This window comes from Ignavibacterium sp. (assembly GCA_032027145.1).
Classification (GTDB): Bacteria; Bacteroidota; Ignavibacteria; order Ignavibacteriales; family Ignavibacteriaceae; genus IGN3.
Map to the genome: position 1 here is coordinate 1,845,488 of JAVSMP010000001.1, position 57,671 is coordinate 1,903,158.

Genomic DNA, 57,671 nt, shown 5'->3' on the forward strand with positions numbered 1-57,671 from the left:
GAATAAATTTTTCCGTTAAATGATAAAAGATACAATTCATTGCTTTCATCAACTCCAAAAGAAGAAATTGAACCGGCTGCAGTAGTAATTTGTGTATTGGTTGTATTTATTCCGTCATATTCAAGTGCCCATACTCTTCTGCTTACATAATCACCATAAATATATTTTCCAACCAGTTCAGGAACATTTATTCCGCGGTAAACAAATCCGCCTGTAATTGAATAACCTAAAGAATGAGAATATTCCCAGATAGGAAATTCATAAGTTCCGTTGCAGCCGCTTGAATTATAAACATGATTTCCTTCATAACATCTCCATCCATAATTCTTACCTTTTTTGATTATATCAATCTCTTCCCAATCACCCTGTCCAACATCTCCACACCACAAACTATCAGTAACAGGATCGAAACTAATCCGCCAAGGATTTCTCATTCCCCAGGCAAAAATTTCTTTTCGTATATTAGTGTTTGTACTATCAACGAAAGGATTATCAGCCGGTATTCCGTAATTAAGCGGCGCTTGCGGATTATCAACATCAATTCTTAAAATCTTACCTAAGAGTTTAGTAATATTTTGTGCATTATTTTGTGGATCGCCGCCTGAACCGCCGTCACCTGAGCCTATATATAGATATCCATCTGGACCAAATACAACCGCTCCGCCATTATGGTTTGAATAAGGCTGATTATATGTAATAAGGATTTGTTCGGAGTTTTTATCGGCAGAATCTGGATTTGTAGATGAGACCTTAAATCTTGAGATTACAGTTCTCAGTGGACTTGGTGCAGTATAATTAACATAAAAATATCCGTTAGATTCATAGTTTGGATGAAAAGCTAAACCAAGCAGACCAGTTTCACCACCTGATGTTACACGATCCGTAATATCAAGAAATAGTTTTGTTGATTGCGCATTTTCATCGTTTGGAAATACCCGTATTCGTCCATCTTGTTCGACTACAAAAATTCTGTTAGTGCCGTCGCCTGCATTTTGTAAATCCAATGGGTCTGAAAAGGATAGGTTTGGAAATGCTACCCTGAAGTTAAATTGAGCAAAGTTTGAAGTGCTTATAAGTATTAATAATAATACTATAAGATTCATTTTCTTTACCATAGTTTTGCCTCCTTTTAAGTTTATGTTTTTTTTGATTTCGTTTTTTTCTCTCCTGTTTTTGATTTTTTCTTAACCGTTAGTTTAGATTTTTTTGTCTTAGTTTCAGATAACTTTTTCTTTGTACGTATCGGATTAGTCTTATTCTTAATCTTAGTTTTTATCTTTGCTTTTGTTTTTATATTTGATTTAGTTACAGCCTTTCTCTTTCTGTGTTTAGGTTTACTTATATCAGTAGCTGCTGTAATATTTTCAATTTTGTATTCACTCTTATTTATTCTATCTAAAATGTCTTTGTAACCCGTAAATAAATTCTTTAAAGATTCAGTAAAAGATTTTTTTGTAATGTTTTTATAATCAAGCGCGGAATCAAAAACTGAATTGAATAGAACCCATTTAAGCAGCAGTTCAATTCTTTCTTTGTTAAAGTACTTCTTATCCTGATATTCATTTATTTGAATAAACTTACCTGCCAGATCGTCATTAATAAAATTATTTAATAAATCATCAGGATTAGTTAAAAGATAATCAGCTTTGTAGAGAAGCCGGCTTAGCTCATAATATTTGCCTGCATCCTCAAATCTTAAGAAACTAAAAATATCAAAAAGAGGCTTCCAAAGCAGCAACTGGTCAAATACTTTATAATTAATTTTTTCATCGGATATTGATTGCAATATCTTAAACAATATTTTATTTAACAAGAGAAAAGACAAGTTATTTTTCCTTTCCCTGTCATTACTGCTGTGTAAAACTGAAATCAGTTCATTCAACCATTTCGGTGGTCTTGCAGAAGACAAAACTTCCTTAGTAAGATTATTAAACTGGTTAATATTCAAAATGTCAGTTTGAATTGAGATAAGTAAGATATCTTTTTCAATAGTCTTTTGTGAAACCTGTTCCAGAGTATTTATAATTATCAATAACTCATCATCAAATTTTGGAATTTCAACCTCATCATTATTGCTGTAATCCAATGCCAGTAAAAGTTTACTGAATTTAATAGATGTTGAGAAGTGAGTTAATGAATTATGGAATGGTGCTAAATTCATTTCTCCTATTGCCCGCTGAATGGAATCAACACCGCGCCCATTCAACTGATCATAAAGTTTTTTATATCTGCCATCAACATCATATACTTCTCTGAACTCAAGCAAGACTTTTCTTTGATATCCCATTAAGTGAAATGAGAATCCATTCGAACTTATTTCAGTACCCGAAGTAATGTATTCAAGCTGACTAACATAATCCTTAAAAATGTAATAGTGTCCGAAGAATGAAGAAATGTTTAATTCCTTATCAATAGAAGTTGTTTTTGTTTTTCCCTCTTCACCGTAAGATTTTTCGCATGAATAATAAATTTTTCCGATTGCTTCAGTGTAGGAATTATTGTAAATCACCAGAGCAGTTTCATTTCCGCTTTTATTAGTAAAAGCAAAAACATTTTCATTGCAGTTTCCGGTTGAATCAATAAAATCGTACAATTCAAAATCAATAACCTGACTGAATAAATATCTTTTCTTCGTAAGAGGGAAGATTTCTTTTTCATGAAGCCAGACTAAATGTTCATCTATAAATTCAGTATAATAAGAACGCTTATATTCCATACCATACTTTTCGGAAAAACCTTCAAGCTGTCCGTGTGCAAACATCGGCAAACCTGGTAAAGTTACGAGCATTGTTGCAACGCCAAAGTACTTATCACCTTTACCGAATTGATTTATTGCAGTTTCTTCATCCGGGTTACTCATAAAGTTTACATATCGTTTAAGTATTTCTGGATTAAAGGCTAACGTATTTTTTATCAGTAATTTATATTTCTCATTTTCTTCTTTCATAAACATATGCATAAATGCACTGTTGTAAACACGATGCATTCCAAGAGTTCGAACAAAATAACTTTCCATTAACCAGAAAGCTTCAGCAAGTAAAAGGGTGTTTGGCATTTCTGAATTAATACGATCCACAACTTCGCGCCAAAATTCATTTGGCATAATATCATCAAACTGAGAGCGTGTCATAGCATAGTCCGAACGTGAAGGAATTGCTCCACCGGTACCGGGAATAGGAAACCATAATCTTTGATAATGCTTTTTTGCAAGAGTCATTGCTGCATCAAATCTGATAATAGGAGTTTTTCGTGCAACGTGCATTATAGTCTGGATTAATGATTCACGAACTTCGGGTTTCATCAGATTTAATTGAGCGGTATCATTCCACGGCATATTCGTTCCATCGTTGCCGTGATAGATATAAGTACGGTTACCGGTATATTTATCAAGCCGCTCGAAAACAACTGCTGCATCGGTTCTTGAGTAATATTGATCTTCAATCTTTACTTCAACTCTTTCATCATCCGAAAGATTTGGACCGGAAAATTTATAGTTTGGATATGGAGGAATTTTTGATTGAATAAAATAATCTGGTTTATCAACAACCCATTTGGAATAAATTCCAGTATGATTTGGAACCATATCACTTGATAATCTTATCCCTCGCTGCCATGCACGGGCTTTAAGTTTTTCAAAAGCAGATTCACCCCCTAGCTCATCAGCAATTTCGTAATTATATAAAGAATAAGCTGATGAAGCTGCTTCAGGATTTCCCATTATCTGTTTAATTTTTCTGGATGCAGAACTTCGCTCCCAAATACCTATTAGCCACAAAGCTGTAAAATTCCAGCGTGCAAGTCTGTCGAGTTCTTCATCAGGAATCTGGTCAAGTGTTTTAATTTCTCTGCCATATTTTTGAGACAACTGAAAAAGCCACACAGAAGCATTCTTGGCAATCATTACAACGCGAGGCATCCAATCAAGGTCTTCAGTAAATCTTTTTGTTTCTATCTGATAATATTCATATTCCTCAGGTGATAGTTTTCTGCCCTCAGCAAGCTTTTGTTTTAATGATTCGAAATATTTGTAATCAAATTCATAAGAGGGGACAGGTGGAGTTCCTTTTTCACCGCCGCCATGCTGAACAAACAATTTATAATCTTCGTGAATAAGATCCTTGCCTGAAAGAATTTTTGTTAAAACAGATTCATCAATAAAATCTGTCCAGTTTGATCTGATAAAATCTAATTGTTCTTCGATGTTATAAGGACTTTGAATAATCGGTTTGCGTAAAAAAGAGATTAAATTAAATCCGCCGATCTTTGGTTCATTTTCAAAAAAGATTTCAGTTTGTTCTATTATTTCTTTGTACTTTGTATCATTGGCAAGCTTTTCATCATTATAAAGTTCTTTAAGCTGATATGTAGCCGGATTTATGTTTTCCAGATTTAATAAAATCAACTCTTCCAGAATTATTTCACTATTATTTTTATTTCCTGTTATGCCTTTTAAATAATCATCAGAACTAATCTTATTTTGAAAAACAGACAGCGGTGGAAATTCTTCGATAAATTTTAATAATGTTTTATTCAGTTCATCTTCACTTAGAGTATTCTTCAGATAATCAATACTGCTTTTGAAAACATTAGCGTTGTTATTTTCCTCGTATTTTCTGATAAGAAGATGTAATATTTCGTGGAGTAAACCGAGTGCGTTTATTTGTCCTGAGGTTACCTGCATCTCAAATTTGCCTTCTTCGCGTCTGACGGTATTTATCTTTTCAGAAATCAGTCTTGCAGCGGAAAAATCTGAAATTATCAGATTTCCTTGCAGAGCAAATAAATTTTCTTCAAATGAATATTTAATTCTTGATTCTTTAGAGACGTGGAAATAATAAGTAATCATAATACTTCGAGATTAAATGATAGAACAGAATTACAAAGATTTGAGTTGAAATATAATAAAATATAGTGTGAAATAGATTTAAACCTATTTGTTAAGAAAACAAAAAATAAGTCATCATGGATGAAAAGCTATACTCGATCCTATCCATGTCTTATTTTTATTAAAATCCACACCCATCATTTTACCTTTACTTGTGCGGATAAGATTATTAACAAGCATTGGCTTTTGATTTCTATCTTTCCATAAAAACATCATACGTATTTCAGCTTTTGAAAATCCATCGGGGGTTTCGATCAACGGAGCATAATCAACTTTTTGCTGTAAAATATAGTTGTCTTTATTTTTTATAGAATCAAGTTTCTCTTTAGTAACATCAACTTCAACCCCGAGTCCGGCAAATGAAAAAAGTGGTTTTAAAACAAAATCATTTAAGTTATCAGGATAACTTTCAAGCTGATTTAAGTAATAACACTCAGGTACATAATTACCATCAAGCTGAGGCAGAGAAAATTTACTTATCTTAAAAAACCAATCAGGATGCCCTGCCCATTCTGCTTCGATTTCATCTTTAAAGTTAAATTCAAATTCAAGATTTTTTCTTTCAAGTTCATCAAAGATTACCCGATTATAAATGCGTTTGATTTCAACTTCTTTTCCATCCCTAAAGTAAAATAATTTTTTTCCTCTTTTCTTAACCTTAGAAAGGCAAACCGTTGTTATTCCTGTTAGTTCTTCAGTAGCCGCAAAATCAATCCGTGTTTTTTGTTTTTCAGGTTCAATTTCAAGAAGAATTACATTAACCGGATCGTGTTTAGCAAGAATACATTCAGTTAATAAATTGCGGTAAGTAGTTTTATTTAATCCGCTGAAATAATTATTAAAACCAACCGGTATATCAAAATGTTTTTTTATTGTATCGCTGAGATAAACCTGAAAACCATAAAGAGACGGAAATGCCTGAAGCTCGATAAGTTTTGGAATATATTTATCGTCAGTTTTAGTAATAGCAAAATCTAATTGCAAAAATGGCGGATGCTCAAAATTATCAGGAACTTTCAAATGAGCTGGTATTGCATCTTCAGATCTCTTTAAGAATTCTTCTTTTTGAATTTGCTCGGTTATATCATCGCAAGCTTTAATTAGTTCACTTGTAAGATCCCTGCTAAGAAAAAGCGGGGTTTCGCAAACCCTAAAGTCTGGCGGATATCTTAGCACTGAATTCAGATCATCAAGATATGTATGATATAACTGATCAGTAAACTCGCTGTTAAATTTTTTTCTGATTTCAGGGATCATATTAAGCAGTGATTAAAACCAAATCATTGACAGCATTGTTTAGAAAATTAGGGATAACCGTTTTCCTAGTTAATTTTATTTTATCAGGCTGTTCAAGTAAACCTATCATTTCCCAGTATTTGTCTTCGCTATAACGATCAATAATAAATTTCTTTCTCTCATCTTGTTTAAAATGGAAAAGCATACTTTCAGGGTCAGCTTCAGGATGAAATTGTGTTCCAACTATTTCATTTGAAATTCTAACAGCAGTGATTGCCGGATTATCTTTGTTTTCTTCTTCAGGTATTTCCCAGGATAAAATTTTTACTCCGGATTCATTAAGCTTCTTCATATTTGGATTTACAACCTGCCAATGCCGGATATCAGCAGCATAAAAGGGGTCAGTAAGGCTCTGAAGAATGATATCTTTCTTTCCATCTTCTGTTCTTGTAAAAGGCATAACACCAAATGAATTAATAAATCGCTTATTAACTTCACCGAACTTAAAATATCTTGCCATCATCTGAAAAGAGTGGCAGATGAAAAAAATATATTTCTTTTGCTCTGAGGTTTGATTGTGATTCCAGATTTTATCAATCAGATTAAAATAATCTTTATCCCACTGCTGATTTTCACCTTCAAACGGGCTGCCTGGTCCACCGGATGAAATAAAAATATCATAACTCAAATCAGGAACATCACCTTTGTATCTTGTTTCAAAAACCGCATACTTCAAATCAATGTTATGGTTCTTTCTGCCAACATCCGAAACAATTTCCTTTATGCAGCGCATTCCTTCATTTCGTTCGTTGTTATACAGGTCTATTGTTGCAACTTTTATTTGTGTCTTGTTCATAATAATTAAAAATTTTCCTTTCTGCTATCTTAGAGTTACAGGAACGGATTAAAGTTTTAATCCCTTGTAAGTCTCTTCGATAATATAATCAACTACATTCTTCGTATCTCGTGATTGTTCCCAAACAGCAAGCTGTCTATCCGCACCGGTTCCCATCTCAATAATTTTATGTATGTAATTTACTTCTTCCCTTGAGTTAAGTTCATCAACAACATCATCTATAAACTCAAGTAATTCATCAGCAAGTTTATTGAATTCAACTTCTTCTTTTTTCCCGAAATCAATCAGTTTACTGTTAATACCATAACGAGCAGCCCGCCATTTATTTTCTGCAATCAGCGCTCTGCGGTACAGACGAAATCCAAGATTCTGTTTTATTAATTTATGAAGTTTTGCAACTACTGCCTGCATTATTGCTGTTAGTGCTATTGTTTCGTCAATTCTCATCGGTATATCGCATATACGGAATTCTAATGTTTTAAAAACCGGGTGAACACGGATATCCCACCATATTTTTTTTGCATTATCAATACAACCTGTTTTTACAAGTAAATCAACAAATTTATCATACTCAGATACTCCGTTAAAATAATCAGGGATACCTGTACGCGGAAATCTGTCAAATACTTTGCTTCTATAAGATTTAAATCCTGTATTTCTTCCAAGCCAGAAAGGCGAGTTGGTTGACAAAGCAAAAATATGAGGTAAGAAATATCTTGCGGCATTCATAATATGAATTGCTACTTCACGATCTTCCACACCGACGTGAACGTGTAATCCAAAAATTAAATTAGCACGGGCAACCTGCTGCATATCATCAATTATTACCTTGTAACGCGGGTGTTCGGTTATCTTTTGATCTTTCCAATGAGAAAAAGGATGTGTGCCTGCGGCTGCAATTTTGAGTCCGTTCTTCATTGCAAGTTTTGCAAGATCAGTTCTGAGTTTTGTTACTTGTTCCCGTGCATCTTTTACATCACGGCAAATATCGGTTCCTATTTCAACCACAGATTGATGCATCTCTGCTTTTACATTTTCCTTAAGTATAATCTTTCCATCTTCAAGGATTTGCTGTATGTGAGATTTTAATTCACGTGTAACCGGATCAACAATTTGAAATTCTTCTTCAACTCCAAGTGTAAATAAACCAGCCTCTGTCATAGTAACTCTTCTTTCTTATTTTATCGGTTTATTGTTTGCAAATGATGTTATAAACGAGCCCCAGGTTAAATTATTCTGACCTGGTTTATGCGCTTTTACTCTTCTGATAGCCATATTTGCTGCTGCTTCAACTATCCATTCAAAATTTTCCTGACCAACAGAATTTACATCAGCATCAGGAGCGGGATTACAGAAATCAATTGCATAAGGGATTCCGTCTCTTACAGCAAACTCAACAGTATTAAAATCATATCCTAAAGCTTTGTTTAATTCCAGAACTCCATTATGTATTTTATCCAATAATTTTTTCTCAATTGGTTTTGGATTTCTTACATAACGTAAATGATGCGGCTGTTTTGGATCATATTGCATAATGTGAACATCCTGTCTATCCAGGCAATAACATCTGAAATACTCTGTAAAGATAATTTCTTCCTGAAGCATCATTACAAGCTGTTCAGTTTCGTTATATGCTTTAAAGAATTCATCCATATTATTCAGCTTATAAACATTTTTCCAGCCGCCGCCGGCAAATGGTTTAAAGTAAGCAGGAAAGCCAACATATTTGAAAATTCCTTCCCAATCCAACGGGTATGCTAAATTACGGAAAGATCTTTCATTTGTATCCGGCGGATGTTGATTTGACGGGAGGATGACAGTTTTTGGAACAGCAACTCCAATCTGTGTTGCAAGTGCGTTATTAAAAAATTTATCATCCGCACTCCACCAAAAAGGATTGTTGATTACTGCTGTACCGGTAATTGCTGCATTTTTTAACATTGCACGATAGAATGGAACATCCTGGGAAATTCTATCAATCAGAACATCATAACCGAGCGGTTCGCCCTGAATAACTTTATTAATATGAGCTAACTCAGCTATTACTCCACTTTCTTTTTTGTTATTAACTCTTTCAACAAAAGCGGGTGGAAAAGTATTTTCCTGCCCAAAGAGAATTCCGATCTTTTTCATTCTGCCAACCTTTTTAATTTTGTTTTTTGCTTATAATATTAAACAGTATAATTTCAATATTCAACTTTATTAATGAATCAAAAAATAATTACATAAATCAAAATATGATTCTGAAAAGTTTTTTTTAATCCATGGAAAAATTGATAACAGAAAAATATCTAACCTTAACAATCGTGGGCAAATATAAAAAAAAATGGTTTTATAACAAGCATTGACAGTTCTTATTACTTCTGAAAATCCTGATAACCAGGTATGAAGAATTTTTCAATATTTGAATTCTAAATTCGCTATTTTTACATTTCAATTATGAAATCTCAAACTCAACAAACGCCATTAATGGCACAGTACTATAAGATTAAGCAGGCTCATCCTGATACAATTTTGCTTTTCAGGGTAGGAGATTTTTTTGAAACTTTTGAAGAAGATGCAAAAACAACTTCAAAAGTACTTGGTATTACTTTAACCAAGCGTTCAAACGGTTATGCTGGTGATACCCCGCTTGCCGGTTTTCCCCATCACGCAATAGATAGTTATCTTCCAAAACTTGTGCGTGCCGGTTACAGGGTTGCTGTCTGTGAACAGATGGAAAATCCAAAGTTTGCAAAAGGAATTGTTAAACGGGAAGTTGTTGAAGTGGTAACTCCCGGAGTTACTCTTTCGGATAAACTTCTTGATCACAAAAAGAACAACTATTTACTCTCAATCGTAATTCAGGATAAAATTTGCGGACTATCGTTTTGTGATATTTCTACTGCTGAATTTTATGTTTTTGAAATTCCACTGATACAGCTTGGTGATATGATTGAATCTATCAATCCATCTGAATTTTTAATTCCAAAAAAGGATAAAGAATTTTTAACAGAACTGATTGAAAAGATCAACTCATCTCTTAGAATTACGAAACTGGATGATTGGATATTTAATTTTGATTTTGCAAATGAACTTCTAAAGAATCATTTTAAAACTCTAACACTTAAAGGCTTTGGAATTGAAAATCTTCCGGTCGGAATAATTGCAGCAGGTGCGGTTCTCAATTATCTGAATGATACTCAAAGGGTAAATTTAACTCATCTTAACAGAATTTCACTCTACAATCCTGCCGATTATATGATACTTGATTACTCGACAAAGAGAAATCTTGAAATAACATTTTCTATGCAGGATGGCGGCAGAGAAGGTTCTCTGATTTCGATTCTTGATAAAACACAGACTGCAATGGGCGGGCGTTTGTTAAAAAAATGGATATCTGCTCCTTTGCGCGAATTAGATCAGATAAAAAAACGCCACGACAGTGTTGAGGAATTATTTAAGAACAAAAGAATCAGAAAAAAATTAAATGAACATTTGAGGGAAATCGGTGACCTTGAAAGATTGATCTCAAGAATCTGTACCGGCAAAGCTACTCCACGCGAAGTTGTTGCACTAAAATCATCATTAAAAATTATACCGGAACTGAAAGAACAATTGAAAGATTCTACTGTTCAGACTTTAAAAACTATTTCTGATCAGCTTGATTCAGCAGAAAAAATCGTAGAAAAAATTTCTGCTGCAATTATTGATTCACCGCCTGCATCTATTAATGAAGGCGGAATTATCCGTAATGGTTTTAGTGCTGAGCTTGATGAACTGAGAGATATTTCTTTACACGGGAAGGAATGGATTGCAGCTTTTCAGCAGACTGAAAGAGAAAGAACCGGAATCCCATCTTTGAAGGTAAATTTTAACAATGTGTTTGGTTATTACATTGATGTAAGCCATACACATAAAAATAAAATTCCGGATAACTACATACGCAAGCAAACGCTTGTAAACAGTGAGAGATATATTACTCCTGAATTAAAAGAATACGAGGATAAAGTACTTAATGCTCAGGAAAAGATAAATGAACTTGAAGCACAATTATTTAATGAGATCCGCTCGCTTGCTGCAAATGAAACTGAGATAATTCAGAAAAATGCAAAACTGATTGCAATGCTTGATTGCTTTAACAGCTATGCACAGTGTGCGGATGAATATAACTATGTAAAGCCATTTGTAAATGATTCAGACAAAATCAACATAATACAGGGTCGTCATCCTGTTGTTGAAAGAATTATTGATCCTGGAAACAAGTTTACTCCAAATGATACTTTTCTTGATAATGATACTGATCAGATTATTTTATTAACCGGTCCTAATATGGCAGGTAAATCTGTTTATTTACGTCAGGTTGGACTTATAGTTCTGCTTGCTCAAATTGGTTCTTTCGTTCCTGCAAAAGAAGCAGAGATAGGATTGGTAGATAGAATCTTTACACGTGTTGGTGCCAGCGATAATATTACTGCGGGCGAAAGTACATTTTTAGTAGAGATGCAGGAGGCAGCAAATATTTTAAATAATGCAACTTCAAAAAGTTTGATTCTGTTAGACGAGATTGGAAGAGGCACAAGTACGTTTGACGGTATATCTATTGCCTGGGCAATTACAGAGTATCTGCACGAAAATCCTGATATTACAGCCAAAACATTGTTTGCAACTCACTATCACGAATTAAATGAAATGTCCGAGTTGTTTCCGAAAATAAAAAATTATAAAGTTGAGGTTCGTGAATATGAGGATAAAGTTGTATTTCTGCATAAAGTAAGTCCGGGCAGGGCAGATCATAGCTATGGAATACAGGTTGCACAAATGGCAGGGCTGCCGCTTTTTGTAACTAACCGTGCAAAGGAAGTTTTAAACAATCTGGAAAGTAAGGAATTAACTCCTTATGAAGTAAAAAAGGAACGGCTGAAAAAATTAAAATCGATTAATGATAATCAGATTAACCTGTTTGAATTTAAAGATGATGAACTGAGAAGTGAAATAAAAAAAATGGAGCTTGATAAAATCACTCCGTTAGAAGCATTGAATAAATTAAATGAATTAAAAAAGAAGATGAAAGAAAATGATTAAAAAATTGCTTTTAATTGTACCAATGGTTGGTATTCTGATCTCTTGCGGAAAACAAGATAAAGTTATGAATCTTGATGAACTTTATATTAGCAAGTTAGAGCAGGAGAGAGAAAATAAGGATTGGGAATTTACTTATGAATTAAAATCGCCTTTTAATATGGATTCAACTGCTAAACAGCAGCCGTTAAAATATTTTGAACCTGCAGCAGAGTTTATCTTTAATTCGAAATTATATAAGAATGAAAAAAAGGATACAATAATAATCTATGGAACCCGCGGTGAGGAAAGGAGATCACTGATTGAGGGATTCTTTATACTTAATTATAAAGGGAATGATTATAAATTAAATTTATATAAAAGCTTCAGTAATAGCGGACAAGGATATTATACTATTTTATTTACTGATAAAACAACCGGAAAAGAAACTTATCATGTAGGAAGGTATCTGGACTTTTCTATGAATCCTGATCCTGAATTTATTTACGAGATTGATTTTAACAGGGCTTATAATCCGTATTGTGCTTATAGTGATTTATACACTTGCCCTATACCGACTAAAAATGATTATTTGGATTTTGAAATCAGAGCAGGTGAGAAAAACTTTCATACTGAATTAAACATGGAGAAGAAGTGATAGTAATTTTAGAACAAGGTATTTCTGATCAAAACCTTGATAATGTTATTAAACACCTTGAAGATTATGGATTTGTTGTTAACAAATCTGTTGGTGAAGAAAGAATAATTTTAGGTGCAATTGGTGTACAGCCGAATTTTGATACAAGAAAAGTTAAAATATTAGAGGGCGTTAAAGATGTTTTCAGAATTACTGAACCATTTAAACTTGCAAGCAGAAGTTTTAAAAAAGAAAATACTGTTATTAAAATAAAAGATGTTGAAATCGGTGGTAAAGAAATTAATGTTATTGCAGGTCCTTGTTCGGTTGAAAGTGAAGAACAAATATTTAAAATTGCTCAGATAGTACATCAAAGCGGAGTAAAAATATTACGCGGTGGTGCATTCAAACCTAGAAGCTCACCTTATGCATTTCAGGGGCTTGGTGAAGAAGGATTGAGATATTTACGAAATGCTGCCGATCAGTTTGGTATGCTTGTAATTACTGAAGTGCTCGAAAATTCAATGATTGATCTTGTATATAAATACACAGATATTTTTCAGGTTGGTGCAAGAAATATGCAGAATTATTCTCTGCTGAAAGAACTTGGCTCAGCAAAGAAACCAGTATTACTTAAACGCGGATTTTCAGCAACAGTTGAAGACTGGCTTATGTCTGCTGAATATATTCTGGTAAACGGAAATTCTGATGTATTTCTTTGTGAAAGAGGAATAAGAACATTTGAAACATACACACGAAATACTTTCGATATCTCTTCAATTCCTGTCGTTCATAAAAAAAGTCATCTTCCGGTTTTTGCTGATCCATCACATGCAACCGGTCTTAGAGATAAAGTACTGCCGATGGCAAGAGCAGCAGTGGCAGCCGGAGCTGATGGTATAATGGTTGAAGTTCATTATGATCCTGAAAAAGCTTTATCTGATGGACCGCAGGCTTTATTGCCTGAACAATTTACTGAATTGATGAGGCAGATTAAATTAATTGCAGAAATAATCGGCAGGAATATTCGCTCTAATTAATACTTACTTTTTACCGTTTGAATTACCTATTAATCAATTATCTTAAAAGCAAGATTTCTTTGTATATGATGAAAACACACGAGAATGATTTTAACAAGACACTGATAATAATGGTTTGTCTTTTCTTATTTCAGTTTTTTTCTTACGCACAGGATAACCCTTACCGGAAAGTAATCAAAACTTACTTTCCTGACGGCACGATTAAAACTGAAGGAGAATATCTTTATGATATTCTTGATGGACATTATAAAGAATATTATCCCAATGGTAAACTCTGGAAAGACTGGAATTATGTAAATGGAAAAGAAGAAGGAATTTCCATCTGGTATTTTCCCGATGGTAAGGTAAGTATCGAATGGAATTATATTTACGGTAAAAAAGAAGGAACTTCAAGATGGTTCTATGAAACCGGAGAACTCTGGGCAGAACAGCAATACAGCGATGGTGTTCTTCAGGGAATAACTTATACATATTATAAAACCGGTGAAAAGCAGGGTGAATGGGTTTATGTCGATGGAGTTTTGCAAGGTATATCAAAGACCTTTTATAAAAACGGAAATGTTGAAATAGAAAGAAAATTTGTTGACGGAAAACAACACGGAACAACAAGAATTTTTCATGATGATAAATCAGTTTCACTCGAAGCTTTTTTTATTGATGATAAATTGCAGGGCGATGTGCTTATTTATGATAAGATGAAAAATATCCGTGTTAAGGATACTTATGTTAATGATGAACTGATGAATCGTGTAAGATATGATTATACCGGTAAAGTCGAGTCAAAAGAAGAACTTGTAAAAACGTATTATCCTTCAGGCAGACTTGAAGAAGAGAAATATGTTATTGACGGATTAAAGGACGGACCATTGAAGGCTTTTTACGAAAGCGGTTTCCTCAAAGAGGAATGGACATACAATAAAAACAACATTGTCGGCAGATCATTTGAGTATTATGAGAACGGAGTGCTCAAGGTTTCATCTGATTATGTTGATGGAGTTAAACGCGGCAATGAAAAATCATATTATGAAAATGGAATTCTTAAAGCGGAAACTATTTATGAAAATAATCTTAAAAATGGTATTTGTTTAACTTACCATCCGAACGGAAATCTTGAAAGCATTGGTAATTATCATCTTAACAGACTTGAAGGAAATTATAAAACTTATTTTGATAACGGTTTACTACATACTGAACAGACAATAATTAATGGGCAGATATCCGGTAAAAGAAATCTCTATTACAGAAATGGGGCTCTGGAAAAAATTGAGAACTATGTAAATGGCAAGCTCTCCGGCTGGGTTAAAACTTATTATGATGATGGTATAATGATGAAAGAAGATTTTTATAATAATGGAAGATTACAAACGAGCAAAACTTTCGGAAAAGACGGATTATTGATTTCTACGTATGGTTATTGATAATCTAAAATAATAGTAGTAACTTTTTGCACTCAAAAATTGCTGAGCATATAAATAAATTATTAACCAAAAAACATTTATGAGGTATGTATGTATAGATATCTAATACTCCTTTTGCTTTCTTTCAGTTTCTTCTCATCATTTTCTTCTGCTCAATTCAATTCTCAAAGTTATTGGTCAGATATTGATGAATCACAAATTGAACTTCTGAGGGAAAGAGATATTATTCCTGAAGCTTATCGGACTGTAAGTTTAAATGTAGGGCAGATGAAAATCTTATTGCAAACGGCACCTTTAGAATTTACAATTGATGCGTCAGAAAGAAATGTTGTAATGGAGCTTCCGTATCCTGACGGAACTATGAAGAAATTTCATATTTACGAATCACCAATTATGGAACCTGAACTTGCAGCTAAATATCCTGATATAAAGACTTATTCAGGCTATGGGTTAGATGACAGGTATGCATCGATGAGATTTGATATGACTCCGTTAGGATTTCACGCAATGGTTCTTTCACCAAACGGAGCAGTTTTTATTGATCCTTACACAGTTGGAGATATTCATAATTACATATCTTATTATAAAAAAGATTACGTAAAGTTTAATTCAAATTTTGAATGTGAACTGCTTTATGAAGAAAATAAATTAAATGAACTTGAGTATTTAAAAGGTAATAATATTCTGACACCAACTGGTCCAACATTGAGAACTTATCGTTTAGCAAATGCAGCAACCGGAGAGTACACCGCATATTTTGGCGGTACTGTTAACGCCGGGTTAGCCGCAGTAGTTACAACAGTTAACCGTGTTGATGGTGTTTATGAAAGAGAAGCTGCGATAAGAATGGTACTTATTGCAAATAACAATCTGATTATTTATACAAATGGAAGTACTGACCCTTATACCAATAATAATGGCAGCACAATGCTTGGACAAAATATAAGTAACCTGTCATCGGTTATTGGAAATGCAAATTTCGATATCGGACACGTGTTTAGTACAGGCGGAGGCGGTGTAGCATATTTGGGATGTGTTTGTACTAGCAGTAAAGCCGGTGGTGTAACTGGTTCACCATCTCCGGTTGGAGATCCATTTGATATTGATTATGTAGCACACGAAATGGGACATCAGTTTGGTGCAAACCATACATTTAACGGAACAACCGGCTCTTGCAGCGGAAATAATAGAAATGCTTCCACAGCTTATGAACCTGGAAGCGGTTCAACCATTATGGCTTATGCTGGAATTTGTCCCGGACAAGATCTTCAACCGCATAGCGATCCGTACTTTCATACAGTTAGTTTTGATGAAATAGTTGCATTTACAAATTTTGGAAGCGGTAATGGCTGTGCTTCTTCAACAAGTACAGGTAATTCTGCTCCAACTGTAAATGTACCTGCAGGCGGATTTTATATTCCTAAAAGTACACCTTTTTCTATTACTGGTTCTGCTACAGATCCTAACGGAGATGCTGTTACTTTTTGCTGGGAAGAATTTGATCTTGGTCCTGCCGGTGCACCTGGTTCTCCATCAGGTAATGCCCCGATTTTCAGAAGCTGGAATCCTTCAACATCACCTACAAGATATTTTCCAAGGCTTCAAAACCTTTTAAACAACACAACTGTTATCGGAGAACTCCTTCCGTCTTATACCAGGGCTTTAACATTCAGATTAACCGTACGGGATAATAAAATGGGAGGCGGTGGTGTTGATCGCGCTCAATTTCAATTTAACGTTGATGGAAACTCCGGACCATTTGTGGTAACTTCACCTAATACTAATGTAAGTTGGGCAGCACTTTCAACACAGACTGTTACCTGGAATGTTGCGAATACAAATGCATCACCGGTTAATTGCGCTAATGTAAATATTTTACTATCTACCGATGGTGGTAATACCTGGCCGATTGTTCTGGCTTCCTATACACCAAATGATGGCAGTGAGGATGTTACAATTCCTGATAATCAGGTAACTACTGCAAGAATTAAAGTTGAAGCAGCTGGAAATATTTTCTTTGATATATCAAATGTTAATTTCACAATTTCGCAGCCAATACCGGTTGAATTGACACTTTTTACCGCTGTAAGAATTGAATCTGGCATTTTACTCAGTTGGGAAACAGCTACCGAAACTAACAACTCTGGTTTTGAAGTAGAAAGAAGCAGAGATTCTGAAAGTTTTACTTCGATAGGATTTGTCCCTGGGAAAGGTACTATAACTGAAAAATCAACCTACAGTTTTATTGATAATGATATACAAATTGGTAATTACTATTATCGCTTAAAACAAATTGATTTTGACGGAACTTCAAAATATTATAATGTAGTATCTGTTGATGCCGGATTGCCAAGAGATTTCTCAGTTATGCAGAATTATCCGAATCCATTTAATCCTAGCACCTCTATTAAATTTCAACTTCCGGTTGATTCAAAAGTTAAGATTGAGGTATTTAATTCGTTAGGCGAGAAAATTGCTGACTTGCTGAATAATCAGTTATCCGCCGGATTCCACGATGTATCATTTGATGCTTCTAATCAGGCAAGCGGAATATTTTATTATGTTGTTACCGCATCTGGTGCTGATGGCAGTGAATTCAGATCAGTTAAGAAAATGGTACTGATGAAATAATCATCATAAAAAAATATTATTGATAATTAAAAGATAAATTTCAATTCGGATTGAAAGCTTATTTGAGTATTAAACGCACAGATAAGCTTTCTCCGGATTTTTTATTTTAAACCATAATAACTGTTCAGCGTTCATTTTGTAATTCCAATTATTATGCGATTGAAATATCAAATTAGATTTTTTATTGACTCAATTGTTGTTTTTTAATTGTTATTGATTTGAAGAAAACGTTTTCAATCAACTTTCACTTTAGCAAAACAATTGAAAATGAAATCAGAATACTAATCAAATAAGATTAAAATTAAGTTTAAGAAACCTCTGAAGAACAGATTCTAAAATTATTTTCATTCCCGTGAAGTTATACTCCTTACAAATAATTTAAATATTAAAGCAATAAAGAATGTCAAGGCGTAGTTTTTTATAAAACTTTATTTATGAAACAACCGTAATGGTTTTCTTAAAAAATTATTGGATAAACCTTCATTCATCTTTACTTTTGTATTAAATATTTTTTATTCTATTATCAGAGGAGATGTTCTGTGATAATTTCAGTTCCAAAAGAAATAATGTCGGGCGAAAATCGGGTTGCTTGTGTTCCGGATGTTGTTTCAAAATTAATTAAAGCAGGCTACGAAGTTCAGATTGAAAAAGATGCCGGCATAAATGCTGGTTTCACAAATGAACATTATCAAAAAGCAGGCGCCAAAATTATTGACAATCTTACTGACCTGTATTCCAACGCTGATTTGGTATTGAAAGTTCAGCGTCCAATCGAACATCCTAACGCGGGCAAACACGAAATTAGCTTGCTAAGAAAAGGTACAATACTGATTTCCTTCGTTCATATACTCCAATATTCTGATATTGCAAAAAAGTGTGCTGAAAATGGTATCGATTTAATTTCAATGGATATGATTCCAAGATCAACACTAGCTCAAAAAATGGACGTGCTAAGTTCTCAGGCAAATATTTCGGGTTACAAAAGTGTAATTATGGCTGCCAATGAACTCGGTAAAATATTTCCGCTTATGATGACAGCGGCTGGAACGATTTCTCCTGCCAAAGTAGTTATTATGGGTGCAGGAGTTGCAGGGCTTCAGGCTCTTGGAACTGCTAAAAGATTAGGCGCTGTTGTTGAAGTTTCTGATATACGAACTGCTGTTAAAGAAGAAGTTCAAAGTCTCGGCGGAAAATTTATCGAAGTGGAAGGTGCAGAAGATATGCAGGATGCCGGCGGTTATGCTAAAGAAGCATCAGCAGAGTTTTTACAAAAACAAAAAGAAACAATCTTTAAGCATGTTACCGAAGCTGATATTGTTATCACTACCGCGCTTGTACCCGGTAAAAAAGCTCCGATACTTGTAACCGAAGAGATGATAAAAAATATGAAACCAGGCAGTGTGGTTTTGGATATGGCGACCGAATTCGGCGGCAATTGTGAAATTAGTGAAAGAGATAAAACTGTTAAGAAGCATGGTGTTACTATAATAGGCGAATCAAACTTACCATCATTGGTTCCAACTCACTCAAGTGAGATGTATGCCAGAAATATTTTAAATCTTATTCTGCATATCAGCAAAGAAGGTAAAGTAACTATAAACCTTGATGATGAAATTGTAAAAGGATCTTTAATTACTCTTAATGGAATAATTATTAACCAACGGGTTAAAGATTTGATAAAATAAAGTTTAATTAATAAGGGTTAATCATGGAAGAATATATGTTTTTAATGCATGTGTATGTTTTTGCACTTGCAATTTTTGTAGGATTTGAACTCATCACAAAAGTTCCACCAACACTGCACACACCGCTTATGTCTGGTTCAAATGCTATATCAGGAATTACAATTGTTGGAGCGATACTTAGTGCAGGATTAGAGCAATTTACAATAAGCACAATCCTTGGTTTAATTGCAGTTATATTTGCTATGATAAATGTGGTAGGCGGTTTTCTTGTTACCGATCGTATGTTAAAAATGTTCAAAAAGAAGTGAGTTAAAAAATGAAAATAGCCATAGAAATAATTTATCTTATCTCCTCAATTCTTTTCATTTTTGGTATCAAGTTTTTAGGGTCTCCTAAAACTGCAAGAAAAGGAAATCTTTTTGCCGCTATCGGAATGTTCCTTGCAATTGCAGCAACTTTATTTGATCAGCAGGTTCTCACTTTCCAATGGATAATTATAGGTTCAATAATTGGTTCACTGGTAGGAATTATTTTAGCAGTTAAAACTCCAATGACCGGTATGCCTCAAATGGTTGGAATGTTAAATGGATTTGGCGGAGGTGCTTCAACATTAGTTGCTCTTTCGGAATATTTTAAGAAAAACCCAAATTATCCGGTTGATCAGGGTTTGGTTTTTAATCTTCCTATTGATCAGGGAATAGCTATTATTTTAAGTTTACTTATCGGAGGTGTTACATTTACCGGATCAATGATTGCATTTGGAAAACTGCAGGGAATCGTTACCGGTAAAGTTGTAAGATATCCATTGCAGCATCCTCTTAATGCATTGCTTGCATTATTTGTTCTTGGAGCGGGAGCTTATGTTGTGATAAATCCTTCGATGATGAGTATCGTTATTCTTATTACTGTTGTTTCATTGGTTCTCGGTGTTTTGTTGGTGCTTCCGATAGGCGGTGCTGATATGCCGGTCGCGATATCTTTGTTAAATTCTTATTCCGGGTTAGCTGGTTCGACCACCGGATTTGTGCTGGCTAATAATGAATTAATAATTGCAGGTGCTCTTGTTGGTGCTTCGGGTATTATTCTGACTAACATCATGTGTAAAGCAATGAACCGTTCTTTGATGAATGTTGTACTTGGCGGCTGGGCAAATGCTGGTGCAGCTGCAGCATCTTCAACAACATCTCCCAAAGGTGATGTTAAATCTATTGATGCTGAAGAGCTTGCAATGCTGCTTGATTCCGTAAGCAGTGTTATAATTGTTCCGGGATATGGAATGGCTGTTGGTCAGGCACAGCACGCTGTTCGTGATTTGGTAAATCTTTTGGAGAAAAAAGGTGTAAAAGTAAGATTTGCTATTCATCCGGTTGCTGGTAGAATGCCCGGACATATGAATGTGCTTCTTGCCGAAGCTCAGATTCCTTATGATAAACTTCTGGCTATGGAAGATATCAACGATGATTTTCCAAATACTGATGTTGTGATTGTTATTGGTGCTAACGATGTTGTTAATCCGGCTGCACGGCATGATAAGAACAGCCCTATTTACGGAATGCCTATACTTAATGTTGACTATGCAAAAACCGTTATTATTAACAAACGCTCTATGAATGTTGGTTATGCCGGTATTGAAAATGAACTTTTCTTTTACCCAAATGCACTTATGTATTTTGGTGATTCAAAAGAAGCGATAAGCAAACTTGTTAATGAAATAAAAAATCTATAATCATAATTCCATATAATTTTTATGATTTCCCCAATAAGTGTTTTTTATTGGGGATTTTTATTTCCACTATCAGCTCTGTTTAAGCTCATTTCTTAGAATTATATTTGCAAAAACAATTTAACTTTTTGATACAGGCATATCGTGAAAAAAATATTTGTTTTATTTCTGGCTCTGTCTTTTTCCTACAGCTTTCCGCAAGAAGTTGTAATTAAGAGCTTAAAAACTTTTGTTCAGGGCACTCCTGATATTATTCCGGTTTTAAGTAAACCCGGTGACAGGTTAGTAATCGAATTTGATGTTAAATCAGATTATCCGCCAAACATTAATATTTTATTTAAATTTTGTGATAGGAACTGGAATCCTACAAATAACATTTTTTTATTAAATCAGGGGAATAACACCGCATATACGCTGGATTATTTTTCTCTGCCTACTACTGTTGAAGATGCAAAATATCATTACACTAATTTGTTTCCGGATAAAAATGGCTACGTTAGTTTTCCATTCTCAGGTAAATGGCGTTTTTTCATTGTTGATTCACAGGATACTTCAATTGTGTTTGCCGAAGGAAAATTTTATGCATTAAAAAATCAGGTTATGCTGCAATCAAAGGCTATCAGAGAAACATTGGATGATAAAACATATTATCCTCCTCAGCTTGGTCATACTTATTGGGTTACAACCGAAGCTCAGCCTAAAGATGATTTCTTTCCCTTTTTTATCGACGAGGTTGAAATTATAGTTAATCATCTTCTCTATAATCCAATCAAAGTTCAAAGAACTTCAACTGATCATAACAGGGTTTTTGAATGGGACGGAGGATCAAAAATAAAATTTATTGCTAAAGATGTAAGACCCGGCAATGAATACAGACAGTTAAATCTGATGGATGTAAATATATATAACTCAAAGAACGTAAAAGCTCAGTTTGATGGGATGGAATATTCAAGGTTTTTATTGCAGAGTTTTAAAGATAACAACGGAAGCTTTACGCTTAAATACCCTAAAGATATGTATTCGACCTATATGAATGTTCTTTTTCAGATTAAACCACCGCAGGAAGTTTATGGCGATGTTTATCTTGTTGGTGCTTTTAATGATTGGAAATTATCCGACAATAATAAAATGAAATTTAATGGTGATCATTACGAACTTTCTCTTGAGCTAAAACGCGGTATTTATGATTATCAGTATGTTGTTGTTAATGGCGACTATAAAGATGTTACTAATCAGGACTGGATAATTTTGGAAGGTAACAACTGGCAGACAACTGATGATCTTAATATTTTCCTCTGGTACCGCGATCCTGAATACGGCGGCTACGATAAAATAATTGGTTATACAATAATTCAAACAAGATAAATTTTATGAAAAAACTAAATGTTGGTGTAATTGGAGTTGGTCATCTTGGTAAACTGCATACAAAAATGTTTACTCATATTTCCAATTGTAGCTTAGTTGGTGTATTTGATTTAAATTATGAGCTGGCTAAAACAACTGCCGCTGAGTTTAATACTACTGCTTTTCATTCAATGGATGAATTGCTTGAAAATGTTGAGGCAGTTTCAATTGCTGCAACAACAAGTGCACATTACGAAACTGCTAAAAGATGCTTTGAAAAGAACATCCATGTATTTGTGGAAAAACCAATCACTTCTGCAATAGAGCAGGGCGAGGAATTAGTTAAGACTGCTAAAGAAAGAAATCTGAAATTTCAGATAGGTCATATTGAAAGATTTAATCCGGGATTAATTTCTCTTGAATCTTTTATATCTGATCCGATGTTTATCCAATCGGACAGGCTTTCACAATTTAATCCCCGCGGAACAGATGTTGCTGTTGTATTGGATTTAATGATCCATGATATAGATATTATTTTAAGTTTTATAAAAAGCGAAGTAAAACAGATAGATGCAAACGGTGTTGCAGTAGTTTCGGATCATATCGATATTGCAAATGCAAGGATACAATTTGAAAACGGAGCTGTTGCAAATGTTACCGCAAGCAGAATATCGCAGAAGAAAATGCGTAAGATGCGTATCTTTCAGAAGGATCATTATATCTCACTTGATTTCGTAACCGGTGCATCAGAAATATACCGTTTACTTCCGGTTGATCAGCCGGCTTTACCAACTTCAATTTCTTTTGGAGAAATTGGTGTTGGCGATAAAAAGAAAAGGCTTATTTATGAGCAGCCCGAAATTAAAGAAGTAAATGCACTTAATTATGAACTTCAGCTTTTTGTGGATGCGGTCCTGAATGATAAAAAAATTGTTGTTACAGGCGAAGACGGTTTACGAGCGCTTAAAGTTGCTGAAATTATAATTCAAAAAATCGAACAATCAAAAGGAAACTAAAATGAAAAAATATTTTTCAATTGTAATTGTACTTGCTTTGGTTATTTCAGGATGCAGTGTTTACAAGACTTTGACTAATTTATCGCGTCTGCAATTTAAAGTTGGACAGGTAGATGGATTTGAGATAAACGGAATTTCAATTTCGGGTAAATCAAAATTAAGTGATTTCAATCCATTGGATTTAATTAATCTCTCTTCAGCTTTTGCAAAAGGAACATTACCGGCATCTTTTGTTCTGAATGTTGAAGCAAAAAATCCGAATGACGGAACAGGTGGTTATCAGAAATCTGATGCTACACTTCAAAACTTTAAATGGCGTTTGTTTCTTGATGATAAGGAAACTGTTTCAGGTGAACTTGATAAACCGGTTACTGTTCCCGGTACCGGCAATATTACAACAATTCCATTGAGAATTAATCTGGACCTTGTTAAGTTTTTTGAAGACCGCGGGTATGAAAGTATTGTAAATCTTGCTTTAGCTTTAGGAGGTGTGAAAGGCTCATCTTCCAAAGTAACACTCTATGCTACGCCCACGGTAAGCTCTGCTTTTGGAAATATTACTTATCCGGGTGAATTAAAATTAGTTGATACTCAATTTTCAAAATAATGTTAAAGAATACACCAATGACTAAATCTGAAAAATATGCTTTAGGTGTTGATATCGGAGGTACTAATATCAAGATCGGTATTGTATCTGACCGCGGAAAATTAATTAAAAGTCATTCAGTTAAAACACAGCCTGAAAGCGGTCCGAAAAAAGTTATCTCTAATATCTGTAAAGGTATTGATGAAACACTTGAGAAAAACAAACTAAAGATTCAGGGAATTGGTGTCGGCTGTCCGGGTGTTGTGCAAATTAAAAAAGGCATTGTTGAAAATGCACCTAATCTGCCGGGCTGGAAAAATGTAAAGCTTGGACAAATACTTAAAAACAGATATGGATATAAAATTCATATTGAAAACGATGCTAATGCTGCAGCTATAGGCGAATTGATTTTTGGCGCTGGTAAAAAGTTTGACTCGTTTGTAATGGTAACACTTGGTACTGGTGTCGGCGGTGGAATTGTTTTCGATAAAAAAATATTCAGGGGTGAGTTTGGAGCTGCTGGCGAAGTTGGACATATTTCTATTGATATTAATGGACCTAAATGTAATTGCGGATCAACAGGCTGTATTGAAGCTTATGCCGGTAATGCGTATTTAAGAGAAATTGTGAGAAGCGAATTACCGGAACACCGTGATTCGGAAATATGGAGGTTAATTGAAAATGATTTATCTAAAGTATCTCCGAAAATAATTCAGCTTGCTGCTGAGAAAAATGATGCTTATGCAAAATTTGTTATTGAAAGAATGGGCAGACAACTCGGTGCTGCTTTAGCATCTTTAAGCAATCTGCTTGATATTAGTACATTTATAATCGGAGGCGGCGTTGCAGGTTTTGGTAAACCTTTGTTCGATTCAACCAGAAAAACTATTGCAAACAGAGTACTGTTACCTTTAAGACAAAGAGTTTTAGTTATACCTGCTAAATTAAAAAATGAAGCTGGAATAAAAGGCGCATCTTCGTTGGTGTTTTATAACAACTAACCGAACAAAGATTTATTAATGATATTCAGATGTTGATTAAAAGAAATTATAGTTTTTACTTGTTGTCGTTTCTTGCTTTTTTTCTTTTGCAGGAAAAATTCTTTTCACAGCAAACCGATTCATTAATAGTCTCTTCTGATTCCATATTAACTTTAACTGATACTTTATCAATTCCAAAACCATCCGGCAAAACCTTTGATGTTGATACTACTGTTTTTGCTGCATCAAAAGATTCATTGATATTTTTTGTTAAAGAAAAAAAAATGAATATATACGGAAAGAGCAGTATTAACTATAAGATTACCGAGATTAAAAGTGAAAATATATTTATTGACTTTAACTCAAATAATATAAATGCTGTGGGAGTTCCCTCCGATACTCTTGAAGGTAAACTTGACGGTACTCCTGTACTTAAAGAAGGTACTGAAGTGTACGAAGGTCAAACTATGAAATATAATTTTAAAACAGGGCAGGGGATTATTTCATTAGCAAAGACAGAGCAGGATGGCTCAAGTTATACCGGTACAAAGATTAAAAAAGTTGATAAAGAAACTTACTTTATTGAGGATGGCATTTTTACAACCTGCGACGATAAGGAGTGTCCTCATTATTATTTTACCGCAAGTAAGATGAAGGTGATTCATAAAGAACAACTAATTGCTGAGTGGATTTTTATAAATTTTGGCGGTGTACCTTTACCGATACCATTACCTTTTGCGGTTTTTCCGATTGAATCCGGCAGAAGATCAGGCATTATCCCTCCAACGTTTGGTTCTGATGGATTATATGGAACATATTTCTCAAGGTTTGGTTATTTCTGGGCGATTAATGATTATACAGATGTGAATCTTACTGCTGATTATTATACTCGCGGAAGCTTTAAACTTGATTCAAGATTTCGATATTCGAAACGTTATAATTATTCCGGTAATGTTGAAGGAAGTTATGGGAGATTTGTACTTGGTGAAGAAACAGATGCAAACAGATCTGAAAGTACCGATTGGCGGATTCGCTGGAATCATAATCAGACAATTACACCAACATCTCGTTTTGATGCTAAACTTGAATTCTTATCGGGTAATAAAATCCAGCGTAACATAAGTGATGTTAACGAACTTCTCAGGAATGAAGCATTCTCAAATGCAACTTACTTCAAACAGTGGGAAGAATCAGGCAACAGTATGTCAATCAGTTATTCAAGAACACAGAACTTTGAGAATAATAATATTTCTGAAGTTCTGCCAAGTCTGTCTTTTTCACTTGCACAAAAATATCCGTTCAGGAAAAATACTGGCGGGCAGGAATGGTATGAAAGTTTTGGATTTAATTATTCAGGTCAGTTTCAGAATAACAGGGAGAAAATAGCTGGTCATCTTAATATCAGAGGCGGAATACAACATAACATTAATGCGTCATTATCTCCGAAGATCGGTTACTTTAGTATTTCTCCAAATTTCAGGTATAATGAAAGCTGGTATAATAAGCGTATTGAGAGATCACCTGCTGTCGATGATTCAGGTAAATATTTTATTAAGACAGATGATGTAAATGAAATTAATTTGGTCAGAACTTTTTCGATGGGTGTTTCTGCCTCAACTAAATTTTATGGAATGTTTAATATCAGATCGCTTGGAATTGAAGCAATAAGACATATTGTAACACCATCGCTCAGTTATAATTATTCACCTGATTTTTCTACTCCATTTTGGGGTTATTATGATTCTTATGTTGATTCATCAGGTAAGATTGTTGAATACAACAAATTTGAGAGAGAAATATTCAGTAAACCTTCAGGACAGGAACAGCAGAGTATTAGTTTTTCAGTCGGGAATGTTTTTGAGATGAAAACAAAAACTGATCCAACTGATACAACATCAAAAGCAAATAAGATTAAATTGTTGGATGTACGAGCCAATATAAGTTATAACTTTGCTGCTAAGGAATTCAAATTTTCCAATTTGAATTTACAATATCAGACACAGGTAAGTGATATATTCAATATGCAGGCTTCTACTTCATTTTCTCCTTACGACTATGATGAGAAAGGAAATGTTAATAAATATTTAATCGATCAGGGTAAAGGATTATTGAGATTAACCAACTTAAGTTTTTCGATGTCTTTCTCAATTTCAGGTGAAAGAATTAAATCAACCGAAACAGATACACGAACGACACTACAGCAGGATCAATATTTACAAGCATCTGAAAGAAGTATTTATCAGGGATTGTATAATGAGAAGGAAGCTGATTTTTCTATTCCGTGGGATCTTTCGCTAAATTATAATTACAACGAATCGCGTCCCTTACCATCAAGAATTAATAAGAACTCAAATATAAGCGGAAGCTTTAATTTTAATCTAACTCCGAAGTGGAAGTTTTCCGTTACAAGCAGCTATGATTTAACCAGACATGAATTTTCAGCACCGCAGATAAGAATCTCGCGTGATCTACACTGCTGGGTTATGAACTTTACCTGGAATCCAATAGGTACTTTCCGGGGATATAACTTTGAGATTAGAGTTAAAGCACCTCAGTTACAGGATCTTAAAGTAACAAAACGTGATCAGTTCTTTGAAGGAAGATAACAGTGACGGGTTATATAATAGACGGAAATAATCTTATCGGTAAAATTAGCAGTCTCTCAAAAATTCAGAAAAAGGACAAACAAGCTTCAAGAGAAAAACTTGCCTTAATGATAGAACGATTTTTTCACGATAAAAAGACTAATGTTAGTCTGCATTTTGATGGATATCCCGGGATAAAGATAAACGCCGGAAAAATTAAATTGATATACTCAGAAAGTAATACAGCAGATGAAAAAATTAAAAATCAAATTGAAAAATCTAAATCACCTGGAACAATAACAGTTATTACTTCTGATTCCAATCTTGGTCAGTTTGCAAAAGTATGTTCCTGCAAAGTAATTAAAAGCGAAGATTTCGCCAGACAGTTAAACTGTAATAAATCAGATAAGGATGAACAATCAATAATTGACTCAATGAAAAATGATGATGAGTTTAAAAAATTGTTTGGTGTTTAAAGAATGATGTATTTGGAAAAAATAATTATTAAACTCATCCCCCGATTTTTTCTCTAAGGAATAGAAGGGGCAGGTGTTCCCTCTCTTTTTAAGAGAGTGAAGAAGGGTGAGTTAGATTGATAAAGAAAAAACTTTTCACTAAAAAAACTTCTTATAGAATAAAGTTATATCAGGTTCTTTAAACTCATCCCAATTTCAATTTCTTAAAGGGGGAAGGAGTGAGTAGTTGAGTAGTTAAAAAAAGCCGATGAGTAATCTCACCGGCTTTTTTTAATTGATACCAAAATAGTTTTATGAAAACTGAACTTTCTTTTTTGATTTTTCAGAATATTCAAAAACGAATGAACAAGCTACAAATATGGATGAATACGTACCGATAACAATACCAAACAGAAGTGTAAATGCAAAAGCTCTTAATACATCTCCGCCAAGCAATAATAAAACAAATACTGCAAGCAGAGTTGTGAAAGATGTAATTATTGTTCTGCTCATAGTTTGATTAATACTCTTATTCATCACTTCGTATATTGACTGTGTTTTATGGAGTTTCAGGTTCTCTCTTACACGGTCAAATACAATAACAGTATCGTTAATTGAATAACCAACAAGAGTTAAAAATGCTGCAACTATCGAAAGATCTATATCAAGATTTAACCCCGGGATTACCCCGTATAAAGCTGCATATAAACCCAATGTGATTAACACATCGTGAAACAAAGCAGCAACTGCTGCAACTGCAAATACAAGTTTAAATCTGAATCCGAGATAAATAAGTATTACTAATAACGATAATAAAACTGCTATTACAGCATCGCGTTTTAGTTCTTCACCAACTTTTGGTCCTACTTTATCCTCTTTAAGTACAATAAACTCATTGTCTTTAAACTTATCTTTTAAGTTTATTTTAATCCAATCTGAAATAGCAACTCTTACATTCATCTGTGTATTGTTCAGTTCCTCAGACACTTTACTTGTCTGGAATCCAAACGAAGCTAACTGATTAACAACGAGGTTTGTTGTATCGGGGGTTGGGAATGAATAGGTGACAGAATTATTAGTTTTTTCTACAACATTAAAAGCAACACCAGGTACTATCTGTTTAATATCTTCTTCAATATTGTTTACTACTTTAGGATAAACATCAGCAGGTATATCCTGCATTTCAGTCCTGATTAATACACCGGTTTCTCCGCCAAAAGTCCTTACCTCAACATTGCCAAGTCCGATATTTTCAACATTAGTTCTTATCTGTGAAATATTGATTTGTTTATCAAACTGCAGAACAATTTCTGCACCGCCCTTAAAATCAATACCGAAGCTTAACCCGCGGAAAATTATATTAACTAATCCGATTAAGAACAAAGCAAGAGAGACCATATAGAAAAATCTTCTCTTACTTAAAAAATCTACATTTAAATTATGAAAAACTCGCATTTATGATTTAACTCCTAAATAAAAATTAACCGATACTGATTTTGGCTCCCTTTGCAACAAGGTAGTCCATCATAAGTTTTGTTATAACTAATGCACCAAATAACGAAGTAGCAATACCAATCATAAGTGTTAATGCAAAACCCTGAACAGGACCGGTACCGAACTGATATAAAATAACTCCTGTAAAGAATGTTGTAATATTGGAGTCTATGATTGCAGAATATGCTCTGGAGAAACCGCTATCAACAGATGCTCTCATTGTTTTACCTGTTGCCATTTCTTCTCTAATTCTTTCAAAGATAAGAACGTTGGCATCCACAGCCATACCAATTGTTAACACAATACCGGCAATACCTGGTAATGTAAGAGTAGCATTGAATCCGGCTAATACTCCTAAGATAAAAAGTAACACAAGAACAAGTGCAAGCGAAGCTATTGTTCCGGCTTGTCTGTAATACAATATCATAAATAAACCCACAAGTAGGTAGCCAAACAGCGCAGAGTTAAACCCGCTTGAAACAGAATCCTGTCCGAGTGAAGGTCCAACAATCCTTTGTTCGATAACATCAACCGGTGCCGGAAGTGCACCTGCTTTTAGAACAATCTCTAAAAGTTTTGCTTCATCAAGATTTGCAGAGCCTTCAATTTGTGATCTGCCGCCCGGAATTTTACCCTTTATATTCGGAGCTGTAAAAACTACCCCATCAAGCATAATAGCTAATCGTTTTCCTACATTTGCACCTGTAATTCTTGCCCATTCAGTTGCACCTTCTGAATTCATTTCCATATTTACAATTGGTGAAGAAGTATTTGGATCAAGATTAGCTTGTGCGTCTGTTATAACACCGCCGGTCAACTCAGGAGTTTTATTTACCAGGTAAAGTACAAAAATCTTTTTTGCATCCTGTGTGTTAATAGGTTTTGCTGAAAATACAAACTCAACATTATCAGGAATAACTTTTTGGACTTCGGGTAATGTTAACCAATACTCTACTTTATTTTTATCTTCCTGACTTACATAAGCATCAGCAAAAGGACTTTGCGGATTTAGTACTGCAGCCGAAAAGAATGGATGCTGTTGCTTAAATTCTTCTTCGGATAATTGCTTTGTTGTATCGTTAGCAGCAGTTGTATCAGATTTTTCTAAATTCTCTGTTGAAGCAATATCATTACCAATCGAATCTTTTACACCGGATTTTGTTCTTTTAGCTAGTACATCATCAATACGCTGCATAATAGGAAAGGTTAATTCAGCATCCTTAACCAATCTGAACTCTAACAATGCTGTGCCCTGTAATAATTGCTTGGCTTCTTCTTCTTTTGCAACTCCCGGCAGTTCAACAATAATTCTTCTGCTACCTTGTCTTGAAATTGAAGGTTCAGAAACACCGTATTGATCAACTCTGTTTCTGATGATCTCCATTGCACGGTTTACTGCATCTTCAGAAGATTGCTTTAACTCATCAAGAATTTCGCTATCCTCTTGTCTGATTGTACCATAGTACCTGCTTAATCTTATATTTCTTTTCTGGAATTCTCTACCAATAATATTAACAACTGATTCATCAGTAACTGCAGCTTCTTTCTGAGCATCTGCAATTACTGTCTTGAAAACATCATCAGGATTGTTTGCAATCTTTTCTAATAATTTTGCAGTGTTAACCTCCAGTACAACCCTCATACCGCCTTGAAGGTCCAAACCAAGTTTAATTCTCTTTTTTCTGGCATCAAGTATTGAAGGATCAGCTACTTTAATACTGTCCTCTGTAAGAGTTACAATCTGCTCGATTTTATCTTTTGGTAAATCAGGATATTGCTTTTTTAACTCATTTCTTTTGGTTTCAAGAGCAGTAGTTAAAAATTTCGTGTTCTGATAATCCTGATAAGTCGGGTAAAGCAGGTAAATACTTAATAAAACCGCTGCCAGGACTAAAATGATTTTAAATCTGAATTCTTTCATACATAGTATATTATTTGTGACGAAAAGGTCTTTAAAAAAATAGCTGTCAAACTTAAGGCTAACGTCTTAGAAAGTCAATAAAAATTAAGGGGTTAAGGGCAATTCGTTTGATAATAATGCAGTTTTTTGTGTGATTTATTGATATTTGATTTATTATCATCAAAGCAATAATTCAATTGTGATTATTATGGAAAACTTAAAGTTCAGGTATTGCTGAATAAAAATAATCTTGCTTCAAGTGACTTTAAAATAAAAAGTCCCGGCAACCGAAGCCACCGGGTTTATCCTAAAAGATAGACTTGGGGGAGGATCTAACTTCTAGCGACACTACAAACATATCATAATTAGTATAATCAATCAATACCATTAATGTTTAAATTATAATTTAAATTTTGGGATGATTTAGTTTTCTGATAATCTAAATGATGATAAAAAGCAGAGGTTGGATCGGTGTAAATCAAAAAGATTTGTATTCTCTGTTGAAATGCATAATATATTTTAGAAAGGCTGCCTAAACTTTAAGCATACTTATTAAAGTAGTAAATTTGATTAAGAGTGCTTAGCTTAAAAATGTTTTAAAATTATTTCCAGCAAGAGTTTAATAGATTGGCAAAAAATTGATTAATCAGTTAACATCAGTTTAATCTGTTCAATCCGTGTTCCAATGGGTTAACTTTTCAGTTCTAACTAAATAACATTTAATGCAGGTAAAAATAATACTCCGTTAGGAGTGAAATATTTACAGAGTTATTATATAGACTTAATAACAGCCTTAACAAGCTTTGCAAAAGTATCTTTAACTCTGTCAGCAGTTTCTGTAACCTCGGAATGTGAGAGCTTTTGATTTGATATACCTGCAGCAAAATTAGTAATACAGGAAACAGCAGATACTTTTATTCCGAGATATGCAGCATAAACTGCTTCCTGAACAGTGGACATACCAACTGCATCTGCTCCAAACGCCTTAAAAAAATTAATTTCAGCGGGAGTTTCATAAGTTGGACCCTTTGTATAAAAATAAACGCCCTCTGCAAGTCTGATGTTTTCACGGATCGCAGCTTTTTTGATGATTACATTTAAATCAGCACTTGGCAGATCAACAAAATTGTTTTTTGCTATTGGATTAGTCAGACCGATCAGATCAGTTAATTCCTTTTTGATTAAAATGCCATTGAATGATGTAATAAGCATTAAATCGCCGGGAATAAAATTTTTGTTTATTCCGCCAGCAGCATTTGTTAGCAGCAGTTTATCAGCACCAAGTTTATACGAAATAAAAACAGGTATAACACATTCGTCGATATCATACCCTTCATAAAAATGAACTCTGCCCTGAAAAAGAATCAACTTCTTACCTTCATACTCTGCAAAATGTATTTTCCCTTTATGTCCAACAACTGTTGAAACCGGGTAACCGGGAATATCTGAAGTTGAAATGGATTTATTAATATTAACCTGCTCAGCAAAATCTCCAAGACCGCTGCCTAAAATTATTGCAATCTCAGGTTCAAATGGTATTTCTGACTTTAAATAATCAATAAGATTTTTGTATTTAATATTTAAGTTAATCATCAGAATGAAAAGAACAATCCTGCTAAAGTTGCAGTTAATAAAGTAGTAATTACTCCTCCGACAACTGCTTTAATTCCAAGAGCTGCAATATCAGACCTGCGGTTTGGTGCAAGCGGACCTAACCCGCCTATTTGTATTGCGATAGAAGAAAAGTTTGCAAATCCGCATAAAGCATAAGTAGCCATAAGGATTGATTTTTCATTTACAAGCTTACCGGTTTGCACAAGAGTGCTCATATCAGAATAAGCAACAAATTCATTCAGGACTACTTTCGTTCCGAGTAAACTTCCGAATGAAAGAGCATCCTGCCAGGGTACACCAATTCCGAAAGCAATAAACTGCATTACCGAACCAATCAATAATTGAAAACTTAACGGCTGACCGAAATTAGCAATGCAATAAGCATTCAAACCAATTAAATCACCAAGACCATTTAATAAATAGTTTATCAATGCAATAAAAGCAATAAATGCAATAAGCATAGCACCAACATTCAATGCAAGCTGTAATCCATCACCGGCACCATTTGCAGCAGCTTCAATTATATTTTTAGATGTTTTTTCAATTTTTACTTTTACTATTCCTTTAGTTTCTGATTCTTTAGTTTCCGGAATCAGGATTTTGCCAATCATCATTGCACCAGGAGCCGCCATAAAACTTGCACCAAGTAATTGTGTAGCAAACATCTGTTGTGCTGTAAACAATTCAACCCCGTGTGAGGCAGCATAAGCGCTTCCGAGCATTTGAATATAAGCTGCCATTACACCTCCGGCAATTGTAGCCATCCCGCCGATCATTATTGTAAGAAGCTCGCTTTGTGTCATTCCTTTTATAAAAGGTTTAACCATAAGAGGGGCTTCAGTTTGTCCCACGAAAATATTTGCAGTACAGGATAGTGATTCAGCACCGCTTGTTCCCATAACTTTTGCCATTATCCAAGCCATAGCCTGAACAATTTTTTGCATTACTCCGAGATAATACAAAACCGACATCAGACTAGCGAAGAAAATAATTGTTGGTAAAACTTGAAACGCAAAGAACATTCCGGTGCTGCCTTCGTTACCGGGAGAAAGTGCAAGATTACCGAACACAAACTTTGCACCTTCGGTTGTAAAGTTTAGTATTAATACAAAAACATAACTGACACTGTTGAAAAAATCTTTGGGCCATCCAAACGGAGCAAAGAACCGGCTTAATGAATCGCCGCGTAGAATTAATATGGCAAATATTATCTGAAGAAAAAAACCTGATATTACTAATCTCCAGTTTACACTTTTCTTATTATTAGAGATAAGAAAGGCAATTCCGATTAATAATGCTAATCCGAATAAGCCTCGGAAAAAAGATTCAAAATCCATTTGTATTATTCCTCAGTTGGGATGTAATGACACTTGCGGCAGCGTGCTTCATAAACATCGGCAGCGCCAACTATTACTCTTTCAGGTGATGTTGTTTTACGCTGAGTTCTGTCAGCAGGATTGCCGCATACAACACAAATTGCGAGTGATTTGGTTATATACTCAGCAATTGATAAAATCTGAGGCATTGGGTCAAAAGGAATTCCTTTGTAATCCATATCCAATCCTGCAACGATAACCCGTTTACCTTTATCTGCAAGTTTGTTGCAAACATCAAGCAGATCATTTGAAAAAAATTGTGCTTCATCAATACCAATTACTTGTGCATCTTCAACAAAATCAAAAATTTCATTTATATCTTTTATAGTTATTGACGGAAGGGATTGCTCACTATGTGATACAATAGCATTGTTTGAATATCTGGTATCAATCTGAGGTTTGAAGATAATAACTTTTTGTCTGGCAATTTTGGCTCTCCTCAGCCTTCTGATAAGTTCTTCGGTTTTTCCACTGAACATACATCCGGTTATTGCTTCGATCCAGCCTGTTTCTTTCGGTACAGCGTGAAGTGTTGGTTCCATATTATTTATTTAAATCCTTATCTCCAAAAGCAAATGGTAATAACTCTGAAGTTTTAAAAATTTTACTTTCGTTTTTACCATTAGTGCAGATTATATCAATCTCTCCGCAATGATCAAATATTATCTGTCTGCAAGCACCGCAGGGCGTTATATAATCCGGTGAATCGCTTACAATTGCAATTGCAGTAAATTTTCTTTCACCTTCGGACATTGCTTTAAATATTGCAGTCCGTTCAGCACACAATGTTAAGCCAAATGTACTATTCTCAATATTACATCCAGTATATATTTTATTATCCTCTGTTAAAAGTGCTGCCCCGACATGAAAATTTGAGTAAGGCGGATGAGAGTTCCGTTTTGCCTCAATAGCTTTTTGTATTAGTGTCTTATATTCCATAATTCTATTCGGAAAAATATTCTTAATTTTTTTCAGTTCAAATTATCAGACCTGAGAGTTATATAAAATAATTGGTATTGTCATATCTGGGCTAATTATATTAACTTTGTATTAAATATTGTTAACTATCTCAGAGATTGCCCTTAAATGGAAAATGAAGTAAAAAACAAAATCCCAAGTTTATCTGACTACATTTATATTCTCTTTAAATGGAAGAGATTCTTAATAGTTAATCTATTAGTAGTTGGCTTAATTACCACAGGATTAGTATTTCTTATCCCTAATCAATATAAAGCTACTGCAACAATTATGATACCTCCGGATAACCAAATGGGATTGGGTGGACTATCAAGTTTATTAGGTGGTAAATCATCAATAGCTTCAATGGGTTCAAAATTATTTGGTGTTTCAAATACATCAGAAGATCTGTTACTCGGAATTCTTAATAGTCGGACAGCTTTAGTAGATGTAATAAATAAGTTTAATTTAGTGGAGTATTATGAAATAGATGATAATAATTTTGATGAAGTTTTGAAAGCCTTTAGAAGTGATCTTTATTCTAATCCTAATGAATTTGGGATGATTGAATTTAGTGTAATTAATAAAAATCCGAATGTTAGTGCAAAGATTGCAAATTATTTAGTAACACTTGTTGATAGTATGAATATTGAGTTTAATATTCAGCGAGCAAAAAACAACAGACTATTTATTGAAAAAAGATACCTTCAAAATGTTGCAGATTTAAAGAAAGCAGAAGATTCATTATTTAAATTTCAAAAAAAATACGGAATAGTTGCTGTTCCTGAACAACTTGAAGTTACAGTTAAAGCCGCAGCAGAAATTGAATCTGAACTTATGAAAAAAGAAATGGAATCTTATTTTGTTTTAAATGGTTATGGTGAGACCTCACCTCAATATTTAGGTCTTAAATCAGAAATCGATTTATTAAAGAAAAAAGTACAGGAGTTAAAGAATTCTAATGATTTAGGTTCATCATCAAATATACTTTTCCCATTTAAGCAAATGCCAAATATTGCGATGCAATATTTGCGTACTTATAGAGAAGTTGAAATTCAACAATCTATATTAGAAATAGTATTACCAATGTATGAGCAAGCAAAAGTAGAAGAACAGAAAAGTATTCCTACAATCATGTTAATTGATAAAGCAACTGTTCCAGAAATAAAATATAGCCCTAAGAGAAGTGTGATTGTCATTGGTATGTTGTTTTTAATGTTACTATTTCTTATACCTGCTATTTTTGTATTTGAACATACATTATCTTTAAAAGAGTTTAAAAACCCTTTACAGCAGAAGCTATATAGTCTTGCAGTTAAAATATCAAAATTTTATAGACTAAGATTTTAATCTATAAAATGATTTCTTTAATAGTCTCCTTTGTATCGTTAGTTGCTATAGTTATTGCAAGAATAACATTTAAAAGATGGTTTAATCATCTCTCTCTTTATGTAATCATTTGGTGTACTATGATATTACTTTATGATTTGAAGCTGTTCCCATACGATGATATTCTTCCACTTACTTGGTTTTATATAATCTCATCCTGTCTTTGTTTTATTTTTGGAATTTTTACTATTATTTCCGCAAGGAAACTTTTTCCACTTGTAGAACGAAACACTGAAGAATCTAAAAAATCAGTAAAAATTTTTGTTGATGGAGGAACCACTGTAAGATATGCAATTTTATTTTTTAGTATTATAAGTATTATTGGTGCAGTACAACATTGGATAATTTTAATTGAGAAATTTGGCAGTATTCCTGGAGTTTTAATTAATGCTAATGCGATTTATATATTGAATACTCGTGGGGGTATTAAAGGGCAGGTTCCATTTATTTCAAATTTTGGTTATGTGTCCATTTTTTTTTCAGCGATCTATACAGCGTATAATAAAAAATTTACTCTTCTAACTTTTCTACCTTTTTTGGGAATTATTATTAAAGAAGTTGCTACAGTTGGAAGAGCAGGAATGCTCTTAGCTTTGATGGAATTCCTTTTTACTTTTTTATTATTTAGGCACCAATTAAACTTTATCTCTGTAAGACTATTCAAGTTTTCAAAAAAGAATGCTTTAATTTCCTTTACTTTTTTGATTATATTATTTATTACCAGTGCATCACTAGTTAGACTTAGCCGTGGTGCTACAGAAACTTACTCTGGTACTAACCGATCGTTAAGTCAATTTAAAGATAATTTAATTCTGTCACCTTCATTGTATCTTTATCTAAGTGGTCATATTGGAGTATTAAACAAGTATTCTCAAGGGGATGGAGAGAATACAAGTTTTGGGCAGAATACATTTTTAACATTCTATCACATATTGGATAAACTTGGAGTTATTAAAAGATCTTCTGATTATCAGAAAGGTTACTTTACGCCAATGTGGATAAATACAGGAACCTACATTCGCGAACTGCATGCAGATTTTGGTTTAACTGGTGTATTTTTAATTCCGTTTCTTTTAGGACTAATTGTTACATGGTTATGGTATGGGTTGTTTAAAAATAATAGTCTCATTATTCTATCAATAATGGTTTACCTTTATATAATTATTGGGTTTTCTTTTTTAGTAATGATTACTAGAACAAGTTATTGGTCTATCAGTCTTTTACTTATTATAATTAGTATAAAAGTAATTGAGAAAATAGTAATTTTTGTTTACCATAAAAGACTCAAACGATGAAAAAAAAGGAAAACCAAATTGAGTTTAGTCGGAATTCAATAGTAAGAAACTTATTTTATAATTTATTTGGTTATGGATTACCCGTACTTTGTGCAATATTCTTTATTCCACCACTGATCACTAAACTCGGTAATGAGAAATTTGGAGTACTTACATTATCTTGGATTATTATTGGATATTTTAGTTTTTTTGACTTGGGGATAGGGAAAGGTCTTACAAAAATTGTTGCTGAATTATTAGGATTAAAAAAGTTTCAACAAATTCCTGAAATATTTTGGACATCTCTATTTTTAATGTTGAGTATTAGTCTATTAGCTACCGTTTCATTATTATTCTTTGTGCCAACATTTAATGAAGTATTTAGTATCTCCAAAGGAATGAGTAGCGAATCGCAAAGTACATTTTATTTACTAGTATGTTCAATTCCAATTGTCTCAACCTCAGCTGGATTAAGAGGTATTTTGGAAGCATATCAGAAGTTTGGGATAATTAATATAATTAGAGTCTCTTTGGGAGTGATGACTTTTATCGGTCCTTTTTTCATCCTTTTGTTTACTAACAATTTGTTTTGGATAGTACTTTTTCTTATTGTAATCAGAGTAATAATTTGGATTGTATATTTTATACAATGTTTAAAAGTTAATAGTGATTTATTTTACCACATCAGAATAAAAATTAGTTCGATTAAACCAGTTATAAATTTTAGTATTTGGATTACTATTGCTAATATTATTGGTCCAATTATTTTATATGCTGATAGATTCTTAATTAGTTCAATAATATCTGCTAAGTCATTAATATATTACACTACTCCATATGAAATAATAACAAAAGTACAAATTATTCCAGTAGCTCTTTCTGGTGTTTTATTTCCCTTATTTTCTACAACATATTCTTATGATCAGGCAAAATCAAACAGATTATTTATTAAAGGAATAAAATTGACCTTTTTAATTATTTTCCCCATTACTCTGTTCACATTATTTTTTTCTCACGATGGTATTAGCTTTTGGTTAGGAGAAGATTTTGCCAATAATAGCTCACTTATACTTCAGTTTTTATCTATTGGTGTCTTAGCAAATTGTCTTTCAACAATTCCAGATAGTTTTTTCCAAGGAATTGGAAAACCTAAAATATCAACGATAATTATGTTAATTGAACTCCCATTCTATATTGCAATTATGTATCTATCTATTCATACTAAAGGTTTAGTTGGTGGAGCAATTGTATTCATGATCGGTGCTATAATTAACTCACTAATAATGTTTTCTATTTCCTACTTTAAGTATAATATTCCATTGAATTTAAAAGTTATTGCACTCAATTTTACAATGTTTATTTTTGGTTTATTAATCGTATATTATTTTAGCATTTTAACAATCAAAATAATTTCATTTGTGCTTCTAATTTCTTTATTTGTGTATGGCAATTGGAAAACGATAATTGACAATGATGATAAAAATTATCTTGTATCATTTATTAAAACGAAAATTAAGTAGGAATAAGGACATTGAAATTTTCTCTTTAAGAAAGTTGAGATATAGTAATTATGGATAAAATTGCATTGTGATGATTAAATTGAATAACTACATTAAAAAACTTTTTTTACAGAAATCAAACTCCTATCATATTATCAAAAAATTATTATTTGAAAAAAACGGTATAGAGATAGGTGGACCATCTAAATTATTTTTTAAAAATGACATCTTCCCTATATATTCTATAGCAAAAAATATAGATAACTGTAATTTTTCAAATACTACAGTTTGGGAGGGGAAGATTGTTGAAGGCAATACGTTTAGATTTAATAAAAAACGACCACCAGGATATCAATATTTGCAGGATTCGACCCAATTAACCGCTATAAAATCATCTGAATATGATTTCCTCCTAAGCTCACATGTGATTGAACATATTGCAAATCCCATCAAAGCTTTAATTGAGTGGAAAAGAATATTGAAAGATGATGGTGTTTTAATTATAGTTTTTCCGCACAAAGATGGAACATTTGATCATAGAAGATCAGTGACAACTCTTAATCATCTAAAAGAGGATTTTTCTTCTAATATTTCTGAATATGATTTAACTCATTTAGATGAAATTCTCGAACTCCATGACTTGAAAAAAGATTTAGCTGCGGGAGATTTTGAGAGTTTTAAAACAAGATCTTTAAATAATTTTAAAAATAGATGTTTACATCATCATGTATTTGATTCTTATTTAGCAATGAACTTAATAGACCATTTAAAATTTGAGATACTTTCAATTGAAGCTTTACTACCTTACCATATTATTTTGATTGCTAAAAAATCTAATGATTTTGATAATAAAAAAATATTTAATTTATTTTATAATGGTAGTATTTTTAGTCCATTTCCAACAGACCAAGCAAAACAAAAGAAACTTTAATACTTATATAGTAAGTAAAATCTTTAAGTTGATTTATGACATTACTAATGTAATTGATAACCAAATTAAATGAAGAAAATCGCTGCTGTTGTCACATTATATAATCCTGATTTGAGTGTTTATGAAAATATAATCACCTATGCAAATCAAGTTAAAGTTGTTTATGCTGTGGATAATTCTGATTCTGAAATTTCTGACAGTATTTTGGAAAAAATTAAAAGTATCCAAAATTTAATATATATAAGCGAGTCAAAAAATCTCGGTATTGCAAAATCATTAAATATTGGTGCAAATTTTGCGATGAAAGCGAACTTTGATTACCTTCTTACTATGGATCAGGACAGTAAAGCTTCAGAAAAAATGGTAAATATTCTTTTATCAGTAATGTCTTCACACCATAAGATTGCAATAGCAGCTGCTGAACACTTTAATCCTTCTTTTCATCACATAAGTGGTGAGTTTTATTGCAAAGATGTATTGTATACGATGTCAAGTGGAAATCTATTAGATTTATCAATTTACAATATTGTGGGCGGTTTTAAAGACGAATTATTCATAGACTATGTTGATCATGAATACTGCCTTAGATTGAATAAATTGGGCTATAGGGTTATTATAACAAATGATACCTTAGTATTTCATACTTTAGGGAAGTCGGAAAAGAAAAAAATCCTTGGTGTCAACTTATATCCAACGCATCATTCACCATTAAGATATTATTATCGCACGCGAAATCGATATTACGTAAATAAATTATATATCTCGCATTTTCCAAAATATGTTAGGGAGGACCATAAAAATCAACTTAGGGAATTTATCTATCTATTATTTGGAGAAAAACAAGTTTTAAAGAAAATTAAATTGATCCTACTTGGATATTTAGATTACAGAAGAAATAAGCTTGGGAAATATGAATCAGACTAATTTACGTATCTCGGGTGTTGTAGTACTCTACAATCCTGAAGAAAGCTTTATTGAAAATCTGAAATCTTATTTACACGAAGTTAATAATTTATTTATAATAGATAATTCGCCTAAGAAAAACGATTTTATTTGTAGGAATATTCAATTTTTAAATAATATTAAATATGATATTAATAGTAATAATCCTGGTATTGGCATTACATTAAATATTGCAATTAAAAAAGCTTTGGATGAAGGTTATAAGTATGTACTTACTATGGATCAAGATAGTAAATTTGAAGAAAGTGCGCTTAAGAAATTAATTTCTAAAATAGAAGATGAGAATATCGGAATTTATTCACCCTTTCATAAAAACAAATATTTTACTAATCCTCCCATAACTCAAGAAATCGAAGAAGTTTCTGATGTTATGACTTCAGGAAATATTTTGAACCTTGAAGCAGTAAAAAAGATTGGATTATTTAGAGAAGATTATTTTATAGATTATGTTGATGTTGAATATTGTTTACGATTAAGAAAAAATGGTTACAAAATTTTAAGAGTTAACAATTCTTTTCTTGTGCATAATGAGGCAAATCTTTCAAAAAAAAGTTTTTTTGGAAAAACTGTTTATCCTCCAAATCATAAACCGTTTAGATGGTATTATAAAATTAGGAATTATCTGTATCTGAAACAGGAATATCAAATAAATTTCCCCGAGTATTTTAAGAAAGAATCAAAAAATATTCGTAACAATATCATTAAAGTGGTTTTGTTTGAACAAAATAAAATTCTAAAATTAAAAATGATGATTAAAGGTTATCTCCATTATCGGAAACACATAACAGGTAAGCTTCCAGAATAAAATGAATTTTTCAATTATAATAGTAAACTATAATTTATCCAAAGAAATAAGTATTTGTCTTGATAGTATTTATAAAAATCTTAATACAACAGATTTTGAAATAATAATTTTTGATAATAACTCGGATGAAACATCGCTCGATTTAATAAAAAGAAAAGTTCAATCTATCAATTCTAAAAATATCACTTTAATCTTAAATGATAAAAATATTGGTTTTGGTCAAGCTTGTAATCAGGCTGTATTAAAGGCTAGTGGAAAAATTTTATTTTTTTTAAATCCTGACACATTGGTATTAGAAAATTTGTTTTATTCAATACAGAGTGAGTTTGGAAAAGAAGTATTTTCTGATCATGTAGTTGGATTAAATGTTCACAAACACTTTGCAATAGACAATTCAGCAGGGTTATTTCCTAATTTGTTCTTAGAAACATGCAATATTGTTTCGCTGGGCAGAATAATTGAAGCTTTTTATATAAAAGTTTTGACTTATCTTAATGGTAGAAAAAAAATAAAAGTTGATTGGGTAATGGGCGCTGCATTTTTTATTCCTAAAGAATTATTTGTAAATATTGGCGGGTTTGATTCTGATTATTTTTTATATTTTGAAGAGCTTGACTTATTTAAGAGAATAAAGGATAAAGGTTATGATGTGTATTACTTCCCAACAAATAATGTTTTACACGATGGAAGTGTAAGCACGAAGAAAAATTATTATTTTTTTACAAAGCTCTTTTATAAAGGCAAGTTAATATTCCTACAAAAACATTCGTCAACAAAAAAGTTCACTATATTTAAATTCCTTTTACAAATTCATTTTATATTTCAAGTTATTCTTTGGAATTTATTAAAGAGTAAGTTTCCTGATAAAGCAAATGGAAAATTAAAGGCTTTTAAGGAGTTAAGGATGTTTGTAAGTGATCCAATTAATATTTCAAATAGCTCTACTTAAATGAAAATAGCAGTAAACTTACTTCCTTTTCGTGAAAAGATAGCAGGTGCCGGCAAGTATGCTAAAAAAATTGTTGAATATCTTGCACAGCTAGATAAAATTAATGAGTATTATTTATTTATATCCGAAAAAGGTAAGATTAACTTTGATAACCTACCTAAAAATTTTCAATTTGTCCTTGCTGGTTTTAACCCGGAGAATGTTTTTTGCAGAATCTTTTGGGAACAGTTTGTTTTCCCTTATAGGCTTAAAAAGCTAATGCCAGATATTGTTTTTACTCCTTCGGTTGCTGTCCCAATTTTTTACAAAGGTAATTTTTTTACAACAATCCACGATCTTGCATATAAGTTTAATGAGTTTAAATATTCTAGAACTCGAAGAACCTATATCAAATTCATAACAAATTTGGCTGTCATTAAATCGAAAGTGATATTTACAGTTTCTAATTTTTCAAAAGGACAAATTGAAAAAGAATTCAATTTAGAAAACAAAAAAGTCATCGTTACTTATAACGGTGTTAGTGAGGCTTTTTTTTATGATGTTAATAGGAGTATAATAGATGAGTTTAGAAAGAAATATCAATTGCCTGAAAAATTTTTATTATATGTTGGTGCAATAGAACCGGGCAAGAACCTAAGTAAATTATTTAGGATGTTAAAAAATTTACAAGATCGTAATAATGATTTAAAAACTCTTGTGCTTACATCAGGTATCGGTTGGGATACCAATAGCCTTAACGAACTGATTGTTGAATTAGATTTAGAAAAAAACATTATAAAACTTCCATATCTTAAAGAAGAAGAAATGCCAATACTCTATAAGAGTGCATCTGTATTATTATATCTGTCAGAGTATGAAGGATTTGGGATTCCGGTTCTCGAAGCTATGGCAGCTGGCACACCAATAGTAACTTCAAAATCAGAAGCAATTTTAGAATTCTCCAAAGAGGCTGTTTATTCAGTTAATCCTGAGGATGTTAATTCTATTGTTAAAACATTAGATTTAATCCAAAAAGATCCAGAGATGAAACAGTGCAAGATAAAGAAGGGAAAAGAAATTGCGTCTAATTATAGTTGGTTAAATTCATCTAAGTTAATTTACGAAGAGTTCCTAAAAAGCTATTCTTGAATGCGTTATGAATCAATACGATGATAAAAAGATTATGATCTCAATAGTGATCATCTCTTGGAAGATGAAAGACTTGCTTCAAAGTTGCCTTCGATCAATTTATAAGTTTACAAAAGATATTGAATTTGAAATTATAGTGATTGATAATCATTCAAAGGATGGCACATCAGAAATGGTTCAATCAGAATTTCCAGAAATAAATTTAATACAAAATTCAGAAAACCGCGGTGTTGCTCCTGCACGAAATCAGGGTATGAAAGTAGCAAGGGGCAAATATGTTTTGATTCTTGATGCAGACGTTGAACTTACTGAAAATTCAATTTTAAAATTATTTCAGTATATGGAAGATGATAAAACTTGTGGAGTTGTTGGAAGTAAACTTATTGGTACAGACCATCAGCTTCAGTTCTCTTGCAAAAGATTTCCAAATTTTCTGTCATTTATTTTTAGACGACTTGAACATTTTGATGTTATTAAAAACTCCAAGACTCTTCGTTATCATACTATGCAGGATTGGGATCATAAAGAAATTAAGGAAGTGGATTATCTCATTGGTGCATGTCAATTCATACGTTATGATGTAATAAAAAAGATTGGGATGTATGATGACAAAATATTTTATGGTCCTGAGGATATTGATTTTTGTTTAAGAGTTTGGAAAGCTGGGTGGAGGGTAGTTTATTTTCCAAAGACAACAATAATTCACCATGAACAGAGAATCACAAAAAAGAAATTTTTTTCCTCAATCTCAATGAAACACTTAATTGGTATTCTTTATATTTATCGAAAATATAATTTTAAAATTGGCAGATAACCTTTAAATGCCCAAATCCAAAGAAAAAATACTTCTTCTCCTAACTGATTTTTTAATGATTAACCTTGCCTGGTTTGTTTACAGCTATATTCGGTTGGAGACAGGCTGGTTTGCGTTAATTATTGCTCCCGAGTTTCTGTTGCCGATGCTCGTTATTTACTTTTATTGGCTTATCATTTTTACGTTTGTCGGAATGTATCGCACCTGGTTTGCATCTTCCCGCTTTGATGAAATATCAACTTTATTTAAGGCTTCATTCTTTGGGATATTCTTATTGTTCTTCCTCATTTTTGTTGATGATTATATGCATAATGTTGCAACGGCAACAAGAATATTAATTTTCATTTACTGGGGACTGTTTCTTTTCTTTGTTGGTTCCGGCAGAATTATAATCCGAAGTGTTCAAAGAAATCTTCTTATAAAAGGAATCGGGAGAAGAAGCGGGTTAGTAATTGGATTTAATCCAAGAGCAAAAGAGGTTTTAGATTCTATCTTAACTGCTCCTGCGTTGGGTATTGATATCGAGGCGTTTGTAGCGGTAAAAAATGAAAACATCGGTAAAGATTATAAAGGCATTAATGTAGAAGGAACAATTGATCAGCTTGTCGAGATCATTAACAAATACAATGTCAAAGAAATCATTATCGCTTTGGAAAAAGAAGATCACGATATTCTTGTTGATGTTATCACAAAGACTGAAGGAAAGGGTGTCAGTTTAAAGATAGTACCTGATCTTTATGAAATATTGAGCGGGCAGGCTCGTACCAGCCAGATATACGGAATGCCGTTGATCGATATTATGCCCGAGCTAATGCCTGAATGGGAAAAGAAATTAAAACGATTAATGGATATAGTAGTCTCTCTTTTAATTTTAATTGTAAGTGCTCCAATAACAATTCTTACATCCATCGCAATAAAGATTGATAGTGAAGGCACTGTATTTTTTAAACAAGAACGTCTTGGTCAGAATGGAAAACCATTTAATGTTTATAAATTTCGCTCTATGATCAAAGATGCTGAGAAATATACCGGACCGGTATGGTCAAAAAAAGATGATCCTCGTGTAACCAGAATGGGTAAGTTCGTTAGAAAAGTACGAATAGATGAAATTCCGCAAATGTTTAATGTTCTCAAAGGAGAAATGAGTTTAGTTGGACCAAGACCTGAACGAGAATATTTTGTAGAAAAACTTTCACAAGAAATTCCTTATTACAGACGCAGGTTAAAAGTACGTCCGGGTATTACCGGCTGGGCGCAGATAAAGCATAAGTATGATGAAACCATAGAAGATGTTAAAATTAAATTGAAGTATGATCTCTTTTATATTGAAAATATGTCTTTAAGAATGGATTTTAAAATATTGCTCAGAACAATTTTTGTTGTACTGTTTGGAAAAGGGCATTATGATTAATTCAATAGTCATTCAGTTGTCAATCAATAGTCATCCGTTGTGATTAGTTGTTAGATTTAAGTAGTATTATTTATTATTGGAGGAATAATGAAATTAGAGGAGTTACGAGTTTATCAGTTATCAATGAATCTATCAGAGAAGGTTTGGCAAATTGTTACTAACTGGGATTTTTTACAAAAGATACTTTGGGAAAGCAATTAGTAAAATCTGCCGATTCTGTTTCTGCAAATTTGAGTGAGGGTTTTGGCAGATATTTTTATAAAGATGAAAGACAGTTTTGTTATTATTCAAGAGGCTTCTTATCAGAAGCAAAAACCTGACTGACAAAAGCTTATAATAGAAAACTTATTTCAGAAGTAGAATTTGAAATGTTTGAAAATGAAATTAATAATTTAGGTGTTAAATTAAATAATTACATCAATGCGATTGGTAAAAATCATGATAAGAAAAACAATGAATGACTTAATGACTACGAATGACCAAATGACCACAAATGACATTTTTAATAAAATAATTAATTTATCTATGCGCCTTGCGCTATGCTCTATGCTATGAGTATGAACGAAACTAAATCATTAGTAATAATACCAACATACAATGAGCTGGAAAACATTCCGAAGCTTATTCCAATAGTTCTTGCTCAGGATGAACGAATTCATATTCTTATCGTTGATGATAATTCGCCTGACGGTACCGGTAATTATGTTAAAGAACAGATGAAAATAAATGATCGTATCCATTTACTGGAACGTGAAATGAAAATGGGATTAGGAACTGCTTACATTGCTGGTTTTAAGTATGCCTTGCAAAATGGTTATGATTTTATTTTTGAAATGGATGCTGATTTTTCACACGACCCGAATGAACTAAAAAACTTTCTTGCTGAAATTGAAAATTTCGATCTTGTTCTTGGTAGTCGTTATATACACGGGATACGCGTACTTAACTGGCCAATGCGAAGATTACTGCTTAGTTTTTTTGCAAGTGTTTATACTAGAGTTATTACAGGCATGCCTATCAAGGATGCAACAGGCGGATTCAAATGTTTCAGAAAAGTAGTGCTCGAAACAATTGACCTTGACAAAGTTAAATCCAACGGATATTCTTTTCAGATTGAGATGACATTTAAAGCTTATTCAAAAGGTTTTAAAATCAAAGAAATACCAATTGTTTTTGTTGATCGCATAAAAGGCAAATCCAAGATGTCTAAGAAAATTGTGCGTGAAGCAGTTACTATGGTTTGGAAATTAAGATTACGACAAATTTTCGGATTATTGTAAGGATCAATTAATTGGACCTTTCAATTATAATAGTTAATTATAACGTTAAAGAGTTTTTACAGAACTTAATTCACTCGATTGAAAAAGCTGCGGTAAATCTTACCAAAGAAATAATAATTATTGATAATGCATCAGATGATGGAAGTGTTGAGTTTATTAAAGACAAATTGCCTCAGGTAAAGTTAATTGCAAATAAAACAAATCTTGGTTTTGGTAAAGCCAACAACATTGGATTAAAACAAGCAACTGGTAAATATCTATTGCTGATAAATCCTGATACAATTGTTGCTGAAGATACTTTCGAAAAAATGATAAGTTTTTTTGAATCGGATAAAGCAGTTGGATTAGCCGGCTGTAAAATATTAAATCCGGATGGAACTTTTCAGCTTGCCTGCAGAAGGAGTTTCCCTGGTCCCTGGACTTCGTTTACTAAAGTTACAGGATTAAGTACACTTTTTCCCAGGAGTAAAATTTTTGCCAGATACAATCTAACTTACCTTGATGAAAATCAGACTTACGAAGTTGATGCAATCTCCGGTTCTTTTATGATGATGCGTAAAGAAGTTTATGAAAAAGTCGGCGGATTTGATGAACAATTTTTTATGTATGGTGAAGATCTCGACTTGTGTTACAGGATTCAAAAAGCGGGTTATAAAGTTTTTTATGTACACTCCACACAAATTATTCATTATAAGGGAGAAAGCACAAAGCGCAGCAGTTTTGACGAGACAAGAGTTTTTTACAATGCTATGCACCTGTTTGTAAAAAAACATTTATCAAGTTCTTTTCTTGTTGGATTGATTTTAAGAATTGCAATTGCTTTAAGAAGTTTTATTGCGTTTATAGCTGTTAGAAAACTAATCCTTGCGGCTGTTATATTAGATTTTTTATTGTTTGATTTATGTTTGTTTACTGCAGAAAAAATTTATCTTAATATCAGCGATTGGGGTGGTTTCCCTGCATTTGCAATTCCAATTGTTTACACCATACCAGCATTCATTCAGATTCTTGTATCGTTTGCAGCAGGTAATTATAAAAAAGACAGGCTCTCAGTTTCCAGAACTATTATTTCAACTTTAATCAGCCTTCCAATATTAACTTCGCTAACTTTTTTCTTTAAAGATTTTGCATTCAGCAGAGCAATAGTTTTAATAACATATACTTTTTTATTTGCCGTACTTTCTCTCTGGAGAATAATCTTTAAACTCATATTTAAGCTTGGTCTGATTGAAGATGATCTGAAACCAAAGCGTACTATTATTGTTGGGCTGGATGATAACGCAATTCAGATTGGTAAAAAAATAAAATTAAAAAAGACAGACGGAAGAAGTATAGTTGGCTTAATCGGATTTTCAAGCAAAAATATCGGTGAAAAAATAGAAGCCTTCGAGGTAATTGGAACAGATCAGAACATAAAAAGAATTATAAAAGAATTTAAGATAAATGAAGTTATCTTTTCATCCGGTGAAATTGCCTATAACAAAATGATGGAAATAGTTTCTAAGTGTTCTGATGAAAATGTTGAATTTAAAATTGTTGGAAGCAGCCTTGATTTTATTGTTGGTAAAACTGCTGTAACACTTCTGGATGATATGCCGGTAATTGAACTGAATTATAATATTGCACTGCCGCAGCACAAACTTCTGAAAGCAATTCTTGATTATTCAATTGTAATTCCTTCTTTGATTTTTGTCTATCCTTATGTTTTTTTTAGAAGTAAACTCAGCAATAAGCAAACTGATTTTACAAAATTTATACTTGGATTTCCAAAAGTGTTTACCGGTAAGTTAAGCCTGGTAGGTCCAAAGAAAGAATCATTACAGAGTGGGAAATTTTATGGCAAAACAGGTTTAACAGGATATTGGTATATTGATGTTGAGAATTATGATGATTTTGAAAAATTGAATTTTTATTATGCAAAAAATCAAAACATCTGGCTTGATATTGAGATTCTTGCTAAATCATTAAATAAAATGTGGAGCAAAAAGTAAAAGATGGCAAAGACAATATTAGATTTTGAAAAACCAATCTTTGAATTGGAAAATAAATTGGAAGAGATGAAAAAATTCTCTGAAAATCTTGATATCGAACACGATATAATCAGGCTTGAAGAAAAAGTTAGGCTATTGAAGGAAGAATTGTATGGAAATCTTACAAGATGGCAGCGGGTTCAATTAGCTCGACATCCCGAGAGACCTTATACTCTTGATTATATTTATTCAATGACTGATAATTTTGTTGAACTTCACGGTGATAGAGCATTCAAAGATGATAAAGCTATTGTTGGCGGACTTGCTCAAATTGATCATCGTAAAGTCGTAATATTAGGACAGCAAAAAGGACGTGATACAAAATCTAATCTTTATAGAAATTTCGGTATGATGAATCCTGAAGGTTATAGAAAAGCACTTCGCTTGATGAAGCTTGCAGAAAAATTTAACAGACCTGTAATTACATTGATTGATACACCGGGTGCATTTCCCGGACTTGAAGCTGAAGAGCGCGGGCAGGCGGAAGCTATTGCACGAAATCTTTTTGAGATGAGTAAACTTAAAGTCCCTATTATTGTTGTCATAATTGGTGAAGGTGCAAGCGGCGGCGCTTTAGGCATAGGTGTAGGAGATAGAATTTTAATGCTGGAAAATTGCTGGTACTCTGTAATAAGTCCAGAATCCTGTTCTCAGATTTTGTGGAGAAGCTGGGATTATAAAGAACAAGCTGCTGAGGCATTAAAACTTACTGCTTCTGATTTATTAGAGCAGGGAATTATTGATAGAATAATTAAAGAACCACTCGGCGGTGCACATAAAAATCATAAAGAAGCTGCTGATACTTTAAAAGCTTCTTTGATTGAAGAACTTGATGTTTTAATTAAGATTAAACCGGATAAGCTAATTGATAACCGGATTGAAAAATTTGGTAAGATGGGTGTGTTTGTTGAGTAATTTTAAGAGAAGTGTTACGAATATTATCGTTAAAGAATTACTGAGAAGATATTTATTATACAGTTAATTTTATATCCAGCTATAATCTATATGTCAGTCTGAGCTTGTCGGAGACTGACTTTTTAATTTGAAGTTGTTTAATCACACTTTGACATGCTGAGTGTGACAAGAGATTTTTTTTTATACCTTCTGATAATTATGCTTAAACATCACACAGAAATTAGAGTTAGATATGCAGACACAGATCAAATGAAGTTTGTATATAACGGAAAATTTTTTGAGTATTTTGAAGTTGGCAGAACTGAGATGATGAGAGAAGTTGGTTTGCCTTACGATGCAATTGAGAAAAACGGATACCACATGCCCGTTATCGAAACTAAAATTCATTTCATTCAGCCGGCTTATTATGATGAGCTGCTTTTAATTGAAACCTGGGTTGAACAATTACCGGCAGTTAAAGTTCATATTGACCATATTATAAAAGCAAAAGAAAGAAATGTTGTAATATGCGAAGGATATGTTGAACTGGCATTCCTTGATGCAAAAACAAATCGCCCGACACGTGCCCCAAAAATTTTTACAGACGCTGTTAAAAAATATTATGTGTAAAATTGGAAAAAGTATTTAAGAGATAAATACTTTTGAATAATTAAATAGATATCAAAAATTTAATTTTTACTCCAAAGATCTTTCTAAAATAATTTTCAGATGAAAGATAAATTAAAAGAATTAACAAAAGATACTGCTATTTACGGTATCAGTACGATGCTGGGAAGATTTCTTAATTTTTTACTTGTACCGTTTTATACTAATATTTTTCTCCCCGCCGATTATGGAGTAATCAATGTACTGTATTCCTACATAGCAATTTTCAACATACTGTTTATTTATGGAATGGATTCTGCTTACCTTAAGTATGCTTCATTTAAAGAAATTGGTGATGATAAAGATAATTTTTCTACACCTTACATAAGCATTTTTTTTACATCAGTAATATTTCTTTTTGTTTTTATTCTGTTAAAAGATCCTATTGCTGTATTTATCGAAATAAATCCTGCACAAAATTATCTGATTGTTCTTTCGGCACTGATAATGTTCTTTGATGCTAACTCTGTAATCCCGTTTTTGAAATTAAGACTCGAAAGAAAAGCAAAATTATTTTCTGCTTTACGCGTAGCAAACATTCTATTAAATATCGGTTTGAATGTTTTTCTGATAATTAAATTAAAATGGGGAATTGAAGCAGTATTCGTCAGCAATCTTATTGCAACTATTGTAACCTGGCTGTTAGTACTTCCAATTATAATTTCAAATTTCAGATTCAGTTTTCATACTCAGCTTTTCAAAAGATTATTAAAATTTGGTTTACCATATTTACCAGCCGGCTTTGCGGTAATGTTAGTTCAGGTTGTTGATGTTCCGATAATGCAAAAGCTTACTGATACAAAAACGGTTGCAATTTACAAAGCAAGTTACAGGCTCGGAATTTTTATGATGTTGTTTGTGAATATGTTTCAATTTGCCTGGCAGCCTTTTTTTCTAAACAATGCAAAAGAAGCAAATGCAAAAGAAATGTTTTCAAAAGTTATGACCTATTTTACATTAGCAGGAACAATCTTGCTGGTTGTGCTGTCGCTTTTTATTGAAGATATTGCAAAAGCAAATCTTGGCGGCTTTTCGTTAATTGGTAAAAATTTTTGGGCGGGTTTGTATATAGTTCCGGTTATTCTGCTTGGATACTTGTTTAACGGATTTTATGTTGTTTTTTCTGCTGGGATTTTTATTGAAGAAAAAACAATCTATGCCCCAATCGTTGCCGGGCTTGGAGCTATTACAAATATTGCTGCAAACTATTTGCTTATTCCTTACCTAAGCATACTAGGTGCGGCTTTTGCTACATTGATAAGTTATATTGTAATGGCATTGGGATATTATATTGTTACTCAGAAGTATTATCACATTAGTTATGATTATTACAAACTGACAAAAATTTCAATAGCTGTTACTTTTATTGCAGTTGTGTATTACTTGTTGATGTATGGAGGTTTTTTAAATATTTATTACAAATTAATTTTAGCCCTGATTTTCTTTTCATATTTAATAACAAATGTAATTGAAAAGAATGAACTGAATCTTATAAAATCAAAACTACTGCGGAGATAAATGTCTGAAGAAATAAAAATAAGAATAAAAAGATTAAGCGATGAATTTTCTGATGTTGAATTACCACATTATGCAACTGCCGGCAGTGCCGGTATGGATATTAGAGCCGCAATTAAAGAAGATGTAATTCTTGAACCGGGGAAAGTTGAACTTATCCCAACTAATCTTTCTGTAGAAATTCCTGTTGGATATGAAATACAAGTTAGACCAAGAAGCGGTTTGGCAGCAAAACACAGTATTGGAATTTTAAATTCTCCGGGCACAATTGATTCTGATTATCGAGGTGAAGTGAAAATTATTATTATGAATTTTGGAAAAGAAAATTTTAAAATTTCCCGTGGTGATAGAATTGCACAATTAATTGTTTCAAAAGTTTATACCGCAAAAATAGAAGAAGTTAAGGTTTTAAATTCATCTCATCGTGGAGAAGGTGGATTTGGACATACAGGGAAGAAGTAAACGCAATAAGCATTGAGCACAAGGCAGAAAAAATGGAATGTTGGAATGTTGGAGTGATGGAGTTGTAGAGTAAAATTTCTTGTCAAGAGTTTTCAAAATAAAATTAATTTTTCTGTTTTAGATTTTCATTCCTGAAATACTTAACTTCGATCAGCACTTACAAAAATTCTGTAAAAAAAATCCAGTTGTTCTGATATTTTCTAAGAATGAAATTATCGTTTTCATCCTTCGACAATCACAGGATGACAACGATTCAAGTTGTAACAGTGAGTTTATTGAAGTGTGTGTAATAAAGAAAAGTAAAAACTCACTTCACATAGAGCGAAGTCGAAATGTGACTATAAGATAAAAAGTGATTAAGTGTCATACCTCGACTCCGCTCGGTATGACGGAAACAATCTGTCATCCTTCGACAAGCACAAGATGACAACGATTCAAGTTGTAACAGTGAGTTTATCGAAGTGTGTGTAATAAAGAAAAGTAAAAACTCACGTCACATAGAGCGAAGTCGAAATGTGACTATAAGATAAAGAGTGATTAAGTGTCATACCTCGACTCCGCTCGGTATGACGGAAGTAATCTGTCATCCTTCGACAATAACAGGATGACATTGTAAGTTAAAATTATTCATTTTTAATTATTAATTCTGATATACGATGTCTGATTTTATTCATCTTCATAATCATACACATTATAGTTTACAAGACGGCGCTTGCACAGTTGATGGTTTAATCAATGCAGCAAAAAAACACGAGATGCAGTCTGTTGCAATTACAGATCATGGTGTTATGTACGGCGCAGCAGAATTTTACAACAAAGCTAAAAAAGCCGGTATCAAACCAATTATTGGAATGGAAGCTTACATCGTTGTTGATGGAAGCAGATTTGACCGCGGTAAACCTGAAGATGCAAACAATAAAAAGAAATCAAAACATTACAATCATTTAATACTTCTCGCAAAAAACAAACAAGGTTACGATAATCTTTCCAGGCTTTCTACACTCGGACACACAGAAGGTTTTTATTACAAGCCTCGAATCGATATGGAACTTCTTGAAAAGTATAAAGAAGGATTAATTTGTACTACTGCCTGCGCAGGCGGAGTTGTTTCAACACATCTTGTTAATGATAATTACGAAAAAGCAAGAGTGAACGCTAAAAAATTTAAAGATTTATTTGGTGATGATTTTTATTTGGAGATTCAGGATCACGGAATGGAAATCGATAAACCTATTCTTGAATCAATGCCAAAACTTTCTAAAGAATTAGGAATAAAGTTAGTTGCAACAAACGATTGTCATTACATCGAGCCTGATCACGCAATAGCACATAATATACTTCTTCTTTTGTCAGATAAGAATGGAGCAGACTACACTCAATTAAGATATGGCACTGACCAGGTTTATTTTAAATCATCCGATGAAATGAAAAAACTTTTTAAGAAATATAAAGGAGCTATTGAAAATACACTTGAGATAGATGAAAAGGTAAATCTTAAGCTTGATTTTGAAGAGCATCATTTCCCGGATTTTCCAATTCCAAAAGAATCTAAAGCAAAAAATCTTGATGAGTATATGGAATTACTCGCCAAAGAAGGGCTGCAGAAGAAGTTTAAAACAATCACAAAGGAAATTGAAGACCGTTTTAATTTTGAAATTAAGACAATTAAGGAAATGGGATTTGCTGGTTACTTTTTAGTTGTAGCAGATTTTATTAATGCAGCTAAAAGTAAAAACATTCCCGTAGGTCCCGGAAGAGGTAGTGCAGCAGGAAGCATAGTAGCTTTTGCAATGGGAATTACAAATGTTGATCCATTAAAATATGATTTATTGTTTGAAAGATTTTTAAATCCGGCAAGAAGATCTATGCCTGATATTGATGTTGATTTTGCTGATGATAAGCGGAACGAAGTGATTGATTATGTACGGGAAAAATATGGTGCTGAATGCGTTAGCCAGATAATTACATTTAATAAATTAACTTCAAAAGCGGTTCTGCGCGATGTTGCCCGTGTTTTAAAAATTCCTATTCCAACTGTTAATAAGATTACGAAATTTATTCCGTCAAAATTCGGGAAAGTATATTCAATTGATCAGGCACTGGCAGAAGTTCCGGACCTCAAATGGGTAAAAGAATCAACTGAAACTGATATACAAAATCTTATCAAATACGGTAAAATCCTGGAAGGAATGAATCGCAATGCATCAAAGCACGCTGCCGGTGTGGTTATCACTCCTGATGAGGTTAGTAAATATGTACCGCTTGCAAATGCAGTATCTCAGCAGGATATTGTAACTCAATTTTCTATGAAGGATATTGAAAATGCCGGGTTACTTAAAATGGATTTTCTCGGGCTTCGTACACTAACAATAATCCGTGATACGATTGATATGGTAAAGAAAAATCATAATGTAGAAATTGATATCGATGATATTCCGCTTGATGATGAAAAAACTTTTCAGCTTTTTTCCAAAGGGCAAACAACCGGCGTCTTTCAGTTTGAATCGGGACCGATGCGCGAATACTTAAAACAACTGCGTCCGGCAAGTTTAAATGATCTTGCAGCAATGAATGCGTTATACCGCCCCGGGCCAATGGAAAACATTGATGATTTTATTGATAGAAAACTCGGCAGAAAAGTAGTTAATTACTCGCATCCGATACTTGAACCAATATTAAAAGAAACTTATGGGGTTATAGTTTATCAGGAACAGGTTATTCAAATAGCAAATAAAGTAGGCGGGATGAGTTTAGCAGATGCTGATCTTTTACGCAGAGCAATGGGTAAAAAAGATCTTAAAGTAATGCAGGAACAAAAAGTTGTTTTTACAGAGGGCGCTGTTAAAAATGGTGTTAACAAAAAAACTGCTTCAGAAATATTCGAGACAATTTTCAAATTTGCTAATTACGGATTTAATAAAAGCCATGCAGTTGCATACAGTTTAATTGCATTTCAAACCGCTTATTTAAAAGCATATTATCCTGCGGAGTTTCTTGCCGCCAACTTAAAAAATGAATTTGAGAACACAGATAAAATTACAAAGTTTCTTGATGATTGCCGTAAACAGAAAATTGAAGTGTTGCCGCCTGATATAAACAATCCTTCACTATTCTTTGAAGCAGAAAACGGTAAGATAAAATTTGGAATGTCTGCAATAAAGAATGTCGGTGTTCCGGCAGTTAAAGAAATTATCAATGCAAAAAATAAACTTGGCAGAAAGTTTAAATCTATTTATGACTTTTGCATAAATACAGATAACCGGATTGTTACAAAGAGAGCTTTGGAAGGACTTGTATTGGCAGGGGCATTTCACAATATAAATAAAAACCGTGCACAGCTTTTTGAAACTATTGAATCTGCGTTAGCTTTTGCACATAAACTTCAAAACTCCAAAATGCTTTCAAGCGATTCATTATTTGGAGGAACTGAAGAAGTATTATTAAAGGAACCAAAACTACCCGAAGTTAAAGAGTGGAGTGAGAAAGAATATCTTGCACAGGAAAGAAAAGTTATTGGTTTTTATCTGACTGATCATCCGCTAAGAAAATATGAATTAGAGTTTAATTCATTTGCCTCAATACATCTTGGTGAAACCGAAGGAATAGAAGAAAAGGGCGATGTGCGTGCTTGCGGTGTTGTAACTGAATTAAAAACAAAGTTTGATAAAGCCGGAAAGATGATGGCATTTTTTAAACTTGATGATCTTACCGGAAGTTGTGAATGTTTGATGTTCTCAAAAGCTTATGATGAGTTTGGGAAATATATTCAGGATGAAGAACCGGTATTTGCAGTAGGAAGTTTGGAAAGCAGCGGTGATTCAGTAAAAATGCAGGTCAGTAAAGTTATTCCAATGAAGAATGTAGCTAATGAACTTACAGAAAGTATAAGCCTTCTTATCAGTAAACAAAGAGTTTCTGCAGAAAAATTAAAACAATTAAAAAGCGTATTTGAAAAATCTGAAGGCAGTATCCCGGTCTTTATTAATCTAACTGAAAACGGGATTGATAAAGGAAAGCTTTTTTCTTTGACAGAAAACAGAGTGAAGATTACATCAGAATTGTTAAATTCATTAACTTCATTACTTGGTGATGATGCAGTTATGTTAAAATCCAAGTAGGGTCCGGTTATGCTCAAATTATTTTTCAGTTCAGAATTAATTTAGAAAAAATACAATATTTCAAACTTGTTGTTTTCTTTTGCAC

Annotated in this window: 43 protein-coding genes (1 of these 43 cut by a window edge); 31 read left to right on the top strand and 12 right to left on the bottom strand. The window is 33.0% G+C overall.

Going from position 1 to position 57,671, the window contains the following annotated elements; translation table 11 throughout:
- The 6 genes from ROY99_07670 to ROY99_07695 form a co-directional block, all read right to left on the bottom strand.
- Window positions 1-1,115 carry the 5' portion of a PQQ-dependent sugar dehydrogenase gene (locus tag ROY99_07670; GenBank protein MDT3696258.1) on the bottom strand. It extends 577 nt beyond the left edge of the window, so the window shows 1,115 of its 1,692 coding nt (coding positions 1-1,115); the start codon lies at window positions 1,113-1,115; the stop codon falls past the left edge of the window.
- Between the two features lie 20 nt (window positions 1,116-1,135).
- Entirely contained in the window at window positions 1,136-4,846 is a 3,711-nt protein-coding gene (locus tag ROY99_07675; protein MDT3696259.1) for an alpha-amylase family glycosyl hydrolase, read from the bottom strand.
- A gap of 114 nt (window positions 4,847-4,960) precedes the next feature.
- Complete coding sequence (locus tag ROY99_07680) at window positions 4,961-6,142, bottom strand: hypothetical protein (protein MDT3696260.1); 1,182 nt, start codon at window positions 6,140-6,142, stop codon at window positions 4,961-4,963.
- 1 nt (window position 6,143) lies between these two features.
- The gene (locus ROY99_07685; GenBank protein ID MDT3696261.1) at window positions 6,144-6,977 is read right to left on the bottom strand and encodes a hypothetical protein; all 834 of its coding nucleotides are present in this window, start codon (window positions 6,975-6,977) and stop codon (window positions 6,144-6,146) included.
- 48 nt (window positions 6,978-7,025) lie between these two features.
- Entirely contained in the window at window positions 7,026-8,138 is a 1,113-nt protein-coding gene (locus tag ROY99_07690; GenBank protein MDT3696262.1) for a carboxylate-amine ligase, read from the bottom strand.
- A 15-nt stretch (window positions 8,139-8,153) separates the two neighbouring features.
- On the bottom strand, window positions 8,154-9,110 hold the full coding sequence (locus tag ROY99_07695) for a hypothetical protein (protein MDT3696263.1): 957 nt from the start codon (window positions 9,108-9,110) through the stop codon (window positions 8,154-8,156).
- Between the two features lie 306 nt (window positions 9,111-9,416).
- Between ROY99_07695 and mutS the strand changes: the two genes are divergently transcribed.
- From mutS to ROY99_07765, 14 genes are all read left to right on the top strand, one after another.
- The gene (gene mutS / locus ROY99_07700) at window positions 9,417-12,041 is read left to right on the top strand and encodes a DNA mismatch repair protein MutS (protein ID MDT3696264.1); all 2,625 of its coding nucleotides are present in this window, start codon (window positions 9,417-9,419) and stop codon (window positions 12,039-12,041) included.
- On the top strand, window positions 12,034-12,675 hold the full coding sequence (locus tag ROY99_07705) for a DUF1684 domain-containing protein (protein MDT3696265.1): 642 nt from the start codon (window positions 12,034-12,036) through the stop codon (window positions 12,673-12,675). The genes mutS and ROY99_07705 overlap by 8 nt, the downstream gene beginning before the upstream one ends.
- Window positions 12,672-13,694: a 3-deoxy-7-phosphoheptulonate synthase gene (aroF, locus tag ROY99_07710; GenBank protein MDT3696266.1), complete on the top strand. Its 1,023-nt coding sequence runs from the start codon at window positions 12,672-12,674 to the stop codon at window positions 13,692-13,694. Before ROY99_07705 ends, aroF begins: the two co-directional genes overlap by 4 nt.
- Before the next feature lie 68 nt (window positions 13,695-13,762).
- A complete protein-coding gene (locus ROY99_07715; protein ID MDT3696267.1) occupies window positions 13,763-15,112 on the top strand; it encodes a toxin-antitoxin system YwqK family antitoxin in 1,350 nt (449 codons plus the stop codon).
- 90 nt (window positions 15,113-15,202) lie between these two features.
- The gene (locus ROY99_07720) at window positions 15,203-17,743 is read left to right on the top strand and encodes a M12 family metallo-peptidase (GenBank protein ID MDT3696268.1); all 2,541 of its coding nucleotides are present in this window, start codon (window positions 15,203-15,205) and stop codon (window positions 17,741-17,743) included.
- A gap of 539 nt (window positions 17,744-18,282) precedes the next feature.
- The gene (locus ROY99_07725; protein ID MDT3696269.1) at window positions 18,283-19,428 is read left to right on the top strand and encodes a Re/Si-specific NAD(P)(+) transhydrogenase subunit alpha; all 1,146 of its coding nucleotides are present in this window, start codon (window positions 18,283-18,285) and stop codon (window positions 19,426-19,428) included.
- A 23-nt stretch (window positions 19,429-19,451) separates the two neighbouring features.
- Complete coding sequence (locus ROY99_07730; protein ID MDT3696270.1) at window positions 19,452-19,736, top strand: NAD(P) transhydrogenase subunit alpha; 285 nt, start codon at window positions 19,452-19,454, stop codon at window positions 19,734-19,736.
- Window positions 19,737-19,744: 8 nt separating this feature from the next.
- The gene (locus tag ROY99_07735) at window positions 19,745-21,154 is read left to right on the top strand and encodes an NAD(P)(+) transhydrogenase (Re/Si-specific) subunit beta (GenBank protein ID MDT3696271.1); all 1,410 of its coding nucleotides are present in this window, start codon (window positions 19,745-19,747) and stop codon (window positions 21,152-21,154) included.
- 141 nt (window positions 21,155-21,295) lie between these two features.
- Complete coding sequence (locus tag ROY99_07740) at window positions 21,296-22,516, top strand: DUF5103 domain-containing protein (protein ID MDT3696272.1); 1,221 nt, start codon at window positions 21,296-21,298, stop codon at window positions 22,514-22,516.
- A gap of 5 nt (window positions 22,517-22,521) precedes the next feature.
- On the top strand, window positions 22,522-23,511 hold the full coding sequence (locus ROY99_07745) for a Gfo/Idh/MocA family oxidoreductase (GenBank protein ID MDT3696273.1): 990 nt from the start codon (window positions 22,522-22,524) through the stop codon (window positions 23,509-23,511).
- 1 nt (window position 23,512) lies between these two features.
- Entirely contained in the window at window positions 23,513-24,118 is a 606-nt protein-coding gene (locus ROY99_07750) for a hypothetical protein (GenBank protein MDT3696274.1), read from the top strand.
- The gene (locus ROY99_07755; GenBank protein ID MDT3696275.1) at window positions 24,118-25,098 is read left to right on the top strand and encodes an ROK family protein; all 981 of its coding nucleotides are present in this window, start codon (window positions 24,118-24,120) and stop codon (window positions 25,096-25,098) included. The genes ROY99_07750 and ROY99_07755 overlap by 1 nt, the downstream gene beginning before the upstream one ends.
- A 29-nt stretch (window positions 25,099-25,127) precedes the next feature.
- Window positions 25,128-27,683, top strand: a complete 2,556-nt coding sequence (locus ROY99_07760; protein MDT3696276.1) for a putative LPS assembly protein LptD — start codon at window positions 25,128-25,130, stop codon at window positions 27,681-27,683.
- A 2-nt stretch (window positions 27,684-27,685) separates the two neighbouring features.
- Window positions 27,686-28,138: an NYN domain-containing protein gene (locus ROY99_07765; protein ID MDT3696277.1), complete on the top strand. Its 453-nt coding sequence runs from the start codon at window positions 27,686-27,688 to the stop codon at window positions 28,136-28,138.
- A gap of 291 nt (window positions 28,139-28,429) precedes the next feature.
- On the opposite strand, the gene secF is transcribed toward ROY99_07765, so the two are convergent.
- The 6 genes from secF to ROY99_07795 form a co-directional block, all read right to left on the bottom strand.
- Entirely contained in the window at window positions 28,430-29,572 is a 1,143-nt protein-coding gene (gene secF, locus ROY99_07770) for a protein translocase subunit SecF (protein MDT3696278.1), read from the bottom strand.
- Between the two features lie 25 nt (window positions 29,573-29,597).
- Window positions 29,598-31,532 carry a protein translocase subunit SecD gene (secD, locus tag ROY99_07775; protein ID MDT3696279.1) on the bottom strand — a complete coding sequence of 645 codons (1,935 nt, stop codon included), beginning with the start codon at window positions 31,530-31,532 and terminating at the stop codon, window positions 29,598-29,600.
- A gap of 750 nt (window positions 31,533-32,282) precedes the next feature.
- Complete coding sequence (locus tag ROY99_07780) at window positions 32,283-33,104, bottom strand: purine-nucleoside phosphorylase (GenBank protein ID MDT3696280.1); 822 nt, start codon at window positions 33,102-33,104, stop codon at window positions 32,283-32,285.
- The gene (locus tag ROY99_07785; GenBank protein ID MDT3696281.1) at window positions 33,104-34,462 is read right to left on the bottom strand and encodes a nucleoside transporter C-terminal domain-containing protein; all 1,359 of its coding nucleotides are present in this window, start codon (window positions 34,460-34,462) and stop codon (window positions 33,104-33,106) included. The genes ROY99_07780 and ROY99_07785 overlap by 1 nt, the downstream gene beginning before the upstream one ends.
- A gap of 5 nt (window positions 34,463-34,467) precedes the next feature.
- The gene (locus tag ROY99_07790; GenBank protein ID MDT3696282.1) at window positions 34,468-35,043 is read right to left on the bottom strand and encodes a thymidine kinase; all 576 of its coding nucleotides are present in this window, start codon (window positions 35,041-35,043) and stop codon (window positions 34,468-34,470) included.
- 1 nt (window position 35,044) lies between these two features.
- On the bottom strand, window positions 35,045-35,440 hold the full coding sequence (locus tag ROY99_07795; protein MDT3696283.1) for a cytidine deaminase: 396 nt from the start codon (window positions 35,438-35,440) through the stop codon (window positions 35,045-35,047).
- Between the two features lie 147 nt (window positions 35,441-35,587).
- On the opposite strand from ROY99_07795, the gene ROY99_07800 reads away from it, so the two are divergent.
- The 17 genes from ROY99_07800 (at window position 35,588) to dnaE (ending at window position 57,586) form a co-directional block, all read left to right on the top strand.
- A complete protein-coding gene (locus tag ROY99_07800; protein ID MDT3696284.1) occupies window positions 35,588-36,808 on the top strand; it encodes a hypothetical protein in 1,221 nt (406 codons plus the stop codon).
- Window positions 36,809-36,816: 8 nt separating this feature from the next.
- On the top strand, window positions 36,817-38,142 hold the full coding sequence (locus ROY99_07805) for an O-antigen polymerase (protein ID MDT3696285.1): 1,326 nt from the start codon (window positions 36,817-36,819) through the stop codon (window positions 38,140-38,142).
- A complete protein-coding gene (locus tag ROY99_07810) occupies window positions 38,139-39,641 on the top strand; it encodes a flippase (protein MDT3696286.1) in 1,503 nt (500 codons plus the stop codon). The genes ROY99_07805 and ROY99_07810 overlap by 4 nt, the downstream gene beginning before the upstream one ends.
- A gap of 70 nt (window positions 39,642-39,711) precedes the next feature.
- The gene (locus ROY99_07815; GenBank protein MDT3696287.1) at window positions 39,712-40,551 is read left to right on the top strand and encodes a methyltransferase domain-containing protein; all 840 of its coding nucleotides are present in this window, start codon (window positions 39,712-39,714) and stop codon (window positions 40,549-40,551) included.
- A 69-nt stretch (window positions 40,552-40,620) separates the two neighbouring features.
- Complete coding sequence (locus ROY99_07820) at window positions 40,621-41,475, top strand: glycosyltransferase (GenBank protein ID MDT3696288.1); 855 nt, start codon at window positions 40,621-40,623, stop codon at window positions 41,473-41,475.
- The gene (locus ROY99_07825) at window positions 41,462-42,319 is read left to right on the top strand and encodes a glycosyltransferase family 2 protein (GenBank protein MDT3696289.1); all 858 of its coding nucleotides are present in this window, start codon (window positions 41,462-41,464) and stop codon (window positions 42,317-42,319) included. Before ROY99_07820 ends, ROY99_07825 begins: the two co-directional genes overlap by 14 nt.
- 1 nt (window position 42,320) lies before the next feature.
- Window positions 42,321-43,268 (top strand): glycosyltransferase family 2 protein, encoded by a 948-nt coding sequence (locus ROY99_07830; protein MDT3696290.1) that lies wholly within the window; start codon window positions 42,321-42,323, stop codon window positions 43,266-43,268.
- Window positions 43,269-44,396: a glycosyltransferase family 1 protein gene (locus tag ROY99_07835; GenBank protein MDT3696291.1), complete on the top strand. Its 1,128-nt coding sequence runs from the start codon at window positions 43,269-43,271 to the stop codon at window positions 44,394-44,396.
- Window positions 44,397-44,403: 7 nt separating this feature from the next.
- Entirely contained in the window at window positions 44,404-45,210 is an 807-nt protein-coding gene (locus ROY99_07840; GenBank protein ID MDT3696292.1) for a glycosyltransferase family 2 protein, read from the top strand.
- Between the two features lie 7 nt (window positions 45,211-45,217).
- Entirely contained in the window at window positions 45,218-46,621 is a 1,404-nt protein-coding gene (locus ROY99_07845; protein MDT3696293.1) for a sugar transferase, read from the top strand.
- Between the two features lie 557 nt (window positions 46,622-47,178).
- Window positions 47,179-47,901: a polyprenol monophosphomannose synthase gene (locus ROY99_07850; protein ID MDT3696294.1), complete on the top strand. Its 723-nt coding sequence runs from the start codon at window positions 47,179-47,181 to the stop codon at window positions 47,899-47,901.
- An 11-nt stretch (window positions 47,902-47,912) separates the two neighbouring features.
- The gene (locus ROY99_07855; protein ID MDT3696295.1) at window positions 47,913-49,892 is read left to right on the top strand and encodes a glycosyltransferase; all 1,980 of its coding nucleotides are present in this window, start codon (window positions 47,913-47,915) and stop codon (window positions 49,890-49,892) included.
- A 3-nt stretch (window positions 49,893-49,895) separates the two neighbouring features.
- Window positions 49,896-50,846: an acetyl-CoA carboxylase carboxyltransferase subunit alpha gene (locus ROY99_07860; GenBank protein ID MDT3696296.1), complete on the top strand. Its 951-nt coding sequence runs from the start codon at window positions 49,896-49,898 to the stop codon at window positions 50,844-50,846.
- A gap of 198 nt (window positions 50,847-51,044) precedes the next feature.
- On the top strand, window positions 51,045-51,455 hold the full coding sequence (locus ROY99_07865) for a thioesterase family protein (GenBank protein MDT3696297.1): 411 nt from the start codon (window positions 51,045-51,047) through the stop codon (window positions 51,453-51,455).
- A gap of 99 nt (window positions 51,456-51,554) precedes the next feature.
- On the top strand, window positions 51,555-53,009 hold the full coding sequence (locus ROY99_07870; GenBank protein MDT3696298.1) for an oligosaccharide flippase family protein: 1,455 nt from the start codon (window positions 51,555-51,557) through the stop codon (window positions 53,007-53,009).
- Entirely contained in the window at window positions 53,010-53,468 is a 459-nt protein-coding gene (gene dut / locus ROY99_07875) for a dUTP diphosphatase (protein ID MDT3696299.1), read from the top strand.
- Between the two features lie 656 nt (window positions 53,469-54,124).
- Complete coding sequence (gene dnaE / locus ROY99_07880) at window positions 54,125-57,586, top strand: DNA polymerase III subunit alpha (protein MDT3696300.1); 3,462 nt, start codon at window positions 54,125-54,127, stop codon at window positions 57,584-57,586.
- Window positions 57,587-57,671 lie beyond the last annotated feature (85 nt).

What these genes read in the sequence shown, in the direction of transcription:
- ROY99_07675 (MDT3696259.1), bottom strand. Translation starts at nt 4,846, where the DNA reads ATGATTACTTATTATTTCCACGTCTCTAAAGAATCAAGAATTAAATAT.
- ROY99_07680 (MDT3696260.1), bottom strand. Translation starts at nt 6,142, where the DNA reads ATGATCCCTGAAATCAGAAAAAAATTTAACAGCGAGTTTACTGATCAG.
- ROY99_07685 (MDT3696261.1), bottom strand. Translation starts at nt 6,977, where the DNA reads ATGAACAAGACACAAATAAAAGTTGCAACAATAGACCTGTATAACAAC.
- ROY99_07690 (MDT3696262.1), bottom strand. Translation starts at nt 8,138, where the DNA reads ATGACAGAGGCTGGTTTATTTACACTTGGAGTTGAAGAAGAATTTCAA.
- ROY99_07695 (MDT3696263.1), bottom strand. Translation starts at nt 9,110, where the DNA reads ATGAAAAAGATCGGAATTCTCTTTGGGCAGGAAAATACTTTTCCACCC.
- mutS (MDT3696264.1), top strand. Translation starts at nt 9,417, where the DNA reads ATGAAATCTCAAACTCAACAAACGCCATTAATGGCACAGTACTATAAG.
- ROY99_07705 (MDT3696265.1), top strand. Translation starts at nt 12,034, where the DNA reads ATGATTAAAAAATTGCTTTTAATTGTACCAATGGTTGGTATTCTGATC.
- ROY99_07715 (MDT3696267.1), top strand. Translation starts at nt 13,763, where the DNA reads ATGAAAACACACGAGAATGATTTTAACAAGACACTGATAATAATGGTT.
- ROY99_07720 (MDT3696268.1), top strand. Translation starts at nt 15,203, where the DNA reads ATGTATAGATATCTAATACTCCTTTTGCTTTCTTTCAGTTTCTTCTCA.
- ROY99_07730 (MDT3696270.1), top strand. Translation starts at nt 19,452, where the DNA reads ATGGAAGAATATATGTTTTTAATGCATGTGTATGTTTTTGCACTTGCA.
- ROY99_07735 (MDT3696271.1), top strand. Translation starts at nt 19,745, where the DNA reads ATGAAAATAGCCATAGAAATAATTTATCTTATCTCCTCAATTCTTTTC.
- ROY99_07745 (MDT3696273.1), top strand. Translation starts at nt 22,522, where the DNA reads ATGAAAAAACTAAATGTTGGTGTAATTGGAGTTGGTCATCTTGGTAAA.
- ROY99_07750 (MDT3696274.1), top strand. Translation starts at nt 23,513, where the DNA reads ATGAAAAAATATTTTTCAATTGTAATTGTACTTGCTTTGGTTATTTCA.
- ROY99_07755 (MDT3696275.1), top strand. Translation starts at nt 24,118, where the DNA reads ATGTTAAAGAATACACCAATGACTAAATCTGAAAAATATGCTTTAGGT.
- ROY99_07760 (MDT3696276.1), top strand. Translation starts at nt 25,128, where the DNA reads ATGTTGATTAAAAGAAATTATAGTTTTTACTTGTTGTCGTTTCTTGCT.
- secF (MDT3696278.1), bottom strand. Translation starts at nt 29,572, where the DNA reads ATGCGAGTTTTTCATAATTTAAATGTAGATTTTTTAAGTAAGAGAAGA.
- secD (MDT3696279.1), bottom strand. Translation starts at nt 31,532, where the DNA reads ATGAAAGAATTCAGATTTAAAATCATTTTAGTCCTGGCAGCGGTTTTA.
- ROY99_07780 (MDT3696280.1), bottom strand. Translation starts at nt 33,104, where the DNA reads ATGATTAACTTAAATATTAAATACAAAAATCTTATTGATTATTTAAAG.
- ROY99_07785 (MDT3696281.1), bottom strand. Translation starts at nt 34,462, where the DNA reads ATGGATTTTGAATCTTTTTTCCGAGGCTTATTCGGATTAGCATTATTA.
- ROY99_07790 (MDT3696282.1), bottom strand. Translation starts at nt 35,043, where the DNA reads ATGGAACCAACACTTCACGCTGTACCGAAAGAAACAGGCTGGATCGAA.
- ROY99_07795 (MDT3696283.1), bottom strand. Translation starts at nt 35,440, where the DNA reads ATGGAATATAAGACACTAATACAAAAAGCTATTGAGGCAAAACGGAAC.
- ROY99_07800 (MDT3696284.1), top strand. Translation starts at nt 35,588, where the DNA reads ATGGAAAATGAAGTAAAAAACAAAATCCCAAGTTTATCTGACTACATT.
- ROY99_07805 (MDT3696285.1), top strand. Translation starts at nt 36,817, where the DNA reads ATGATTTCTTTAATAGTCTCCTTTGTATCGTTAGTTGCTATAGTTATT.
- ROY99_07810 (MDT3696286.1), top strand. Translation starts at nt 38,139, where the DNA reads ATGAAAAAAAAGGAAAACCAAATTGAGTTTAGTCGGAATTCAATAGTA.
- ROY99_07815 (MDT3696287.1), top strand. Translation starts at nt 39,712, where the DNA reads ATGATTAAATTGAATAACTACATTAAAAAACTTTTTTTACAGAAATCA.
- ROY99_07820 (MDT3696288.1), top strand. Translation starts at nt 40,621, where the DNA reads ATGAAGAAAATCGCTGCTGTTGTCACATTATATAATCCTGATTTGAGT.
- ROY99_07825 (MDT3696289.1), top strand. Translation starts at nt 41,462, where the DNA reads ATGAATCAGACTAATTTACGTATCTCGGGTGTTGTAGTACTCTACAAT.
- ROY99_07830 (MDT3696290.1), top strand. Translation starts at nt 42,321, where the DNA reads ATGAATTTTTCAATTATAATAGTAAACTATAATTTATCCAAAGAAATA.
- ROY99_07835 (MDT3696291.1), top strand. Translation starts at nt 43,269, where the DNA reads ATGAAAATAGCAGTAAACTTACTTCCTTTTCGTGAAAAGATAGCAGGT.
- ROY99_07840 (MDT3696292.1), top strand. Translation starts at nt 44,404, where the DNA reads ATGAATCAATACGATGATAAAAAGATTATGATCTCAATAGTGATCATC.
- ROY99_07845 (MDT3696293.1), top strand. Translation starts at nt 45,218, where the DNA reads ATGCCCAAATCCAAAGAAAAAATACTTCTTCTCCTAACTGATTTTTTA.
- ROY99_07850 (MDT3696294.1), top strand. Translation starts at nt 47,179, where the DNA reads ATGAACGAAACTAAATCATTAGTAATAATACCAACATACAATGAGCTG.
- ROY99_07860 (MDT3696296.1), top strand. Translation starts at nt 49,896, where the DNA reads ATGGCAAAGACAATATTAGATTTTGAAAAACCAATCTTTGAATTGGAA.
- ROY99_07865 (MDT3696297.1), top strand. Translation starts at nt 51,045, where the DNA reads ATGCTTAAACATCACACAGAAATTAGAGTTAGATATGCAGACACAGAT.
- ROY99_07870 (MDT3696298.1), top strand. Translation starts at nt 51,555, where the DNA reads ATGAAAGATAAATTAAAAGAATTAACAAAAGATACTGCTATTTACGGT.
- dut (MDT3696299.1), top strand. Translation starts at nt 53,010, where the DNA reads ATGTCTGAAGAAATAAAAATAAGAATAAAAAGATTAAGCGATGAATTT.
- dnaE (MDT3696300.1), top strand. Translation starts at nt 54,125, where the DNA reads ATGTCTGATTTTATTCATCTTCATAATCATACACATTATAGTTTACAA.